At 70.7% G+C, this 55,133-nt stretch carries 61 protein-coding genes (1 of these 61 running past the window's edge); 30 read left to right on the forward strand and 31 right to left on the reverse strand.

Annotation, left to right across the window (positions count from 1 at the left end; translation table 11 throughout):
* Positions 1 to 28: 28 nt before the first annotated feature.
* Genes VFL28_14415 through VFL28_14445 form a run of 7 tightly spaced genes read left to right on the forward strand, consistent with a single transcriptional unit; the run spans position 29 to position 5,116 of the window.
* On the forward strand, positions 29 to 937 hold the full coding sequence (locus VFL28_14415) for an oxidoreductase (protein ID HET7265855.1): 909 nt from the start codon (positions 29 to 31) through the stop codon (positions 935 to 937).
* Positions 927 to 2,237 (forward strand): Ni/Fe hydrogenase subunit alpha, encoded by a 1,311-nt coding sequence (locus VFL28_14420; GenBank protein HET7265856.1) that lies wholly within the window; start codon positions 927 to 929, stop codon positions 2,235 to 2,237. The genes VFL28_14415 and VFL28_14420 overlap by 11 nt, the downstream gene beginning before the upstream one ends.
* A 10-nt stretch (positions 2,238 to 2,247) precedes the next feature.
* Entirely contained in the window at positions 2,248 to 2,808 is a 561-nt protein-coding gene (locus VFL28_14425) for a hydrogenase maturation protease (protein ID HET7265857.1), read from the forward strand.
* Positions 2,786 to 3,049 (forward strand): HypC/HybG/HupF family hydrogenase formation chaperone, encoded by a 264-nt coding sequence (locus VFL28_14430; protein HET7265858.1) that lies wholly within the window; start codon positions 2,786 to 2,788, stop codon positions 3,047 to 3,049. The genes VFL28_14425 and VFL28_14430 overlap by 23 nt, the downstream gene beginning before the upstream one ends.
* Positions 3,050 to 3,070: 21 nt before the next feature.
* Complete coding sequence (locus tag VFL28_14435) at positions 3,071 to 3,433, forward strand: hydrogenase maturation nickel metallochaperone HypA (protein HET7265859.1); 363 nt, start codon at positions 3,071 to 3,073, stop codon at positions 3,431 to 3,433.
* The gene (gene hypB, locus VFL28_14440; GenBank protein ID HET7265860.1) at positions 3,417 to 4,091 is read left to right on the forward strand and encodes a hydrogenase nickel incorporation protein HypB; all 675 of its coding nucleotides are present in this window, start codon (positions 3,417 to 3,419) and stop codon (positions 4,089 to 4,091) included. The genes VFL28_14435 and hypB overlap by 17 nt, the downstream gene beginning before the upstream one ends.
* A complete protein-coding gene (locus tag VFL28_14445; protein ID HET7265861.1) occupies positions 4,088 to 5,116 on the forward strand; it encodes an EamA family transporter in 1,029 nt (342 codons plus the stop codon). The genes hypB and VFL28_14445 overlap by 4 nt, the downstream gene beginning before the upstream one ends.
* Here the strand turns inward: VFL28_14445 and VFL28_14450 are convergent.
* The 6 genes from VFL28_14450 to VFL28_14475 all read right to left on the reverse strand — a co-directional run bounded on the left by VFL28_14450 (position 5,016) and on the right by VFL28_14475 (position 9,845).
* Positions 5,016 to 5,543: a metal-sensitive transcriptional regulator gene (locus VFL28_14450; protein HET7265862.1), complete on the reverse strand. Its 528-nt coding sequence runs from the start codon at positions 5,541 to 5,543 to the stop codon at positions 5,016 to 5,018. The two genes, VFL28_14445 and VFL28_14450, sit on opposite strands and share 101 nt — an antisense overlap.
* Positions 5,444 to 6,652 (reverse strand): FAD-dependent oxidoreductase, encoded by a 1,209-nt coding sequence (locus VFL28_14455; GenBank protein ID HET7265863.1) that lies wholly within the window; start codon positions 6,650 to 6,652, stop codon positions 5,444 to 5,446. Before VFL28_14455 ends, VFL28_14450 begins: the two co-directional genes overlap by 100 nt.
* Positions 6,653 to 6,662: 10 nt before the next feature.
* On the reverse strand, positions 6,663 to 6,908 hold the full coding sequence (locus tag VFL28_14460) for a sulfurtransferase TusA family protein (GenBank protein ID HET7265864.1): 246 nt from the start codon (positions 6,906 to 6,908) through the stop codon (positions 6,663 to 6,665).
* 8 nt (positions 6,909 to 6,916) lie between these two features.
* Complete coding sequence (locus tag VFL28_14465) at positions 6,917 to 7,369, reverse strand: DsrE/DsrF/DrsH-like family protein (GenBank protein ID HET7265865.1); 453 nt, start codon at positions 7,367 to 7,369, stop codon at positions 6,917 to 6,919.
* Positions 7,370 to 7,560: 191 nt separating this feature from the next.
* Positions 7,561 to 9,261: a formate--tetrahydrofolate ligase gene (locus VFL28_14470; protein HET7265866.1), complete on the reverse strand. Its 1,701-nt coding sequence runs from the start codon at positions 9,259 to 9,261 to the stop codon at positions 7,561 to 7,563.
* Between the two features lie 125 nt (positions 9,262 to 9,386).
* A complete protein-coding gene (locus VFL28_14475) occupies positions 9,387 to 9,845 on the reverse strand; it encodes a vitamin K epoxide reductase family protein (GenBank protein HET7265867.1) in 459 nt (152 codons plus the stop codon).
* Positions 9,846 to 9,926: 81 nt separating this feature from the next.
* Here VFL28_14475 and VFL28_14480 point away from each other — a divergent pair, with 81 nt between their 5' ends.
* Positions 9,927 to 10,607 (forward strand): thioredoxin domain-containing protein, encoded by a 681-nt coding sequence (locus VFL28_14480; GenBank protein HET7265868.1) that lies wholly within the window; start codon positions 9,927 to 9,929, stop codon positions 10,605 to 10,607.
* Positions 10,608 to 10,802: 195 nt separating this feature from the next.
* Here the strand turns inward: VFL28_14480 and VFL28_14485 are convergent, their stop codons facing one another.
* The 3 genes from VFL28_14485 to VFL28_14495 are packed head-to-tail and all read right to left on the reverse strand — an operon-like array spanning position 10,803 to position 12,019.
* Positions 10,803 to 11,090 (reverse strand): glycoside hydrolase family 13, encoded by a 288-nt coding sequence (locus VFL28_14485; GenBank protein HET7265869.1) that lies wholly within the window; start codon positions 11,088 to 11,090, stop codon positions 10,803 to 10,805.
* 6 nt (positions 11,091 to 11,096) lie between these two features.
* Positions 11,097 to 11,534: a universal stress protein gene (locus VFL28_14490; protein HET7265870.1), complete on the reverse strand. Its 438-nt coding sequence runs from the start codon at positions 11,532 to 11,534 to the stop codon at positions 11,097 to 11,099.
* On the reverse strand, positions 11,531 to 12,019 hold the full coding sequence (locus VFL28_14495; protein ID HET7265871.1) for a CBS domain-containing protein: 489 nt from the start codon (positions 12,017 to 12,019) through the stop codon (positions 11,531 to 11,533). Before VFL28_14495 ends, VFL28_14490 begins: the two co-directional genes overlap by 4 nt.
* Before the next feature lie 192 nt (positions 12,020 to 12,211).
* Here VFL28_14495 and VFL28_14500 point away from each other — a divergent pair, with 192 nt between their 5' ends.
* Genes VFL28_14500 through VFL28_14515 form a run of 4 tightly spaced genes read left to right on the forward strand, consistent with a single transcriptional unit; the run spans position 12,212 to position 17,403 of the window.
* Entirely contained in the window at positions 12,212 to 13,336 is a 1,125-nt protein-coding gene (locus VFL28_14500) for an efflux RND transporter periplasmic adaptor subunit (protein HET7265872.1), read from the forward strand.
* Entirely contained in the window at positions 13,333 to 15,147 is a 1,815-nt protein-coding gene (locus tag VFL28_14505) for an ATP-binding cassette domain-containing protein (GenBank protein ID HET7265873.1), read from the forward strand. Before VFL28_14500 ends, VFL28_14505 begins: the two co-directional genes overlap by 4 nt.
* A gap of 3 nt (positions 15,148 to 15,150) precedes the next feature.
* Positions 15,151 to 16,290 (forward strand): ABC transporter permease, encoded by a 1,140-nt coding sequence (locus VFL28_14510; GenBank protein HET7265874.1) that lies wholly within the window; start codon positions 15,151 to 15,153, stop codon positions 16,288 to 16,290.
* A gap of 6 nt (positions 16,291 to 16,296) precedes the next feature.
* Positions 16,297 to 17,403, forward strand: a complete 1,107-nt coding sequence (locus VFL28_14515; GenBank protein ID HET7265875.1) for an ABC transporter permease — start codon at positions 16,297 to 16,299, stop codon at positions 17,401 to 17,403.
* A gap of 23 nt (positions 17,404 to 17,426) precedes the next feature.
* Here VFL28_14515 and VFL28_14520 read toward each other — a convergent pair whose 3' ends face one another.
* Positions 17,427 to 18,212: a zinc permease gene (locus tag VFL28_14520; protein ID HET7265876.1), complete on the reverse strand. Its 786-nt coding sequence runs from the start codon at positions 18,210 to 18,212 to the stop codon at positions 17,427 to 17,429.
* A 242-nt stretch (positions 18,213 to 18,454) separates the two neighbouring features.
* Here VFL28_14520 and VFL28_14525 point away from each other — a divergent pair, with 242 nt between their 5' ends.
* Both VFL28_14525 and VFL28_14530 read left to right on the forward strand, forming a co-directional pair.
* Positions 18,455 to 18,883: a Fur family transcriptional regulator gene (locus VFL28_14525; protein HET7265877.1), complete on the forward strand. Its 429-nt coding sequence runs from the start codon at positions 18,455 to 18,457 to the stop codon at positions 18,881 to 18,883.
* Between the two features lie 130 nt (positions 18,884 to 19,013).
* Positions 19,014 to 20,093 (forward strand): YncE family protein, encoded by a 1,080-nt coding sequence (locus VFL28_14530; GenBank protein HET7265878.1) that lies wholly within the window; start codon positions 19,014 to 19,016, stop codon positions 20,091 to 20,093.
* 38 nt (positions 20,094 to 20,131) lie between these two features.
* Here VFL28_14530 and VFL28_14535 read toward each other — a convergent pair whose 3' ends face one another.
* Complete coding sequence (locus VFL28_14535) at positions 20,132 to 20,875, reverse strand: divergent polysaccharide deacetylase family protein (GenBank protein ID HET7265879.1); 744 nt, start codon at positions 20,873 to 20,875, stop codon at positions 20,132 to 20,134.
* A gap of 277 nt (positions 20,876 to 21,152) precedes the next feature.
* Between VFL28_14535 and VFL28_14540 the strand changes: the two genes are divergently transcribed.
* From VFL28_14540 to VFL28_14565, 6 genes are all read left to right on the forward strand, one after another.
* Positions 21,153 to 21,590: an OsmC family protein gene (locus VFL28_14540; GenBank protein ID HET7265880.1), complete on the forward strand. Its 438-nt coding sequence runs from the start codon at positions 21,153 to 21,155 to the stop codon at positions 21,588 to 21,590.
* Between the two features lie 121 nt (positions 21,591 to 21,711).
* Entirely contained in the window at positions 21,712 to 22,230 is a 519-nt protein-coding gene (locus VFL28_14545; GenBank protein HET7265881.1) for a universal stress protein, read from the forward strand.
* 19 nt (positions 22,231 to 22,249) lie between these two features.
* Positions 22,250 to 22,939 (forward strand): CBS domain-containing protein, encoded by a 690-nt coding sequence (locus tag VFL28_14550; GenBank protein ID HET7265882.1) that lies wholly within the window; start codon positions 22,250 to 22,252, stop codon positions 22,937 to 22,939.
* A gap of 144 nt (positions 22,940 to 23,083) precedes the next feature.
* Positions 23,084 to 23,752: a response regulator transcription factor gene (locus VFL28_14555; GenBank protein ID HET7265883.1), complete on the forward strand. Its 669-nt coding sequence runs from the start codon at positions 23,084 to 23,086 to the stop codon at positions 23,750 to 23,752.
* A 108-nt stretch (positions 23,753 to 23,860) separates the two neighbouring features.
* The gene (locus VFL28_14560; GenBank protein ID HET7265884.1) at positions 23,861 to 24,550 is read left to right on the forward strand and encodes a CBS domain-containing protein; all 690 of its coding nucleotides are present in this window, start codon (positions 23,861 to 23,863) and stop codon (positions 24,548 to 24,550) included.
* A 16-nt stretch (positions 24,551 to 24,566) separates the two neighbouring features.
* On the forward strand, positions 24,567 to 27,332 hold the full coding sequence (locus VFL28_14565; GenBank protein HET7265885.1) for a GNAT family N-acetyltransferase: 2,766 nt from the start codon (positions 24,567 to 24,569) through the stop codon (positions 27,330 to 27,332).
* Here the strand turns inward: VFL28_14565 and VFL28_14570 are convergent.
* Genes VFL28_14570 through VFL28_14580 form a run of 3 tightly spaced genes read right to left on the reverse strand, consistent with a single transcriptional unit; the run spans position 27,329 to position 29,167 of the window.
* The gene (locus VFL28_14570; protein ID HET7265886.1) at positions 27,329 to 27,583 is read right to left on the reverse strand and encodes a DUF2945 domain-containing protein; all 255 of its coding nucleotides are present in this window, start codon (positions 27,581 to 27,583) and stop codon (positions 27,329 to 27,331) included. The two genes, VFL28_14565 and VFL28_14570, sit on opposite strands and share 4 nt — an antisense overlap.
* Positions 27,580 to 28,956: an amidohydrolase family protein gene (locus tag VFL28_14575; GenBank protein ID HET7265887.1), complete on the reverse strand. Its 1,377-nt coding sequence runs from the start codon at positions 28,954 to 28,956 to the stop codon at positions 27,580 to 27,582. The genes VFL28_14570 and VFL28_14575 overlap by 4 nt, the downstream gene beginning before the upstream one ends.
* Positions 28,949 to 29,167 (reverse strand): hypothetical protein, encoded by a 219-nt coding sequence (locus VFL28_14580; GenBank protein ID HET7265888.1) that lies wholly within the window; start codon positions 29,165 to 29,167, stop codon positions 28,949 to 28,951. Before VFL28_14580 ends, VFL28_14575 begins: the two co-directional genes overlap by 8 nt.
* Before the next feature lie 256 nt (positions 29,168 to 29,423).
* Here VFL28_14580 and nifJ point away from each other — a divergent pair, with 256 nt between their 5' ends.
* The 3 genes from nifJ (at position 29,424) to nth (ending at position 34,883) form a co-directional block, all read left to right on the forward strand.
* Positions 29,424 to 33,062 carry a pyruvate:ferredoxin (flavodoxin) oxidoreductase gene (gene nifJ / locus VFL28_14585; GenBank protein ID HET7265889.1) on the forward strand — a complete coding sequence of 1,213 codons (3,639 nt, stop codon included), beginning with the start codon at positions 29,424 to 29,426 and terminating at the stop codon, positions 33,060 to 33,062.
* Between the two features lie 9 nt (positions 33,063 to 33,071).
* Complete coding sequence (locus tag VFL28_14590) at positions 33,072 to 34,094, forward strand: dihydroorotate dehydrogenase-like protein (protein HET7265890.1); 1,023 nt, start codon at positions 33,072 to 33,074, stop codon at positions 34,092 to 34,094.
* A gap of 99 nt (positions 34,095 to 34,193) precedes the next feature.
* Positions 34,194 to 34,883, forward strand: coding sequence for an endonuclease III (nth, locus tag VFL28_14595; protein ID HET7265891.1), 690 nt, complete (start codon positions 34,194 to 34,196; stop codon positions 34,881 to 34,883).
* Here the strand turns inward: nth and VFL28_14600 are convergent.
* From VFL28_14600 to proC, 13 genes are all read right to left on the reverse strand, one after another.
* Positions 34,867 to 35,976, reverse strand: coding sequence for a mandelate racemase/muconate lactonizing enzyme family protein (locus tag VFL28_14600; protein HET7265892.1), 1,110 nt, complete (start codon positions 35,974 to 35,976; stop codon positions 34,867 to 34,869). The genes nth and VFL28_14600 overlap by 17 nt on opposite strands.
* A complete protein-coding gene (locus tag VFL28_14605) occupies positions 35,973 to 36,851 on the reverse strand; it encodes an acetamidase/formamidase family protein (GenBank protein HET7265893.1) in 879 nt (292 codons plus the stop codon). The genes VFL28_14600 and VFL28_14605 overlap by 4 nt, the downstream gene beginning before the upstream one ends.
* Positions 36,852 to 36,907: 56 nt before the next feature.
* Complete coding sequence (locus tag VFL28_14610; protein ID HET7265894.1) at positions 36,908 to 37,534, reverse strand: thiamine pyrophosphate-dependent enzyme; 627 nt, start codon at positions 37,532 to 37,534, stop codon at positions 36,908 to 36,910.
* Positions 37,535 to 37,543: 9 nt separating this feature from the next.
* Complete coding sequence (locus VFL28_14615; GenBank protein ID HET7265895.1) at positions 37,544 to 38,056, reverse strand: thiamine pyrophosphate-binding protein; 513 nt, start codon at positions 38,054 to 38,056, stop codon at positions 37,544 to 37,546.
* 69 nt (positions 38,057 to 38,125) lie between these two features.
* A complete protein-coding gene (locus VFL28_14620; protein HET7265896.1) occupies positions 38,126 to 38,701 on the reverse strand; it encodes a TMEM175 family protein in 576 nt (191 codons plus the stop codon).
* On the reverse strand, positions 38,698 to 40,050 hold the full coding sequence (locus VFL28_14625) for a flagellar biosynthesis protein FlgA (GenBank protein HET7265897.1): 1,353 nt from the start codon (positions 40,048 to 40,050) through the stop codon (positions 38,698 to 38,700). The genes VFL28_14620 and VFL28_14625 overlap by 4 nt, the downstream gene beginning before the upstream one ends.
* Positions 40,051 to 40,158: 108 nt before the next feature.
* Positions 40,159 to 40,398, reverse strand: a complete 240-nt coding sequence (locus VFL28_14630) for an FmdB family zinc ribbon protein (GenBank protein HET7265898.1) — start codon at positions 40,396 to 40,398, stop codon at positions 40,159 to 40,161.
* Positions 40,399 to 40,511: 113 nt separating this feature from the next.
* Positions 40,512 to 40,781, reverse strand: coding sequence for an OsmC family protein (locus VFL28_14635; GenBank protein HET7265899.1), 270 nt, complete (start codon positions 40,779 to 40,781; stop codon positions 40,512 to 40,514).
* The gene (locus VFL28_14640; protein HET7265900.1) at positions 40,782 to 40,973 is read right to left on the reverse strand and encodes a hypothetical protein; all 192 of its coding nucleotides are present in this window, start codon (positions 40,971 to 40,973) and stop codon (positions 40,782 to 40,784) included.
* An 84-nt stretch (positions 40,974 to 41,057) separates the two neighbouring features.
* Positions 41,058 to 41,825, reverse strand: a complete 768-nt coding sequence (locus tag VFL28_14645) for an enoyl-CoA hydratase/isomerase family protein (GenBank protein HET7265901.1) — start codon at positions 41,823 to 41,825, stop codon at positions 41,058 to 41,060.
* A 129-nt stretch (positions 41,826 to 41,954) separates the two neighbouring features.
* Positions 41,955 to 43,199: a S1 RNA-binding domain-containing protein gene (locus tag VFL28_14650; GenBank protein ID HET7265902.1), complete on the reverse strand. Its 1,245-nt coding sequence runs from the start codon at positions 43,197 to 43,199 to the stop codon at positions 41,955 to 41,957.
* 43 nt (positions 43,200 to 43,242) lie between these two features.
* Entirely contained in the window at positions 43,243 to 43,719 is a 477-nt protein-coding gene (locus VFL28_14655; protein ID HET7265903.1) for a thioesterase family protein, read from the reverse strand.
* 233 nt (positions 43,720 to 43,952) lie between these two features.
* The gene (proC, locus tag VFL28_14660; protein HET7265904.1) at positions 43,953 to 44,786 is read right to left on the reverse strand and encodes a pyrroline-5-carboxylate reductase; all 834 of its coding nucleotides are present in this window, start codon (positions 44,784 to 44,786) and stop codon (positions 43,953 to 43,955) included.
* A gap of 483 nt (positions 44,787 to 45,269) precedes the next feature.
* Between proC and VFL28_14665 the strand changes: the two genes are divergently transcribed.
* Positions 45,270 to 46,157, forward strand: coding sequence for an NAD(P)-dependent oxidoreductase (locus VFL28_14665; GenBank protein ID HET7265905.1), 888 nt, complete (start codon positions 45,270 to 45,272; stop codon positions 46,155 to 46,157).
* A gap of 35 nt (positions 46,158 to 46,192) precedes the next feature.
* Here the strand turns inward: VFL28_14665 and VFL28_14670 are convergent, their stop codons facing one another.
* Together VFL28_14670 and VFL28_14675 are read right to left on the reverse strand one after the other, a co-directional pair.
* Positions 46,193 to 46,906 (reverse strand): AroM family protein, encoded by a 714-nt coding sequence (locus VFL28_14670; GenBank protein HET7265906.1) that lies wholly within the window; start codon positions 46,904 to 46,906, stop codon positions 46,193 to 46,195.
* A gap of 13 nt (positions 46,907 to 46,919) precedes the next feature.
* Complete coding sequence (locus VFL28_14675) at positions 46,920 to 47,432, reverse strand: intradiol ring-cleavage dioxygenase (protein ID HET7265907.1); 513 nt, start codon at positions 47,430 to 47,432, stop codon at positions 46,920 to 46,922.
* A 53-nt stretch (positions 47,433 to 47,485) separates the two neighbouring features.
* On the opposite strand from VFL28_14675, the gene VFL28_14680 reads away from it, so the two are divergent.
* From VFL28_14680 to VFL28_14705, 6 genes are read left to right on the forward strand one after another with little or no spacing between them, the layout of a single operon-like run.
* On the forward strand, positions 47,486 to 47,683 hold the full coding sequence (locus tag VFL28_14680; GenBank protein HET7265908.1) for a hypothetical protein: 198 nt from the start codon (positions 47,486 to 47,488) through the stop codon (positions 47,681 to 47,683).
* 36 nt (positions 47,684 to 47,719) lie between these two features.
* On the forward strand, positions 47,720 to 49,447 hold the full coding sequence (locus VFL28_14685; protein HET7265909.1) for a methylmalonyl-CoA mutase family protein: 1,728 nt from the start codon (positions 47,720 to 47,722) through the stop codon (positions 49,445 to 49,447).
* 3 nt (positions 49,448 to 49,450) lie between these two features.
* Positions 49,451 to 49,873 carry a cobalamin B12-binding domain-containing protein gene (locus VFL28_14690; protein HET7265910.1) on the forward strand — a complete coding sequence of 141 codons (423 nt, stop codon included), beginning with the start codon at positions 49,451 to 49,453 and terminating at the stop codon, positions 49,871 to 49,873.
* Positions 49,870 to 51,372 carry an AMP-binding protein gene (locus tag VFL28_14695; GenBank protein HET7265911.1) on the forward strand — a complete coding sequence of 501 codons (1,503 nt, stop codon included), beginning with the start codon at positions 49,870 to 49,872 and terminating at the stop codon, positions 51,370 to 51,372. The genes VFL28_14690 and VFL28_14695 overlap by 4 nt, the downstream gene beginning before the upstream one ends.
* On the forward strand, positions 51,369 to 52,391 hold the full coding sequence (gene meaB / locus VFL28_14700) for a methylmalonyl Co-A mutase-associated GTPase MeaB (GenBank protein HET7265912.1): 1,023 nt from the start codon (positions 51,369 to 51,371) through the stop codon (positions 52,389 to 52,391). Before VFL28_14695 ends, meaB begins: the two co-directional genes overlap by 4 nt.
* Complete coding sequence (locus tag VFL28_14705; GenBank protein ID HET7265913.1) at positions 52,388 to 53,323, forward strand: MBL fold metallo-hydrolase; 936 nt, start codon at positions 52,388 to 52,390, stop codon at positions 53,321 to 53,323. Before meaB ends, VFL28_14705 begins: the two co-directional genes overlap by 4 nt.
* Positions 53,324 to 53,387: 64 nt before the next feature.
* Here the strand turns inward: VFL28_14705 and VFL28_14710 are convergent, their stop codons facing one another.
* Positions 53,388 to 54,404, reverse strand: a complete 1,017-nt coding sequence (locus VFL28_14710) for a D-cysteine desulfhydrase family protein (GenBank protein HET7265914.1) — start codon at positions 54,402 to 54,404, stop codon at positions 53,388 to 53,390.
* A 53-nt stretch (positions 54,405 to 54,457) separates the two neighbouring features.
* A protein-coding gene (locus VFL28_14715; GenBank protein ID HET7265915.1) for a histone deacetylase crosses the window boundary here: on the reverse strand, positions 54,458 to 55,133 show its 3' portion. Its footprint extends 368 nt past the window's final position; the window shows 676 of its 1,044 coding nt (coding positions 369-1,044); the start codon falls outside the window, past its right edge; it ends in the stop codon at positions 54,458 to 54,460.

Raw genomic sequence — 55,133 nt, forward strand, 5'->3', positions numbered from 1 at the left:
CGCCGTTTCTCGGGGTACGGGAGTTCTGATGGCCGCGCGACGTCGTGCCCCGGCGAAACGCCGAGCCCGGGCCGCCCGGGCGCCGGCGGGCGCTCAGCGGCCGCGCCGGCCGACACTCGCGGTCTGGAAGTTCGCGTCCTGCGACGGGTGCCAGCTCACCTTGCTGTCGTGTGAAGACGAACTGCTGACCCTCGCCGGCCGGGTCGACATCGCGTACTTCTTGGAGGCGTCGCGGGGCACCGTCGGGGGGCCCTACGACGTCTCGCTCGTCGAGGGGTCGATCACCACGGCGCACGACGCCGAGCGGATTCGGCAGGTCCGGCGCGCGTCGCGCTTCCTCGTCACGATCGGCGCGTGCGCAACCGCGGGCGGGATCCAGACGCTCCGGAACTTTCAGGACGTCGACGAGTTCACCCGCGCCGTCTACGCGCGGCCCGACTACATCAAGACGCTCGCAACCTCGACCCCGATCTCGGCGCACGTCAAGGTCGACTTCGAGCTCCAGGGCTGCCCCATCAACAAGGCGCAGCTGCTGGAGGTGCTGGGCGCCCATCTCCAGGGGCGCGCGCCCCAGGTCCGCAACCACAGCGTCTGCGTCGAGTGCAAGCGGCGCGGGACCGTGTGCGTGATGGTCGCGCGCGGCACGCCCTGCCTCGGCCCGGTGACGCACGCCGGATGCGGCGCCATCTGTCCCGCCTACGACCGGGGCTGCTACGGGTGCTACGGGCCGATGGAGAGCCCCAACACGGCCTCGCTCACGGGCTGGTGGCGTCACCTCGGCGTGCCGGACGCCGCGATCGCGCGCGCCTATCGCGGCATCAACGGCCACCGGGAGCCGTTCCGGAAGGCGGCCGAGGCGCTTGGGACCCCGCCGGAAGTGCCCGCCGGCGGCGGCGTGTCCGACGACGCGACGGCCGGTGACACCGATGCCCGCTAAGCGCCGCACGATCAAGGTCGACGCCCTCGCCCGGGTCGAGGGCGAGGGCGCGCTGTACGTGCGCACCGAGGGCGCTCGGGTGGCCGAAGTGCGCCTCGATATCTACGAGCCGCCGCGGTTCTTCGAGGCCTTCCTGCGCGGCCGCGCCTTCACCGAAGCGCCCGACATCACGGCACGCATCTGCGGCATCTGCCCGGTCGCCTACCAGATGAGCGCGTGTCGCGCGCTGGAAGATGCCTGCGGCGTGCGCGTGGACGGCCAGATCCGGGCGCTGCGGCGCCTGCTCTACTGCGGCGAGTGGATCGAGAGCCACGCCCTGCACATCTACATGCTGCACGCGCCGGACTTCCTCGGCTACGCAAGCATCGTCGAGATGGCGCGCGATCATCCGAAGATCGCGGAGCGCGGGCTCGCGCTGAAGAAGGCCGGCAACGAGCTGATGCGCCTCGTGGGCGGCCGGGAAATCCATCCCATCAACGTGCGCGTCGGCGGATTCTACCGCGCCCCCTCGCGGGCGGAGCTGGACGGCATGGCCGACCGCCTCCGGCGGGCCCGCGACGACGCCGTGGCGACCGCGCGGTGGGTCGGCGGTTTCGAGTTTCCGGACTTCGAGCAGCCGTACGACTTCGTCGCGTTGCGGCCGTCCGGCGTGCCGGCCCCAGAGTACCCGATCGACGACGGCCGCATCGTAAGCAGCGGCGGGCTCGACCTCGCGGTCGCGGAGTACCTCGAGCACTTCGTGGAAGAGCACGTCGAACGCTCCAACGCGCTGCATTCGCGCCTTCGCACCGGAAGCTCGTATCTCGTCGGCCCGCTCGCGCGCTACAACCTGAACTTCGACGCGCTCTCCGGGCCCGCGAAGACCGCCGCGCGCGACGCGGGCCTCGGGCCGGCGTGCCGGAACCCGTTCCGGAGCATCATCGTCCGCGCGGTCGAGCTCGTCTACGCCTGCGACGAGGCGCTGCGCCTGATCGCCGGCTACGAACCCCCGCCGCGGCCGTTCGCCGACGCGCGGCCGGCGCCCGGGGCGACGGGGCACGGGTGCACCGAGGCGCCGCGGGGGATTCTGTACCACCGCTACGCGATCGACGAGCACGGCCTCATTCAGGACGCGCGCATCGTGCCGCCCACGTCACAGAACCAGGCGCAGATCGAGGCGGACCTCCGCGAGATCGTGCAGCGGTCGCTCGCGCTGCCGGACGACCGCCTCACGCTCCGCTGCGAGCAGGCCGTCCGCAACTACGATCCGTGCATCTCCTGCGCCACGCACTTCCTGCGTCTCCACGTCGACCGTGGGTGACGAACCGGCTGTGATTTCGTCGTGGTCGGCTTCGATTTCACGGCTGCCGGTCCCGGAGTCGGCCGGCGGTCCGCCGGCCGACCTCCGCGTGCGCGTCGTGGGCGTGGGGAACCGGTTCCGCGGGGACGACGGCGCCGGCCTCGCCGCCGCGCAGCGGCTCGGCGAGGCCGCGAACGTCCCGGTCACGCTGCTCGACGCGATCGGCGACGGGACGGCGCTCCTCGAAGTCTGGCGGGAGGTCGACACCGTCATCGTGCTCGACGCGATGCGGTCCGGCGCGGCGCCCGGCACGGTGCGCCGCCTCGGCGGCGCCGGGGGCACGCCGGCGGCGGTCGCGGCGGCCCTGGGCGCCGGCCGGCGCACCGGATCGACGCACGGCCTCGGTGTCGCGGAGGCGATTGCGCTCGGCGAGGCGCTGGGGCGGCTGCCGCGGCGCCTCGTCGTCATCGCGATCGAGGGCGCGCGTTTCGACACCGGCGGGATCCTGTCGCCCGAGGTCGAGCGCGCCCTCGACCGCGCGGTGGGCCTCGGCCTCGAGGAGGTCGCGCATGTGCATCGCGCTGCCCGGTAAGATCCTGGAGATCGTCGACGGCGCCGCGCGCACGGCCCGCGTCGACGTCCGCGGCATCCCGCGGACGGTCCGCCTCGGCCTCCTCGACGCGCGGCCGGGCGACTGGGTGCTGGTGAGCCTCGGGCTCGCGCTGGAGCGGATCAGCGAGGCCGACGCCGCCGAGACCCTGCGCCTGCTCGACGAGCTGGAGGACGGGGCGCTCGCGCAGGTCGACGCCGGAAGCCCGGAGGCCCGGCCGTAGGCCGCGCAGGAGGGAGCGGCCGTGCACGAACTGTCGATCGCCGTGGACCTGGTCGAGCTGGCCGCGGAGCGGGCCGGGGAGATCGGCGGCCGGCGCGTTGAAGCCGTCCACGTCCGCCTCGGGGCGCTCGCCGGCGTCGTCGAGGAATCCCTGCGGTTCTCGTTCGACCTCGCGGCCGGCGGGACGCCGGTCGACGGCGCGCGGCTCGTCGTCGAGCGCGTACCGGTCACCGTCTTCTGCGCCGCCTGCGGGGCCGAGCGGATCCTCGAAGAGCCGCTCCGGTTCCGCTGCCCGGTGTGTGGCGCGCCCGCGGGCGACGTCGTACGCGGACGGGAAATCGTGCTGACGGCCCTGGAGGTGGACGACGATGCCCCGGATCGTTGATGTCCGCCGGAACGTGCTGGCGAAAAACGACGCCCTCGCCGCCGGGCTGCGCGCGAGGTTCGCGGACGCCGGCGTCTGCGTGGTGACGCTCGTGTCGAGCCCCGGCGCGGGCAAGACCGCGCTGCTCGCCGAGACGCTCAGGCGGCTCGGGACCCGCGTCCGCGTCGCCGCCCTGGTCGGCGACCTCGCGACCGACCATGACGCCGTGCGCCTGCGGGCCGCCGGCGCACCGGTGCGGCAGATCACGACCGGGACCGTGTGCCATCTGGATGCCTCGATGGTGGAGCGCGCGCTCGAGGGCTGGGATCTCCGCTCGCTCGACCTGCTCTTCATCGAAAACGTCGGCAACCTGGTCTGTCCCGCGTCTTACGATCTCGGCGAAGACCTGCGCGCCGTCCTGCTCTCCGTGACCGAAGGAGAAGACAAGCCGGTGAAATATCCCGTGATCTTCCACGGCGCCGACCTGGCCGTGATCACGAAGGTCGATCTCGCGGAGGCGGCCGGTTACGACGAAGCGCTGGCGCGCGGCTACCTCGAGGCGGTGCGCCCGGGACTCGAGGGGCTGCGCGTCTCCGTGAAAACCGGCGAGGGCCTGACGGCCTGGCTGTCGCGTCTCGACGCCGGGCTCGCCGCAAAGCGCGCCGGCGCGCCCGCGTGACGGCCGGGGCGGCGCGGACCGCGGAGACCGGCCGCGACCCGCGGCTGGGGTATCAGTTCGCGGCGCTCAACGCGGTGATCAGCGGCTTCGCCGTCTACGTCAACAACGTCGGCGTGCGGATGTTTGCGGACTCCACGCTGTACACCGCGCTCAAGAACGGCGTGGTCGCCGTCGCGGTGGTGCTGCCGTTTCTCGTCAGCCGCTCCCGGCGCGCGGAGCTGGCGCGGCTCAACGGCGCGCAGTGGAGCCTGCTCGTGCTCATCGCCCTCGTCGCGGGCAGCCTCGCCTACGGCGTGGACTTCCGCGGGCGTCAGATCAGCACGGCGACGACGGCCGCGGTGATCGGCCACGCGCAGTTTCTGCTGGTCGCGGCGCTGGCGGCCGCCTTCCTCGGCGAGCGGTTCCCGCGGACGGTCCCCGTAGCGCTCGCCGTGCTGGCGGCGGGGTTGACGCTCGGCGTCCGGGTTCACGACGTGCGCCTCGACGCCGGGGTGCCGCTGCTCGCGGCGGGCACGGTGCTCTTCGCCGTGGGCGCCGTGTTGATCAAGGTGGCGCTCCGCACCGTCTCGGTCGCGACGGTGGTCGCGGTCAAAATGGCGCTCGGCGCCGCGCTGCTCTTCGCCTATCTTGCGGCCACCGGCGGCCTCGCCGCCGCGGCCCACCTCTCCCGGTTGCAATGGGGATTTGTCCTCGTCACCGGGCTCATCTTGCTCGCGTTTACGCTCACCGCGGTCGCCGGCCTGCGCCACGCCTCGGCCACGGGGGTGGCGGCGATCTCGGCCGGGGCGCCGATTGTGACCGCCGCGCTCGTCGCGACAACACGCCGCCTGCCGATTCACGCAGAGCAGCTGCTCGGGTTCGGCCTTGTGCTGGCCGCCCTCCTCACCGTGTACGGTGTCGGAGCCGCCGAGGAAGGCCGGACGCTCACGCCAGCCGGGCGAACGCCTCCGCGATTTGGTCCAGCGCCTTCCCGGCGGTCGCGTCCCCGGCCATCTCGCGGGTCAGACACTGCCGCATATTCGTGACGAGGAGGCGAACCGCGACCTTCTCCAGCGCCGATTTCGCGGCAAAGAGCTGCTGAGCCACGACTTCGCAAGACGCGCCTTCCTCGAGCAGCCGCTGGAGGCCGCGAATCTGCCCCTCGACGCGGCGCAACCGGGCCAGCAGGGCCGCGTGCTCCGGCGTCGCCGCCCGCTTCCTCCGTTCCAGGGGGGTTATGCCTGCCGCCATGCGTCCCTCGCCGGCGCGACGAGGACGAACCCTGAGCGGTGCTTCCGTCGCAAGAAGATCCCCCCTCGATCGTGCCCCGCGCGCTCGGATCTCTCCCGCGGCACTCGCGCGCGCGGAGCCGGTCACGCCGCCGGCCGCGCCTGCCGCGGCGGGGGCGCGGTCCGGCCGCGCCGGTCGGGATCCGTGCGAGCGAAGTACCAATCGAACATCGGCTCCAGCCATCCGCGCAGGCTGAGCCAGTAGATGTGGGCCATCATCATCTTCATCATGTGGCTGATGCGGCTCGGCTCGATGTGCTGGACCGGCGCCGTGTACGAGCCGACGACAAACGTGCCCTTCCCGTACGCGAGGTCGACGGCGCAGTGCGTGCGGCCGTTGAACCGCGCCCGCGCGCCGTCAAGGATCTCCGCGACCACTTTGGCCTCGAGATGCGCCCCGACGCCGGCTTTGGACGTGGGCAGATTCGTCGCGTCGCCGATCGCAAAGGCGTCGTCGAAGCCCTTGATGCGCAGCGTCTCCTTGTCGGCCACGACGAACCGGTTGGCGTCCAGCGCCTCCGCGGGCTCGTAGGCGATGTCCGCGCCCACGAACGGCGGAATGAGAATCGGCAGGTCGTACTGCACCTCTTCGCCTTCGATCGAGTAGATCGTGCGGGCCGCCGGGTCGATTCGGTCGACGTCGAAGAACGGCATGATCTCGATGCCCCGGTCGCGCATGATCGGCTCGACGATGGCGTTCATCGGTTCCGCCGGGTAGGCGCGCGGGTACGGCGAGATGAACACGAGCCGCGTGCGCCGGCGCAGCCCCCGGCGGCGCACCAACTCCTCGGCCAGGAGCATGCCCTCCACGGGCGACGGCGGGCACTTGATCACCGGCGAGGTCTGTCCCAGCACAATCGTGCCGCCGCGGAACGCGTCCAGGCCGGCCCAGACCTTCTGCGCCCACGCGACGCTGCTGTGATAGTTGCCGAACTGCTCGTTGACCTCCTCGAGACCCGGGATCTGCGACGGGTCGGTCCGTACGCCCGTGGCCACGACGAGGGCGTCGTAGTCGTACCGGGCGCCCCCCTCCGTGGCGACGGTGCGTCCCGCCAGGTCGATCCGGCTCACCGGTTCCTGAACAAACCGCACGCGGCGGTCCAGGAGGCGGCGTTCGTCGCGCAGGATGTTCGGGCCGGCATTCTTGAAGGCGACGTAGAGGAGCGCCGGCTGAAACATGTGCTGCGGCGACTTGCTGAGCACGGTGACCTCGAAGCGCCGCCGGCGCTGTGCGAGCATGTTGGCCAGCATCGTGGCGCCCGAGCCGCCTCCGACGATCACCACGCGCTTCATCGGAGTCACCTCACCGCCGCAGGATCTTGAGAATCGTGACGATCTTGTCCGGCTGGTCCTCGATCGAGACGATCTCGTTCTTCGTCTTGGCGGCCCACGCGCGCACGTCGGGTTTCACCCCGGGGTCGGTGGCCCACAGTTCGATCGTGTCGCCGACCTTGGAGCGCCGGTAGGCCATCGCCAGGTCGGTGATCGGTCCCGGGCAGGACGAACCCCGGGAATCTACCAGGGTGCGGGGCGCCGTTGTACCGTCCATGGTCCACCTCAGATGAAAAGCGTCTGGCCGTTTTCAGCCGCTTCGAGGAAGGTCGCGGCGCCGACGACGTCGTCGATGAGGTCGCCGAAGTCGTCCCGCTTGAGCCCCATCACCTCGGCCATCATGGAACACGCGTAGACCTTGGCGCCCAACTCCTTGGCCTGCCGGAGCATCGCGTCCCAGGGCTGGACGTTGGCGGCCTTCATGCCCTGGGCAAGCGCCGGGGCCATCGCGGCAAATTCCGCCGGAAACGGCAGGGCGTGGGGCTTCTTAGTGAACGCGAGCAGGCTGAACCCCGTCACGAAGATGTTGACCTGCATCTCCATCGCCGCGGCGCCCTGCGCGAGCACGCCGAGCGGAATGAACTTGTCCGCGGTCCCGCTGAACATGATGATCGAGAGCTTGCCGGTCGCGACGTTCCCGGCGTTCGCCTTCGCCGGCGCCTCCATCGTCTTACTCATCGCAGATGCCTCCTCTCACGGTCACAGCGATCTCACACTTCGAAAGGTACGATACTCCCGGGGGTATAACCATCGGGCGGCCGTCGTATCGAGGGTACGGCGTCGGGCCGAATCGCAAACACGACTATCTGGAGCGACAATGCGAGGGCCCGGCGGTCTGCGACCGCCGGGCCCGGGTGCCGTCCACCTCGCTACACGAGTCCGGTGACGCGCCCGTCTCCGTCCACGTCGATCTGCGCCGCGCGCGGGTGGCTCGGCATTCCCGGCATCGTCAGAATGTCCCCCGCGAGCGCGTACAGATACCCCGCGCCGGCCGCGAGACGCACACCCCGGATCGGGAAGGTGTAACCGTGCGGCGCGCCCTTGAGCGCCGGATCGTGCGAGAGCGACAGGTGCGTCTTCGCGACGCAGACCGGCAGCCCGCCGTACCCCGCCTTCACATACCGCTCCAGGTCCCGGCGGGCGTCGGGCGTGAACGAGACGTCCGCCGCGCCGTAGAGACGGACGGCGAGGGTCCTGATCTTGGCCTCGGGACTGTCCTCCAGGCGGTAGAGCGGCTCGACCTGCGCCCCCAGGGCGCAGGCCTCCTCCACCGCGTTGGCCAGCCCGACGCAGCCGGCGCCGCCCTGCGTAAACCCCCAGTGCTCGGCGACGGCCACGGCGCCCGCGCCGGCCGCGAGCGACCGGATCGCTCGGAGTTCCGCCGGCGCGTCCGTCTCGTAGCGGTTGATCGCGACCACGACCGGCACGCCGAAGGCGCGGAGGTTGCGGATCTGCGCGGTCAGGTTGGTGGCGCCGGCCTCGAGGTCCGGCACGTTCTCCCGCCACAGATCCGCCGGCACGGGCCGGCCTTCGACGAGCCGGTAGCGCCCGGAGTGACTCTTGATGCCCGGGACCGTGGCGACGAGCACGGCGGCGTCGGGAGCGAGGCCCGAGGCGCGGCACTTGATGTCGAAGAACTTCTCCGCCCCCATGTCCGCGCCGAACCCCGCCTCGGTGACGAGGTACTCCACCCGCGGCAGGGCGACCAGGTCGGCGATGATCGACGAGTTGCCGTGCGCGATGTTGCCGAACGGCCCGGCGTGGATGAACGCCGGCGTGCCTTCCACGGTCTGCATCAGATTCGGCTGGATCGCCTCGCGCAGCAGCGCCGCCATCGCGCCGGCGCCGCGCAGCTGCTCGGCCGTGACCGGGCGCTCCCCGTCAAAGCCCGCCACGATCCGGCCCAGACGCGCGCGCAGATCCCGTCCGTCGCGGCTGAGCGCGAGGATGGCCATGACTTCGCTTGCGGCCGTGATGTCGAACCCGGTCTCCCGCGGCACGCCGTTGGCGTGCCCGCCGAGACCGGTCACGATGCGGCGCAGGGCCCGGTCGGAGATGTCGACGACCCGACGCCACTGCACCGTCGACGGATCGATCGGGATCGCCCGACGCATCAGCGCGTCATCGATCAACGCCGCGAGCAGGTTGTTCGCATTCGCGACGGCGTGCGCGTCGCCCAGCCCCAGCAGGCATTCGTCGAGCGGCACGATGTGCGCCGCTCCTCCTCCCGCCCCGCCGCCCTTCACGCCGAGCGTCGGGCCGAGCGTAGACTCGCGGATCGCCACGGCCGCGGTGTGCCCTCTCCGCCAGAAGCCCATCGAGAGGCCGATCGCGGTCACGGTCTTCCCCTCGCCGAGCGGCGTCGGGGTGATCGCCGAGACCAGCACGTATTTGCCGCGCCGGCCGGAGGGGGCGGCGCACGCCGCGTCGACGGTGTCGCGCGCGATCTTCGCGCGGTACCGTCCGTGCAGATCGAGGTCGGCCTCGAGCAGGCCGATCGAGGCGGCGACTTCCCGAACGTCGCGAAGCCCCTGGGTGGGATTGGGCCGCAGAGCCACGTCGTGCAGCATACCACGCCTCCGGACGCCGAGCGGCGGGGCCGGGCGCGGCCGTCCGCTCCTATGAAACGCAGGTTCGGTCCGCGATTTCATCGGGCCGAAGTCGGATTTTGGGCTGCGGCGGGGACCCGTTCCGATCAGGCCTGACCGGGCGCCGCGAGATCGGCGGTCGCCGCGACGGCGAGTGCCGTGATGACGACCGCGGAGATCAGGCACCACGTACAGTACGCGTGGAGGACAAATGCTTCGATCGCGGTCAGGTAGAGCGCGAACGCCGTCCCTCCCGCGGCCAGCGCGTACGTGGCATACCGGGCGGGTCCGCGTGCGGACGGCGGTCCCCACCGCCGCGCGGCGAGCGCTGCCGCAATAAGCAAATAGCCGGCCACCCCGATCACTGAGACCGGAACGCCGCCGAGCGAGGCGAAGCGGCTGCCGTTGACGGCCTCGCAGCCGTGGACGGCGAAGCAGGCGCGGACCGCGGGATCGTAATGGTACCATGTCAGGTACAGCGAATCGGCGAGGCCGGCCAGCGCCAGCGCCGTCATCAGCACCCAACGGCCGGAGACGTCCGCGTTCACCGCGGGCCGGTTCCGCATCGAAGTGCTATACTCCCCCTCGGCATGAGTCCCGCACCGCACCCGAGCCGTCCATCTTCACCCCGCGCCGGCAGGCCGTCGGTGCCGCGGCGCCGCCCGCGAACGTGGCTCTGGATCGCGGGCACCGCCGCTGCGGTGGTCGTCGCGGCGGCCGTCATCTTCGTCACAGTCAACCGCCAAGGCGGTCAGACGGCTCCGGAGATCGTTCCCCCGGGCGTTCCCCAGGGCGCAAGCGCGAGCGGTGAGCCGATGCTCGGCTCGGCGAAGGCTCCGGTCACCATCGACGAGTTCGGCGATTTTCAGTGCCCCTACTGCGGCGAGTTCGTCCGGCAGACCGAACCCGCGATCGTCGCCAAGTACGCGGCGACGGGCAAAGCGAAGATCGTTTGGCACACCCTCGCGTTTGTCGGGCCGGAATCGCTGCTCGCGGGACGCGCCGCCTGGTGCGCCCAACAGCGGGGCAAGTTCTGGCAGTACTTCGCGGTGCTTTACGAGCACCAAGGCGGCGAGAACACGGGCACCTACAACACGGCGCGCCTCGAGCGATGGGCCGGCGACCTCGGGATGGACCGCTCGGCGTTCGGCGACTGCCTCGCCGCCACGCAGTCGCTCCAAGGCGTGGAAGCGGCCCGGAAGGCGGCGCAGCAGGCGGGCGTCACCGCGACGCCCACGTTCCTGGTGAACGGTCAGAAGGCGACCGGCGCCCTCAGCGTCGAGCAGCTGTCGATGATGGTCGAGAAAGGGCTCGCCGGGTCCCGGTAGCGGTCTCCTCCTCGGCCAGCGCGAGCTCCTCCGCTTCCTTCAAGAGCATGCCTTTGGGCCCGCGCAGGTCCTTGAAATCCTTGGGCCGCGATCCTTTCGCCCGGGCGCCGTAGAAAGGCTTCCGGCCGCGCCGCAGCGCCTGCACCACCCGCTCCGCGGCCGCCTTCCGCGCGGTTATCAGCGCGCGCTTCATCGTCAGACCACCACCCGCAACGAATAATGCCCGCCCCACGGGTTCGCCATGCGCCCGTCGTCGTTCGGGTCGTTCCACGGCGTTCCGTCGACCAGGAACAAGTACTCGTGCTCGCCGGGCCGCAGCGACAGTTCGAGCGTCCACCAGCCGTCTGTTCCGAGATCGAGCGGCTGCGCGGACCAATCGTTGAACGAGCCGACGAGCTCGACCGCGCGGGCCAGAGGCGCCAGCCTCCCCTCGAACCGGAAGAGCACCTCGCGCAGCGGCCGTTCGAGTACCGGCGTCGGCATCCGCGCCTACCGCACGATCATCACGGGGATCCGCGCCCCGTGCAGCACCCGCTCGCTCACGCTGCCGAGGATCAGGCCGCCGATCTGGCCGAGCCCGCGACTGCCCATCACGATCATGTCGGCCTTCGCTTCCGTCGCGGCCGACAGGATCTCGTGCGACGGTTCGCCCCGCCGGTACTGCTGCTTCACCGGCGCGTCGAGGCCGTGGAAGACCGTTTCCGTCTGCGCGAGAATCGCGTGGCCGGCCTTTTCGAAGCCCTCCTCCAGCACGCTGTAGTCGACCATCATGTCGGCGCCCGGCCCGCCGAGCGCGATGGCGGGAATGTGCCCCACGTTGACGAGCACGACTTCCGGCGCCCGGAGCTCGCGCGCCAGGCGTGCCGCCAGCTCCGCCGCGCGCTTCGCGTGCGGCGATCCGTCCGTTGCCACTAGGATGCGCATCATCGAACGGCCCTCCTCTGCGCCACGCGTCCCCGCTTCACCCGGGGTCGGGCGGTCTCCACGGCCCGCCGCGCCGCGAGGCCCGGCGGCTCCGCTCCCGCCGCGGGCCCGCGCGGCCCGCCTTCGTGCAGGTTCAGAAACACCTGAATGATGTCGCTCGCGCTGACGATCCCGGTGACCCGCCCGCCGCTTACGACGGGGACCCGGCGCACCATCTGGTCGAGCATCAGCGCCGCGATCTCGTCGACCGGCGTGTCCTCGGAGACGGAAACCGCATCCGCGGTCATCACGTCCCGGATCGTCCCCCCGCGGCGGGCGGAGAGATCGGTGAAGCTGATCATCCCGATCAACTGCTCGGACGCATCGACGACCGGCGCGCCGTGAATGCGGTAGTGCAGCAGCGCGTCAGCCGCGTCGGCGATCGACATCCCCGGCGACAGCGAAACCACATCCTTGCTCATGATGTCGCGGGCGACCAGCTGCGCCATCTCCACCACCTCGAAGGATTTCGGCCGGCCGTATTGTTTTTCGCGCCGGCCCTCGGCATCACGGTAGCACCAGCAACTCGAACGAACGATCCGACTTGGACCTGATTCTCCTTTCAGGCGGGCCGCCGATTGTCGCGGCCGGCGGCCGGGCAGACGATAAAGCCGGGCGTGTGCGCAAGGCGGAGGGATGCGATGAAGCGCTGGATGGTGATCGCCGGGGGCGCGGTTCTGACGATCGCGGTGTTCGGAACGTGGGCGGCGGACCGGTGGGGTCGCCCCGCCGCGCCGGCGGACACCATCGCGGCGAGCGGCCGCATCGAAGGCGACGACGTCGCGGTCGGCTCGAAGATCGGCGGGCGGCTCGAGCGGCTGCTCGTCGTCGAGGGCGACCGCGTCGCGCGGGGCCAGCTGATTGCGGTGCTGAGCGCCACCGACCTCGCCGCCGCGGTCCGCCAAGCGGAGGCGCAGGTCGAGGCGGCCGCCGCTCAGGTCCTTCAGGCCCGCAGCAATGTGAGCGTTCTTGAGGCGCAGATCAACCAGGCGGAGACCTCGATCGCGCTCGTCGACGCACAGACGCGGGCGCAGGAACAGCAGGCCCGGGCCGCGCTGGTTCAGGCGCTGGCTGCCGAGGCGCAGGCGCGCCGCGATCTCACCAGGGCGGAATCGCTCGAGCGGTCGGGTGCTATCGCCCGCGCGGACGTCGAGATCGCCGGGACGCGCCTGGAGTCGGCGTCCGCCCAGGTGGCGTCCGCGCGCGGCCAGGTGGCGATGGCGCGAACCGGCGCGCTCGACGTGGCGCGCCTCGGGCACCAGCGCGAGACCGTCGGGCGGCAGCTTGACGCCGCGCGGAAGGCGCTCGCCGCGGCGCAATCGCAGTATCAGGCCGCGGCCGCGGCGCGCGACGTCCAGCGCGCGCGGTTTGGCGAAACACGCGTCTACGCACCGCTTTCCGGGGTGGTGGTGACGAAAGTCGCCAATCCCGGCGAGGTGGTGCAGGCGGGCAGTCCGATCGCGGTGCTCGTTGACTTCCAAGCACTTTGGCTCAAAGTCTACATCCCGGAACCGCTGGTCGGGAAGATCCGGTTGGGCGACCGGGCCCGCGTGTATGTGGACGCGTTCCCGGGGCGGCCGTTTCCGGCCAAGGTCCGGGAGGTCCATAACCAGGCGGAGTTCACGCCCAAAGACGTCCAGACGCGGGAAGAGCGTGTCAAGCTGGTGTTCGCCGTAAAGCTGGCCGTCGAAAACCCCGGCGGCCTGCTCAAGCCGGGGATGCCGGCGGACGGCACGATCCTGCTCGGGAGCGAGCCGGGCCTGTGACCGATGCCCGACCGGTCGTCGAGATCCGCGGACTCTACAAGCGCTATCGCCGTGCGCCGGCCGTTGACGATGTCTCGCTGACGATCGCGCCGGGTGAGATTTTCGGGCTCCTGGGCCCCGACGGCGCCGGCAAAAGCACCACGTTGCAGATCGCCGCCGGCGTCCTGCTCGCGGACCGGGGACAGGTGTTCGTCGACGGCATTGACGTGCGACGCAATCCCGAGGGTGTGAAGCGCCGCATCGGCTACATGCCGCAGGGATTGGGACTCAATCTGTACGACGACCTGACTGTGGACGAACACCTCCGGTTCTTCGCGGACCTGCGGGGCGTCCCCGAGGAACAGTTCCGTGAGCATCGCGCGACCCTGCTCGAGATCATGCGCCTGGCACCCGCCGCCGGCCGTCTCGCGCGGCATCTCTCGGGAGGCATGCGGCAGAAACTTGGATTGGCGTCGGCCTTGATCCACCTTCCGGACGTGCTGCTGCTGGACGAGCCGACGACCGGCGTCGACCCGCTGTCGCGTCGGGATTTCTGGCAGATTATCGACCGACTCTCGCGGTCGCGGGGGATCACGGTACTCCTCACCACACCGTATCTCGACGAGGCTGAACGCTGCCACCGCATCGCGCTGATGCACCGAGGTCGGATCCTGGCCGCGGGGACCCCCGATGAGTTGAAGGCCGCCGCCGGCGCCGCGGCGCCCGACGGTGTCAAGATGGAAGATGTCTTCGTCGCCTTGATGTCGCCGGAGACACGCGTCGGCGCGTTCACGCGGCCGCCGGCCGCCCCGCCGGCTCCCCGGTCCGCGGCCGGAATACCTCCGGAGCCGGCGATCCGGGTCGAGGCCATCACCAGGCGGTTCGGCGGGCTGACCGCCGTCAACGAGGTCACCTTCGAGGTGCTGCCCGGCGAGATCTTCGGGTTCCTCGGGCCGAACGGCGCGGGCAAGACAACGACGATGAAGATGCTCGCCGGCCTGCTTCGGCCGACGGGCGGTCGGGGCTGGGTGGCCGGACACGACGTCAGCCGGCAGGTCGACGCGATCAAGCACGCGGTGGGGTACATGTCGCAACGGTTCTCGCTCTACGGCGATCTGACGGTGCAGGAGAATCTTCGGTTCTCGGCGCGGATCTACGGCCTCGGCCGCCGCCGAGCGATCGAGCGCGAGCGGGCGACCGTCGATGCGGTCGGGCTCGGCGACTGGCGCCACGTGCTCGCCCGCGATCTTCCGTTGGGCATCCGGCAGCGCCTCGCGCTCGCGGCGGCGGTCATGCACGAGCCCAGCGTCCTCTTCCTCGACGAACCCACCGCGGGCGTGGACCCGCGGGCGCGGCGTCAGTTCTGGGAATTGATCGGCGCCCTCTCGCGCGTCCAGCGCGTCACCGTCCTGGTCAGCACACATTACCTGGACGAAGCCGAACACTGCGACCGGCTCCTCTTCATGCATGACGGCCACATCGTCAGCGTCGGCCGGCCGGACGAGCTCCGTCGGCGCGCCGTGGCCGTCCGGGGGACGGTCCTCGAGGTGCTGTCTCCCCGTTTTCGCGAGGCCGCGGCCGCCCTCGAGCCGATCTATCCCGACTTGATGCTGCTCGGACGGCGGATCCACGTATTCAGCCGCAACCCCGACGAAGACCGGCGGCGGATCGCCGCGGCGATCGGCGGCGCCGAGGGCGGCGCGATTCGGGAGATCCGGATGTCCATGGACGACGTCTTCGCAACGCTCATCGAGCGGCACACCGATCCCGCGCCCGCCGGCGTTTCGGCCCGGGCGCGCGTCGCCCCGGCCGCCGCCGGCGCGGGAGGCTAGCGAATGGGCGCGCTGCGCCGTGTCCGCGCCGTGATGCAGAAGGAGCTCGCCGTCCTCCGGCGCGACCGATTCTACCTGTTGATGGCGGTCGGCTTCCCCTTGGTCACGATGCTGCTGATGGGCTACGGCATGAACTATGACGTCCGGAACGTGCCCCTCGGGATCGCAGACCTCGACGGAACGGCCGAGAGCCGCGCACTCACGGCGGCATTCACCGCCTCCGGCTATTTTCGTCTCGTCACGGCGACCCGCAATCCGCGGACGTTGGACGACGAAATGGCGGCCGGACGGATCCGCGCCGCGATGGAGATTCCCTCCGGTCTCGGCAGGGCACTCGCCGCCGGACGCGCCGCCGCGGTACTGCTGGCGGTCGACGGGTCGTTGCCGCTGCGCGCCGACATCTCACGAGGCTACGCGGCGGCCATCGTGGCCCGGTTTAATCAGGACCGGCTGGCCGCGGCGGCCCTCCGCCTTCCGGCGGCAGCCGCCGTTCCCTCGCTCACGGTGGAGAGCCGGATCTGGTTCAATCCGACGCTGGACAGCAACAACTTCATGGTGCCGGGGCTGCTCGTGATCAACCTGCTGATGTGGCCGCCGATCCTGACCAGCCTCACGGTCACGCGGGAGAAGGAGTCGGGCGCCATCCTCAACGTCCAGACCGCGCCGATCGCGGGATGGGAGTACGTACTCGGCAAGCTCGTGCCCTATGCCGGTATCTCGTACCTTACGTACTGGCTGCTGCTGGCCTGCGCGGTCTGGCTGTTCCACGTGCGCATGCTCGGCAGCCTCGTCGCGCTCAGCCTCGGGGCGCTCCTCTTCGTGATCGCGACGGCCGCGATCGGACTCGTAGTCTCCGTCCTGGTTCGCACGCAGGTAGCGGCGCTGGTGGCCACGGTGGTCGTCGTCATGGTGCCCGGTATGGAATACTCCGGCTTCTCGGAGCCGATCGGCACGCTGGATGCGAGCGGACGTGTGATGAGCCACCTCTTCCCGGTCGCGGATTTCATGTTCCTGGTCCGGGGGGTCTTTCTCAAGGGCTTCGGCCTCGCGGCCGGGGCGGACAGCCTCCTGCGGCTGGCCGGGTACGCCGGCGCGGCCGTCCTGGTCGCGACCCTGGCGTTTCCCAAACGGCGGAAGCGGTGAACGCGCGTGCGGCTCCTCGCGCTGATTGAAAAGGAACTGCGGACGTTCTTCCGCGAGCCGGTGCTCGTGTTTGTCGTCGCCTACGCCCTCCTCTGGGCCCCGTACCAGGCGGCGTCGCAGTTCACGTTCGAGCTCAACCGCTACCCGGTGGCCGTCTACGACCTCGACCGGAGTGCGCAGAGCCGCGCGCTCATCGACCGGCTGCGGCCGCCGTACCTCAACGTGGGGCGGATCATCACGCGGGAGCGGGAGATCGACACAGTGCTCGAGCGCGACGAGGCGTCGGCGGTGGTCGTGATCCCGGAAGACTTCAGCCGGCGGCTCGCGGCCGGCGGCCGGGCGTCGGTGCAGATCATCAGCGACGGCACCTATACGCCGACCGCCCAGCTCGCGGGCGCGTACGTAGCCGGCATCGCGCAGCGGTTCCTGCAGGCACAGCAGCCGACGAGCCCGGCGGGGGCCGGCGCCGGGCTCGTCGACGCGCGCGTTCGGGTCCGCTACAACGAGGCCCTTATTCCCGAATGGTATCGGGGGCTCGAAGAACTGTTCGGGACGATCATGATCATCGCGATGATGCTCCCCGCCGCGTTCATGGTCCGCGAGAAGGAACAGGGCACGGTCGAGCAACTGCTGGTGAGCCCTGTCCGACCGTGGGAGATCATGGCGGCCAAGGTCTTGCCGATGGCCCTCGTGACCGTGCTCGGGACGCTCGGGAGTCTCGGCGTTCTTTCGCACGCGTTCGACATGCCGATCCGCGGCAGTCTGGCGCTCTTTACCGTCGCGACGACGCTGGTGGTGATCGCGACCGGCGGCCTCGGGCTTGTCATCGCGACGACCGCCCGGACGATGCCGACCGCGCTCATCATGGCGTTCGTCCTGCATATTCCGATTTCGTTTCTCTCGGGCACGATCACGCCGATCGAAGCGATGCCGCCCGCGCAGTACTACCTGACGTTACTGTCGCCGTACCGGTATTACCTGGAAATCGGCTACGGCGTGGTGTTGAAGGGCGCCCCGCTCTCGGTGCTGTGGCCGGACGTTGCCGGGCTCACCGTCCTCAGCGCCGCGATGTTTGCCGTGGGCGCCCGGCGGTTTCTCCGACAGTTCGAGTAGCCGCGGGCGGGCCCGACGCGACGCTACGCGCCCCCGATGGTCAAAATCAAGTCCGTCGCGTACGCCGCGAGAAACCCGATGAGGATGCCCCACGCGGCGGCCGGGGGCTGATGGAAGCGGCGGCCGACGGCGAACATCTCGCCGATCACATAGAACAGCGCACCCGAGGCCAGCGCCAGGAAGAGCACAAACGCCTGCGGCGAGTTGACGCGGTAGCCGATCACCGTGCCGAGAAACGTCGGACCGCCGCCGATGAGCCCGGCGAGGCCGAGGAACGACCACGAAGGCACCTCGCCCGCCGCGGCCACGGGCGCGGCGACCGCGAACCCCTCCGTGACGTTGTGCAGCCCGAAGCCGATGATAAGGATGATGGCGAACCCGATCGCGCCGGTCGCGGCCGCCTGGCCGATCGCGAGGCCCTCCGAAAAATTATGGAGTCCGAGCCCGGCGGCGACCAACAGCGTCAACTGCTGCGCGGCCGGGATTCGAGCCGCCGACCGCCGGCGCGCGGTGTCGGCGAACATGACCAATCCGACGAGACCCAGGAGCAGGCCCAGCACCAGCATGATCACGAGAGAGACGAAGACGTTCCAGTGGCCCGATTTCATGGCGCCCTTGAGGGCTTCGTCGATCGGCTCCTGCGCCTTCGACAAGATGTCCCAGATGAGAAAGAGCAGCACGCCGATCGCGAGCGCGTTGAGAAAATTCTGAAGGCCTCGCGTCCTTGTCCCGAGCCGCGCGACCGGAAGCCCCAGGTAGATGGTGAACCCGGCCAGCGCTCCGAGCGCGGTCGTCTGCCAGATTGACATGCCTCCTACCCTCCGACGGAACCCGGATTACGCCGCGTCGACCGTACGCGGCGCGCCGGCCCGCGGCCCGGTGCGTCCACGCGCGGCAGACGCGAACAGACTTGCGCAGGCGGATTCTAGAGTGCTATGGTCAACAATGGCCGTCAAGGGTCGGATGGGCCGGCTGGCGCCAGCCCTTGCGGTACATGGTCCCGCGCCGATCGTTACAATCTGGCGCCGGTAAAAAGGTGGCAATTTCTCCGGTGGGACGGTTTTCCACAACCCAGGCGGTGGCCGCGTTCCGGGCACACGGCCGCAACATCACCGCGCAGCGTATGGCGGTCTTCCGGGCGCTGGAGCGCGCCGACGGTCATCCGACCGCCGAGGGCCTGCACGGACGAATCCGCCGCGCCGTCCCGAGCATTGCGCTCAAGACGGTGTATGCGATTCTGCACGAACTGGCTCGCCTTCGCTTGGCGGCCCCGCTGCCGCTCCCTGGAGGAGCGGTCCACTGGGAGCAGAACACCACTCCGCATGGCCACCTCGTGTGCGACACGTGCCGGCGCGTCGTGGATTTGCCGGTGGATCCGACCGTGCTGATGCCGCTGGTTCGAAACGCCGCCCGCGGCTTCGACGTGCACGGCGCATCCTTGATCGTGCACGGACGCTGCGGCGCCTGCGCAAAAGGATGACCACCGCTCTGCGTTGACACGGGCTCCCGTAGACCGTCTCATCGCGCTCGCAGCAGCGCTCGCCTGCACGGTAGGACTGGCCGCCGCGCTGGCGCGCGCGCAGAGTCCCGGCGTGACCACGGTCCCCGGCATGCCGCCCGTCGTCGATCCGCACAACATCTTCAGCGAGACGGCGAGCGGCAAAATCGCTCCGGCGGTCGCGAAGGACCCGCCGCGCGTCTACGTGCCCGACCTCCGGTCGGACGATGTGTATGTAATCGATCCGTCCACCCTCACGGTGGTGGACCGGTTCCCGGTCGGCCGCAGCCCCCAGCACGTCGTGCCCTCGTGGGATCTCCGGACCTTGTGGGTGACCAATAACGCCGAAGGGCGCACCGACGGCAGCCTGACGCCGATCGATCCGCGCACCGGGAAGCCCGGACGCGCCCTGCGGGTGGACGATCCGTACAATTTGTACTTCACTCCCGACGGCAAGTCCGCGATCGTCGTGGCGGAGGCGCACCGGCGGCTCGACTTCCGCGACCCACACACGATGGCGCTGCAGGGGTCGCTGAGCGTTCCACAATGCGCCGGCATCAACCACGCCGACTACTCGATCGACGGCCGCTACGCGATCTTCACCTGCGAGTTCAACGGCCGCATCGCCAAGGTCGACACGATGCACCGCCGGGTCCTCGGTTATCTGGCGCTGCCGCTCGAACGGCCGGCCAACGGCATTCCCGGAATGCCGCAGGACGTGCGCGCGGGGCCCGACGGACGCACTTTCTACGTCGCCGATATGCGCGCGGACGGCGTCTTTGTGATCAACGGCGACGCCTTCAAGCAGATCGGCTTCATCCACACCGGCGTCGGCACCCACGGCCTCTATCCCAGCCGGGACGGCACGAAGCTCTATGTCGCGAACCGGGGTTCGAATCAGATCCACGGGCCGCGCAACAGCAAGGACGGGAGCGTGTCGGTGATCGATTTCGCAACCCGGAAGGTCGTCGCGCGGTGGCCGATCCCCGGCGGGGGCAGCCCGGACATGGGCAACGTCAGCGCGGACGGACGGTATCTCTGGCTGTCCGGCCGCTTCGACGACGTGGTCTACGCGATCAACACGGCGAACGGTGACGTGCGCAAGATCGCCGTCGGAGCCGAACCGCATGGCCTGGCGGTCTGGCCGCAGCCCGGCCGGTTCTGTCTCGGCCACACCGGCATTCTCCGTTGATTTCCCGGATCTGACCCCCCGCGGCGGCGGCCCGGGCGCTACGGGGCGATGATAAACTGCGTGACCGGAACGATCTCGACCCCGGCCTGATCGAACTCCGGCAGGAGACGCCGGACGACCTGCGGCGTTCCGGTGACGATGTGCCCCACCCCCACCGCCCATCCCCGCCGCTTGGCCGTGGCGATCAACACCCTGAGCTTACCGGCGATGCCGGCCGGCGGGTCGTCGAGGGGCGTGGTCTCCGGGATCGTCCGGAGGCCCATCTGGCGCGCGACGATCGTCGCGATAGAGCGCGGGGTCTCCCGGTTCTCCTCGAACCAGAGGCCGCGAGCCTTGATGACCGCGAGCGTTGCGTGCATCACGCGCGGATCCGTGGTGGCCCGCGAACCGCCGTGGTTGTCGACGCCCACGACGCCGCGGACGCCGGCCAGGTCGCCTTCGACGACCCGGGTAATCTCCGCGTCGCTCATGCGTACCCAGACGATGCCGGTCACCGGGCCAAGATCCGCCGGATTGTTCGACTCCAGAGGCAGATGGAGCATCGGCACGAGGCCGTGCAACGCCGCTTCGCGCGCGATCTGTGCGGAGTACCGCATGTGCGGGTAGATGCCGAGCGAGAACGGCCGGTGCATCGCGTAGATCGGCTGCAGGTCCGCCAGGCTGGCGCCCGCGTGCTCGAAGACGATCGCGACCCGGGGATGAGGGGGCGCGGCGGCGGCGCCCCCGAGCGCCGTCCACACCGACAAAAGCAACACGACCGCGCAGAGCCGACGCCTTCTCACGTGCGTATTATGCCATACTCCGCCCGCCGCTCAAACCGCGCGACACGCTCCCGCCCGGGCGATCGGTCGGCCGCCCGATCTTCAATCGGCCCGCGGCCCGATAACCCGCTTCCCTCGAGCCGCCTAGAGTCATACCCAAGGGAGTAGCGCCGAAGGTCGTCAGCGACGAGACCCGGGATTCGAGGGTGTCCTCCCGGAGGCCGCCTTCCTGCAACACGTGCCGTCCGCCGCGGCGGACGCCTCCGGCCGGCCGTATCCGCAGAGACGAGGTGAGATCATGCGAATCGAAGCACGGTGGGCGTCCGGCATGCGGTTCGAAGCCGTCACTCCGGACGCCCTCGGAATCGTCATGGACGCGCCGCACGGTGGGACGGCGGGCGGCCCTACGCCGATGGAGGCGCTGCTGATGGCGCTCGCCGGCTGCACCGGGATGGACGTCATCCCGATCCTCCAAAAGATGCGCGCGCCCGTGGACCGGTTCACGATCGACGTCACGGCGGAGCGGGCCGATACACATCCCAAGGTGTTGACGGCGATCCACCTGCGCTATGCCGCCGCGGGGCCCGGTCTCCGCCGCGAGCAGGTCGAGAAAGCGGTCGCGCTCTCGCAGGAAAAATATTGTTCCGTTTCGGCGATGCTGCGCAAGGCGGTGCCCATCACGTATCAGACGGACGTCATCGACACCGGCGTCGCGCCGCTACCCGCGGTCAGTTGATGAGAACACTCATGATGCCATGGCAAAGTCCGATACGGAGCCTATGCCGAATCGAGCGTAGGGCGGATAGGCCCCGCCCCCTTCCCCCGGTACGCTGGTCTGGGATTGTTGGGAGGGATGCATGATGACGACGCCGCTGACCGGACCCGTAGTGCTCGTACCGACCGACTTCTCGCAGGCCTCCGTCGGGGCCGCGCGGTTCGCCGCGGACCTCGCGCGCCGGCTGGATGCCACCCTCGTCCTGCTCCGGGTGATCCTGCCGCGGGAAGTCGAGGAGGGCCTGGACCAGGGTAAGTTTGTGGACCAGCAGATGGACGAAGGGCGCGTGTACCTGCGCTGGTGGTTTACGACGTTCGTACCGGCGGAGGCGCGCCGGACCGTACGGCTGCACGAGTTCGTCGCCGTCGGGCACCCCGAGGAGGAGATCGCCGCCGTGGCCGAGTCGCTGCAGGCGACGATGATCGTCATGGCCACGCACGCCCGGACCGGCGTCAGGCGGGCCGTTCTCGGCAGCGTTGCCGAGGCGGTCGTGCGGCACGCGTCGTGCCCCGTGATGATGGTGCGCGGCCCGGCGAAGATGTGGACCGCCGCGACGCCGGAGACGGCCCGCGAGCTCACCGCCGCCGCCAAGGCATCGTAGATCGAGAGGAGGCCGTCCCATGCGCGCGCGCGAGCTGATGAGTACCCCGGTCGTCACCATCCACCCCGAAGCGCCGCTCAAGGACTTGGCGGAACTTATGGTCGCGCACCGCGTCAGCGGGGTGCCGGTCGTGGACCGCGGCGGCATGCTGATAGGCGTGGTGTCGGAATCCGACGTGATGGAAAAGATCGACGGCGCCGCCGGCGCGGACGCGGAGGGCGGGCTGCCCCGGCTGCTGACCGCGCTGTCAAAGGCGCTGGACGGGTCGTCCAAGCCGACGGCGCGTGCGGTGGCCGATCTCATGACCACCCGCGTCGTGACCGCGGGCCCGGACGCGACCGTGCAGGAGCTCGTGCACCTCATGATCGCCTACGACATCAACCGCGTCCCGGTCGTCGAGACCGGGCGGCTGGTCGGCATCGTGACCCGCGCGGACATTCTCCGCACCGTGGTCCGGCCGGACGCGGCGATTGAGACGGATCTGCGCTGGCGGATCGCGCACGAGCTGTGGATCGATCCGGAGGCGCTGCAAATCTCGTGCCGGAACGGCATCGTGACCCTCGCCGGCACGGTGGACACCCACGCCGACGCCGAGCTCGTGCGGCGGTGGGCCGCGAAGACCGAAGGCGTTGTCGACGTCGAAGACCGGGGTCTCCGGTACTCGATCGATGAGCGCCGCATTCCGGTGAGGACCGAGAGCCTGCGCTAGACCGGGTCGAGAATCGAGGCCCAATCAGGCGTTCGCCCGATGCGAACGCCTGATTGCGTTGGTAGCCTGGGCCAAATACGCTGGAGGGATCGCGCGGGCATGATACAATCGGACAGACACGCGAACGATGGGGAGGAGGCTCCGGTGCCGGCACCGGCCCGTGCGAAAATTCGGGTGCTCCTGGCCGACGATCATGCGATCGTCCGCCAGGGCGTCAAGATGATCCTCACCAACGAGCCCGACATCGAGGTCGTCGGCGAGGCCGAGGACGGCCTGCAGGCGGTCGAGATGGCCAAGAAGCTCAAGCCCGACGTCGCGGTGCTCGACATCAGCATGCCGGGCATCAACGGCATCGAGGCGACGCGCCAGATCAAGGCGGCCCTGCCGAACGTGCACACGCTCGCGCTCACGATGCACGCCGACGATACCTACGTCTTTCAGTTGCTGAAGGCCGGGGGTTCCGGGTACGTCCTTAAGCGCGCCGCGGCCACCGATCTCGTGCAGGCCATTCACGCCGCACGGCGCGGGGAGGCGTTCCTCTACCCGTCCATCGCGAAGGCGGTGGTGGCGGACTATCTGAAGCGCCTGGAGACCGGCGAAGGCCGCGAGAGTTACGACGGCCTCACCGAGCGAGAACGCGAAATCCTCACGCTGGTGGCGGAGGGCGCGACCAACCAGGAGATCTCCCAGAAGCTGTACATCAGCGTCAAGACCGTCCAGACGCACCGCACCCACATCATGGAGAAGCTCAACCTGCACGACCGCACGATGCTCGTCCGGTACGCGATCCGCAAGGGCCTCATCGAGCCCTAACCTCCTCCGTTCACGGCCCGACCGCGCTTTCATGCCCCGGCCCGATGGGCCGGACGCCCGGCGCATGCGATACTCCGTTCAGAAGGCCGGTTCCGAGGAGGGCTCGCTATGCGGCACGTGACGGCTCGTGAGATCATGTCGAGTCCCGTCGTTACGGTGGGCGCGGATACTCCCGTGCGCCGGATTGTGGAGACGATGCTGCGGTCCCGGATCAGCGGCCTGCCGGTCGTGGACGAGGACGAACGCGTCCTCGGCGTCGTGACCGAAGCCGACCTCCTCGAAAAGGAGGATCGCCCAATTCCGGAACCGCCGATCCTCACCTGGCACGGCCGGTCGCTCCGGCTCGAGCGCATGCTCGGGCGGTACCGCAAGGCGACCGGCACTGTCGCGCGCGACGTCATGACGGAGAACATCATCACGGCCGCCGAGGACACCAACGTCCAGGAGCTCGCGCACCTGATGCTCCGGCACGACATCAACCGCATCTTGATCCTGCGCGAGGGCCGCCTCGCCGGCATCGTGACGCGCGCGGACGTCTTGAAGGTCTTTCTGCGCAGCGACGAGAGCATTCTGCAGACGGTCCGGGAGACGCTCGCGCGGGAGCTCTACATCGATCCCGCGGCCCTCACGCTCTCGTGCGCGAACGGCGTCGTCACCGCGACCGGCACGGTGGACCGGCACAGCGATTGGGCGCTGCTCGTGAAGTGGATCCGCTCGGTCGACGGCGTGGTGGCCGTACACGCCGACCACCTCGCCTACCGCCGCGACGACCTCGCCCTCGGCCGGGTCGCGTTCTAAGATGGACACGGGTGCGGTGCCCGCGACCGTCGCGTACCCTGCCTCGCGCGAGACAGACGTCGTGCTGCGCGACGGCTCCACACTCCACGTGCGTCCCATCCGTCCCGACGACGAATCGAGGCTGCTGGCGTTCTACGCGGCCCTGTCCGAGGACGCGCGGCTCATGCGCTTCTTCTCTCCGCTGTCGGACGCGGCGCTCGTCCAGCAGGTGCGGCGCGACGTGGCCGCGGACCACGTGCGGCGGGTCAGTCTCGTCGGAACCCACGGCCCGCACGACGAAATCGTGGCGGAGGCATCCTACAGCACCGTCGACGGCGACCACGCCGAGGTGGCGTTCGCCGTCGCGGACGCCTACCAGGGCCGCGGCATCGCCACCATCCTGCTCGGCCAGCTCGCGCAGATCGCCGCGGGGCGCGAGATTCATACGTTCCAGGCGCTCGTGCTGCCGGACAATTTGAGGATGATCGAAGTGTTCCGGGAGGCGGGCTTCCCGGTCGACGTTCACTACAGCGGCTGGGAGCTGATGGTCACATTTCCAACGTCGCTGACCGAGGAGGCGCTCTCCCGGTTCGAGCGGCGGGACCAGATCGCGGCGCAGAACGCGCTGCGCGCCTTCTTCGCGCCGCGCGCGGTCGCGGTGATCGGCGCGTCGCGGCGGCGGGGGACCATCGGCGGAGAGGTCTTCCACAATCTCCTGCGCGATGGGTTCGAAGGCCCCGTCTACCCCGTCAATCCGTCGGCGCCCGTCGTGCAGAGCGTGCCGGCCTATCGCACCGTCGGCGACATCCCCGGTCCCGTAGACCTCGCGGTGGTCACGGTCCCGGCGGCCTACGTCTGCGACGTGGCCGCGCAGTGCGCGGAGAAAGGTGTCCGCGCGCTGGTCGTCATCTCCGCGGGGTTCGGCGAGGGCGGCGCCGAGGGCCGGGCGCGCCAGGCCGAGCTGCTCCGCATCTGCCGGACGAACGGCATGCGGTTGGTCGGCCCGAACTGCATGGGACTCCTCAACACCGACCCCGCGGTGCGGCTCAACGCGACCTTCGCGCCGCAGATGCCGCCGGCGGGGCGGGTGGCGTTCTCGACGCAGAGCGGCGCGCTCGGGCTCGCGATCATCGACTACGCCGCGTCGCTCGGCCTCGGGCTCTCGACGTTCGTGTCCGTCGGCAACAAGGCCGACATCTCCGGCAACGATCTGCTCAACTACTGGGAGACGGATCCGGGCACGGACGTCATCCTGCTGTACCTCGAGTCGTTCGGCAATCCGCGCCGGTTTGCCCGGATCGCGCGACGGGTGGGGCGGACGAAGCCGATCGTCGCCGTGAAGAGTGGGCGGTCGCCCGCGGGGACGCGCGCGACCTCGTCGCACACCGGCGCGCTCGTCGCCTCCGACGTAACGGTCGACGCGCTGTTCCGGCAGGCCGGCGTCATCCGCACCGATACGCTCGAGGAGTTGTTCGACGTCGCCTCGCTCCTCGCGAACCAGCCGGTGCCGGCGGGCAACCGGGTCGCCGTCATCACCAACGGCGGGGGCGCCGGCGTGCTCTGCGCCGACAACTGCGAGGCCGAGGGTCTGGTGCTGCCGGCCTTCGGCGAGGAGACTCAGGCGCGGCTGCGCGCGGTACTGCCGGCCGAGGCGAGCGTCGAAAACCCGGTCGACATGATCGCCGCCGCCACCGCGGACCAGTACCACAAGGCGATCGCGATCGTCGCCGCCGACCCCAACGTGGACGCCCTGATCGTCATCTTCGTGCCACCGCTTGTCACCGAGGCCGCCGACGTCGCCCGCGCCCTCGTCGAGGCGGCGCGCGAGATCGCCGGTGCGAAGCCGATCATCCCGGTCTTCATGTCGGCGCACGGCGTACCCGACGCGTTGAGGGCGCCCGACGTGCGCCTGCCGTCGTTCGTCTTCCCGGAAACGGCGGGGATCGCGCTCGCGCGGGTGGCGCGCTACGGCGTGTGGCGGTCGCGTCCGCCGGCGCCCCTGCCCGTGCTCGCGGACGTCCGGCGCCGGGACGCGGCGGCCGTCGTCGCCTCGGCTCTGAACCGCGGCGCCGGCTGGCTCACCGCCGGCGAGAGCGAGGCGCTGCTGGGCGCCTACGGAGTGTCGCTGGTCCCGCAGCGGGTCGCGGCGACGCCGGACGAAGCCGTCGCGGCCGCGGAGGCGTTGATGCGGGAGACGGGAGCGCGCGCCGTGGCGCTCAAAGCGACCGGCCCCGACCTCCTCCACAAGACCGACGCCGGCGCGGTACGGCTCGGTCTCGCGAACGCCGACGCGGTACGGGCGGCCGCCGCGGAGATGGGCCGCGCCGTGACCGCGGCGGGCCTCCACGCGACCGGGTGGGTCGCGCAGTCGATGGCCGCGCCGGGGATCGAGATGATCGTGGGCGTCGTGCACGACCCGCGCTTCGGGCCCGTCGTGGCCTGCGGCGCCGGCGGGACGCTGGTGGAGGTTCTGCGGGACGTCTCCGTGCGGCTCACGCCGCTCACCGAACGCGACGCGCACGAGATGATCGCCGATCTCAAGATTGCGCCGGCGCTGGCCGGGGTGCGGGGACGGCCGCCGGCCGACGTGGACGCCCTGGCGGACCTGCTGGTCCGGATCGGCGCGATGGTGGACGATCTCCCGCAGATCGCCGAACTGGACTGCAACCCGGTGATCGTCCACGACCGGGGCGCCACCATCGTGGACGTCCGGGTGCGCGTCGAGCGGGTGGAGGCGATACCGCTCCTCGGCCGGACGCCGCCGGCGAACGGCCGGGGCGGCGCTCCCGTGACCCGGTCCTAGCGCTCAAGAGGCTTCGACGCATGCGGGCGGCCTCTGCGGCCCCGGACCTTCTTCAGCGCCGTGCCCTTGTGGATCGCGACGTGGTCGGTCTTGTCACTCTTGATGAGGTACTGGGGCTCCTCGCGCGACGCGTGGCGCCGGTAGCCTTTGAACACAATCGGTGACGTGATCTTTTGGACGATCCGGCCCCGAACCCGGCCGGCCTCCGAGTTCCACTCCACGTGATCTCCGGCACGAAACGGTCGGATCACGCCGGCGCGCTCCCGGCCGGCCGACGGGCCACAAAACGCCCGCCGCCGCGGCGGCGCAGGACGCCGTCCTCCACCAGCACGTCGCCGCGCCGCAGCACCGCCGTGAGCCGGCCGCGCACACGGCGGCCTTCGTACAGCGTATAGCCGGCACGGCCGATCTGGTCGGCGCTGCGGAGTTCCGTCTCAGCGTCCGGATCGACGATCACGAGATCGGCGTCGAACCCGGGGGCGATCGCCCCCTTGCGGTCGAGCCCGAATATGCGCGCCGGCTCCTCACTCATCACCCGGGCCAGCAACGGCAGCGGAAGCCCCCGGCGCCGGAAGGCGTCCCACATCACGGGCAGCAGCGTCTGCACGCCCGGCGCGCCGTACCACGCGTCGAAGATGTCGCGATAGCCGGGAGCCTTGGTCTCACGCGAGTGAGGCGAGTGGTCCGAGCCCACCGCATCGATGCGTCCCGCGGCGAGATGGCGCCAGAGCCCCTCGTTCGCCGCCGCGTCGCGCAGCGGCGGGCTGATCTTGGCGAGCGGGCCCCACGACGCCAACAGCTCGTCGGTGAGCTCGAGGTACTGCACGCAGGTCTCGGACCACACCCGCTGCCCGGCCCGCCGCGCGTCTTCGATGAGGTCAACCCCGCGCGGCGTACTGACGTGCACGACATACAGCGGGCACCCCGTCGCGCGGGCGTAGCCGAGGGTCTTGGCGACCGCCACCCATTCCGCCTCGTCCGGATGGGTCCAGAGGTAGTCCGCGGCGCCCACCCGGCCGCGCGCACGCTGGGCGGCGATGCGGAAGTCGATGATGTCCCCGTCCTCCGCGTGCACCAGCAGCATCCCGCCCTGCCGGGCGATCGCGTCCATCGCCCGCACGAGAAACGGGTCCGAGGCCATTCGCCCGATCGACTTGTACGCGCAAAACAACTTGAACGACGGGAGGCCCGCGGCAAGAAGTTCGGGAATCTGCTCGAGCGTGCCCGGCCGCTCGGGCAGCCAGGCATGAAACGAGAAATCGATCGGCGCCTCGCGCCTTCCCAGGTCCCGAAACTCTTGGAGCAGATCGAGCGGCGTCGCCGCCACCGTGGCCGCCGGCAGCAGATGGACAAGCGCCGTGGTCACGCCTCCGGCCGCCGCGGCCTCCAGCACGGTGGGCAGGTCGTCGACGTGGTGGCTGTGGATCCGGCAATGCACGTGCGGGTCGATCACGCCGGGCAGCACCACCCCGCCCGCGGCGTCGATGACGCGGTCCGCGTCGCCGAAAGTCCCCGGGACGCCGAGCGCCGCGACACGGCCGCCGCGCACGGCGATGTCCAACCGCCGGACCGCCGCCGGCGTGACGACGTCGGCGCCGGTAACGAGGAGGTCGTACTCAGCCACGCGCCTCTCCGCCCCCGGCGCCGGGAGCGATTCTCGGGTCGATGAGCGCATGACTGAGGTCGGTCAGCAGGTTGATCCCGACGACGGCCGCGGCGACGACGATCGTGATCCCCATAATGCGCGGATAGTCGTGCGAGTCGGCCGCCGCTTGGGGCGGCCGCCCCAGCCGCACCGCCCCCGACTCGCCGTCTTCCGCGCGGTGATCCTTCATTTGCCGTCCGTGCCCGGGTGGATCGGCACACCGCGGAGGTCCGTCAGCGGGAGAGCCGACTCCTGCCGCCGGCCGGCGGCCTCATCGGGACGGGAGCGGATGGAGGATCAATTTGGGGTCCGATGGTGGACGCCGCCGCCCCACGCCTATCATGAGCCCGAGACAGCCTTTGCGCTCGTCTTGCTTCATGAACCTACGAGGAGTTCCACCGCGAGCGCGTACAGGCGCGCGACGCAACCGAGAAAGGAAAAGTCCGATGTTGGTGAGCCCCGCCACCGGGCGCGCCGTCCGCACGTCCGCTCGCCCGGTCTCCACGATCGACGGCAACGAGGCGATCGCATCCGTCGCCTACCGCCTGAACGAAGTCATCGCGATCTATCCGATCACCCCTGCCTCGCCGATGGGTGAGTTGGCCGACGAGTGGGCGGCTCAGGGCCGAACGAACCTCTGGACGGCCGTCCCCCAGGTGGTGGAAATGCAGGCGGAGGGCGGCGCCGCCGGCGCCGTCCACGGCGCGCTGCAGGCCGGCGCGCTCACGACCACCTTCACCGCCTCTCAGGGCCTGCTGCTCATGCTCCCCAACCTGTACAAGATCGCGGGCGAGCTCACGGCGTTCACGATGCACGTGGCCGCCCGGACCGTCGCCACCCACGCGCTGTCCATCTTCGCCGATCACTCCGACGTGATGGCCTGCCGGCAGACCGGGTTTGCCATGCTCGCCTCCGGGTCGGTGCAGGAGGCGCACGATCTCGCCTGCATCGCCCACAGCGCCGCGTTCCGGGCCCGGGTGCCGTTCCTCCACTTCTGTGACGGCTTCCGGACGTCGCACGAGATCGCGAAGGTCGAGCTCCTCACCGACGACGATCTGCGGACGATGATACCGGAAGACCTCATCGAGGCGCATCGGGCCCGCGCGCTGACCCCGGATCGCCCCGTGCTGCGCGGAACGACCCAGAATCCGGACGTGTTCTTCCAGGCACGCGAGGCGGCGAATCCCTTCTACCTCACCTGCCCCCAGCGTGTGCAGGAGACGATGGACGCGTTCGCGCGGCTCACCGGCCGCGCGTACCATCTGTTCGACTACGCCGGGGATCCCGCGGCCGAGCGGGTGCTGGTGATCATGGGCTCCGGGGCGGAGACCGCCGTCGGGACGGCGGAGCGGCTGCGCGAACGCGGCGAGAAGGTCGGCGTGGTTACGGTGCGCCTCTACCGGCCGTTCTCGGTGGCCGACTTTATCGCAACGCTGCCTCGCACCGTGCGCGCCGTCGCGGTCCTCGACCGGACCAAGGAACCCGGCGCCGTGGGCGAGCCGCTCTACCTCGACGTCGTCACCGCGCTGCACGAAGCGCCGGACGGCGCCGCGCCGGCGGGAGTCCGGGTCGTGATCGGCGGCCGGTACGGCCTCTCCTCCAAGGAGTTCACGCCGGCGATGGTCCGGGCAGTGTTCGAGGAACTGGCGAAGCCGCACCCCAAGCGCCACTTCACGGTCGGAATCACCGACGACGTCACCGGCTTCTCGCTGCCCTTCGATCCCGAGTGGGACATCGAGCCGGACGATGTGACCCGCGCGGTGTTCTTCGGGCTCGGCGCCGACGGGACGGTAGGTGCGAACAAGAACTCGATCAAGATCATCGGCGAGCACACGGCCAATTACGCGCAGGGCTACTTCGTCTACGACTCCAAGAAGTCGGGGGCGATGACCGTGTCGCACCTGCGGTTCGGTCCGCGCCCCATCCGGTCGCCGTATCTGATCCGCCGCGCCAACTTCGTCGCCTGCCACCAGTTCCATTTCACGGAGCGCCGGGACGTCCTGCGGTACGCCGCTCCCGGCGCGGTCTTCCTGTTGAACGCGCCGTACGGGCCGGACGCGGTCTGGGATCACCTCCCCCGCGAAGTGCAGAGCGAGATCGTCGGCAGGCGCCTGCGGTTCTTCGTGATCGACGCGCTCGACGTCGCGCGCCGGACGGGAATGGGCGGCCGGATCAACACAATCATGCAGACCTGCTTCTTCGCCATCTCCGGGGTGCTGCCGCGCGACGAGGCGATCGCAAAGATCAAAGACGCGATCCGGGAATCCTACGGCTCCGGCGGCGACGAGGTGGTGCGCCGGAACTGGCAGGCGGTCGACGAGACGCTCGCGCACTTGCATCAGGTCGCGGTCCCGTCACAGGTCACGGCCGCCCGGGGACGGCCGTCGCTGCTGCCGGATGCCGCGCCCGACTTCGTCCGGCGCGTGACCGGACTGATGCTGGCCGATCAGGGCGATCTCCTGCCCGTCAGCGCGTTTCCACCGGACGGCACGTGGCCGGTCGGAACGAGCCGGTGGGAAAAACGCAACATCGCGCAGGAAATCCCGGTGTGGGATCCGGCGATCTGCATCCAGTGCAACAAGTGCGCCTTCGTCTGCCCGCATGCGGTCATCCGGGCCCAACTGTACGAGCCGGCTCACCTCGACGGGGCCCCGGCGTCGTTCAAGTCGACCGACTACAGGGGACTCGACTTCACGGGCTACCGGTACACGCTGCAGGTGGCGCCGGAGGACTGCACGGGATGCGGCCTGTGCGTCGCGGTCTGCCCGGTGAAGGACAAGACCAACCCCCGGCACAAGGCGATCGACATGGCGCCGCAGCCGCCGCTGCGCGAGACCGAGCGGGAGAACTGGGAGTTCTTCCTGACGCTGCCGGCGCCCGACCCCGCGCGCCTCAAGCACGATGTCAAGGAGTCGCAGTTTCGGACGCCGCTCTTCGAGTTCTCCGGCGCCTGCGCGGGCTGCGGTGAGACGCCGTATCTCAAGCTGCTGACCCAGCTCGTCGGCGACCGCGTCCTCATCGCCAACGCGACCGGCTGCTCGTCCATCTACGGCGCGAACCTCCCGACGACTCCGTACACCGTCAACCGCGACGGCCGCGGCCCGGCCTGGGCCAACTCGCTCTTCGAGGACAACGCGGAGTTCGGGCTCGGCTTCCGGCTGGCCGTAGACCGGCTCACCGCGCGGGCGCGCCGGCTGCTGGGACGGCTTGCGCCGGCCCTCGGCACCGACCTGACCCGTGACTTGCTCGCCGCCGATCAGACAACCGACGCCGGCATCGCGGCGCAACGGACGCGGGTAGCGCTGCTGCGGCGGCGCTGCGCGGACCTGGCCGCGCCGGACGCGCGCCGGCTCGAGCGCGTCGCGGACTACCTGGTGTACAAGAGCGTGTGGATCGTCGGCGGCGACGGGTGGGCCTACGACATCGGCTACGGCGGCCTGGACCACGTGCTGGCCTCGGGACGCGACGTCAACATCCTGGTCCTCGACACGGAAGTGTACTCCAACACCGGCGGCCAGCAGTCCAAAGCGACGCCCCGCGGCGCCGCCGCCAAGTTCGCCGCCGCCGGCAAGGCGACGCCCAAGAAGGATCTGGCGCTCCTGGCGATGACTTACCGGAACGTCTACGTGGCGCAGGTGGCGTTTGGGGCCAAGGACACGCAGACCGTGCACGCGCTGCTCGAGGCGGACGCCTACCCCGGCCCGTCGCTGATCGTCGCCTACAGCCCGTGCATTGCGCACGGGTACGATCTGGTGCACGGCGCCGAGCAGCAGAAACTCGCCGTGGAGACCGGCTACTGGCCCCTCTTCCGGTACGATCCCCGCCGCGGGGCGGAGGGCAAGAACCCGCTCATCCTCGACTCCGCTCCGCCGAAAGGAGACCTGGAACGGTTCCTCTACAACGAGACCCGGTTCCGCATGGTCGAGAGCGCGGACCCGGAGCGGGCGCGCCGGCTGCTGGAAGAGATCCGGCACGACGTACAGGTGAAGTACCGGCTCTACGAGCAACTGGCTCATCTCAACGCCGTCCCGGCCGCGGGGACCGGCGGCGACGCCGCCGCGCCCTCGGCGACGGCGGCCGACTAGGAGGCGCTCATGGCGGACCTTTCCACGACGTATCTCGGCCTCCGCCTGCGCAGTCCGCTGATGCCGGGCGCCTCGCCGATGGTGGACAATCTCGACACCGTCAGGCGCCTGGCCGACGCCGGCGCGGCGGCGATCGTCATGCACTCGCTGTTCGAGGAGCAGTTCGTCCGCGAGCAGCTTGCCACGGTCCACCATCTCGAGGCGCACGCCGACTCGTTTGCGGAGGCCCTCTCCTATCTGCCGCGGCCGAGCGACTTTGCGCTCGGCCCCGAGCAGTACCTCGCGCAGATCGCGCGCATCAAAGCCGCCGTCGGCCTGCCGGTGATCGCGTCGCTGAACGGCACCTCCGCCGGCGGGTGGCTCGGCTACGCGCGCCGCATCGAGGAGGCCGGGGCCGACGCGCTCGAGCTCAACGTCTACCACATCTCCACCGACCCGCGGGAGACGGCGGGCGCCGTCGAGCGCCGCCTGCTCACGCTGCTGCGCGCAGTCAAAGCCGAAGTGAAGATCCCCGTGGCCGTGAAGCTGTCGCCGTTTTTCTCCGCGATGGCGCACTTCGCGTCGGAAATCGACGCCGCGGGGGCCGACGGGCTCGTCCTGTTCAACCGCTTTTACGAGCCGGACATCGACCCGGAATCGCTCAACGTGGCGCCGCGGCTTGCGCTCTCCACCGGCACGGAACTGCCGCTGCGGCTCCACTGGCTGGCGATTCTGTCGGGCCGCCTGCGCGCCTCGCTGGCCGTCACGGGGGGCGTGCACACCGCGCTGGACGCGATCAGGGCGGTGATGGCCGGCGCCGACGCCGTCCAGCTCGTCTCGGCGCTGCTGCTGCGCGGCCCGCAGTACCTCGGCGTCGTCCGCCGGGAGATGGAAGCCTGGATGGACGCGCACGAATACGTCTCGCTGCGGCAGATGCGGGGGAGCCTGAACCTCGAGCGCTGTCCCGATCCGGCCGCCTTCGAGCGCGCCAACTACGTCCGCGTGCTGCAGGCCTGGAACGCGACGCCGTCGCTCCGGCTCGTCGGGCGCTAGTTCAAACGAAGTCCGATACGCGGCTCGCACCCTAACCCGACGGCCCGGCTTCCGAAGCCGGAAGGTGCGGGCCACGTCGCATCTTGAAGAGCGGGCGGCATGAAAAACGAGATGACGCGGCCGCCGACCCGGCTTCGTCGCAGGGCCGCGGCGGTCGACCGGGTCCTCCGGCGGGGCTACCGGCTGCGGCCGTGGCGGAAGCGCGATCCGCTCGGGGCGCTCATCGGCACGATCCTCTCGCAGCACACCAGCGACGTGAACAGCGGCCGGGCCTACGCACAGCTGCGCCGGCGATATCCGACCTGGGAGGCGGTCCGCGCGGCGTCCACGGCGGGCATCGCGGCGGCGATCCGGCCCGCGGGGCTGGCGTCCCTCAAGGCGCCGCGGATCCACGCGGTGCTGCGCCGCCTGGCGGCGGAGCGCGGCCGGCTCTCGCTGGCGTTCCTCCGCCGGTGGCCGCGCGAGCAGGCGCGCGCGTGGCTGCGCAGCGTGCCGGGCGTGGGGCCGAAGACCGCAGCGATCGTCATGCAGTTCGCGCTCGCCAAGCCCGCCTTCGCCGTCGACACCCACGTCGACCGCGTCGGCCGGCGGCTCGGGCTGATTCCGCCGCGCATGTCGACTGAAGACGCGCACGCCTGGATGGAAGCGCTGATCCCGCCGGCGCGCTACGGGCCGCTGCACCGCTTCCTGGTGCGGCACGGCCGCGAGGTCTGCACGGCGCGGCGGCCGCGTTGCGAAGTGTGTCCGATCCGGCGGTGGTGCGACTACACCGCTACGCGGCGGCGGTGAAGAGCGGCGCGCCGAGCAGCGAGCGGTCCACGCGCACCCCGAGGCCCGGACCCGACGGCGCGGCGCCGACGCCCTGCCGCGAGCGCGGCTCGTAGCCGCAGAGGTGCTCGTTCACCCAGTCGTTCATGAAGGACACGGTGAAGAGCGTGCGGGCCCGCGTGCTCGCCGCGAGGTGGCTGACGGCGGCGGTCACGAGATCGCCGCCCCACGTGTCCTCGATCGTGACGCGCAGCCCCAGTGAGTCGGCGAGGTCACGCAGGAGCCGCGCCGTCGTGAGGCCGCCGACTTTGCTGATCTTGAGGTTGAACGCTTCGAGGCCGCCGGCCGCGTGGGCGCGCAGCAGCGACGGCACGTCGGTGATGACCTCGTCGAGCACCATCGGCAGCGTGGTGTGCCGGCGCACGGCGAGGCACTCCTCGAGCGTCCGGCACGGCTGCTCGAGGTAGACGCGGGGCAGCGCGTCGAGCAGGCGCGCCGCCACGATCGCGTCTTGAAGCTGCCAGCCGCCGTTCGCGTCGGCGACGACGACGTCGTCGTCGCCCGTGGCCTCGAGCACGCGCTGCACGCGGGCGACGTCGTCGTGCGGCCGGCCGCCGACCTTGAGCTGAAACCGATGGATGCCTTCCGCGCGCCGCGCGGCGGCGTAGGCGGCCATCTCGGCCGGTGCGCCGAGGGGCACCGCGAAGTACAGCGGATACCGGTCCTGCCGCCGGCCGCCGAGCAGCGACGCGAGGGGCACGCCCGCCGCCTGACCGAGGAGGTCCCAGCACGCCACGTCGATCGGGCTCTTCGCGTAGGCGTGCCCGGCGAGCGCCCGGTCGAGCAGGTCCCGCACGGGGCCCAGCTGCCGCGGATCCGCGCCGAGAATCGCGGGGGCCATCTCGCGGATCGCGGCGCGCGCGCCCTCCGCGAAGCCCGGCAAATACGTGGTCCCGAGGGGGCAGACCTCCCCCCACCCCTCCGCGCCCTCGTCGGCGATCACCCGAACGACGGTGCTCGGCAGCGCGGTGATTTCGCGCCCGCCCGACATCACGTACGTCCCGTGGATGTAGTGGAGGTCGTGGCCGTAGACCTCGACGCGGACGATCTTCATGCCGTCCGCGCGGCCGGCAGCAGCCGCTTCGAGAGGCGGCAGACCATCGTGTAAGCCGGATCGTAGACGTTGGCGAGGTCGTAGCGCGCCGCCTGGCCGAGGAGCAGATGCGCGCCGCGGGCGTCGAACCCGTATGCGTCGACGAGCCAGCGCACCATCTCGGTCGTCGCATGCTGCACGCACTGGTCGAGTGGTCTCGCGTTGCCGAGCGTGAAGATCTCGCCCGCGGTCTCGCCGCGCGGCCACGCGATCGACGCGCGCTTCACGAGCGTAAGCGTGAAGCGCACGTCGCACGAGATCTCGACGCCGGTCCCGACGATCTCCCCGTCGCCCTGGACCGCGTGGCCGTCGCCGATGTAGAAGAGCGCGCCGGGCGCGAACACCGGAAAGTGCGCGGTCACGCCTTCCACGAAGCCGCGGTAGTCCATGTTGCCGCCGTGGGTCGAGGAGGTCGCCGTCGAGATCGCCTGGCCGCCCGCCGGGGCGACGCCGAAGCACCCCACCATCGGCGCGATCGGCAGCGTGAGCCGGCCGAGGCGCGTCTCCGGCTCGAGCAGCGTCGCGGTACCCGCCTCCACGTCGACGTCCCAGCGTCCCAGGACCGGCTGCGGCGCTTCCGCGACGGCCTCGGGATCGAGGACGTTCGGGGCGATCGCCGTGGCGCTCCATCCCCAGCGCCGGTTGGGCCGCAGCACCTCGAGCCGCACGCTGAGGCGGTCTCCGGGTTCGGCCCCCTCGACGAAGAACGGACCGGTCTGCGGGTTCCCCCGCGCGGTCACCTGTTTCCCGGACGCATCCTGGCCGCGCGCGTCGACGGTGGTCGTGACGACGGTGTCGCCGGAAACGACCACCAGCGCCGCGTCGCGCGTCGCCATCGTGGTGTGGTACGTCTGCGGCGCAAACCGGTGAACGGCGGCCACGTAAACGCGCTCTAGGCGGGATTCGGCGGTTTCGCGCCGAGGCCGCGCATGAAGCGGTCCTTCACCAAGACCGGATCCCGTTCGGGCCGGCCGGCGCCGGGCTCTTGGTTCACAAGGGCGGCGATGAAGCGCGGCCCGCGCCCCGAAAGCGCCTCGCCGACGAGGCGCTCGAACTCCGCCTCGTCGCGCGCCCAGGCGCTCTGCACGATGCCCGCCCCGCGCGCGACAACGGCGAGATCGGTCGCTTCCGCGGTCGCGGCCGCCTGCCCCCCGGTGATCTGGTAGGTCCCGTTGTCCCAGACGATCACCGTAAGGTTCTGGGGCGCGACCATCGCCACGGTGGCGAGCGCGCCGAGGTTCATCAGCATGGACCCATCGCCCTCGATCGCGAAGACGCGCCGCGAGGGCTGCGCGAGCGCGACGCCGAGAGCGATGGGCACGGCGAGACTCATACTCCCGAGCATGTAGAAGTTCTCCGGCCGGTGGCCGGCGGCGAACAGATCGAAGTTGGCGTTGCCGATGCCGGCGACGACGGCCTCACCGCGGGTGAGGCGCCCGACGAGCCGTTTCGTGAGGTCGAACCGGCTCATCACCTTGCCGCCGGCTTTCGTGCGTGTGTCGGTGCCCGTGGCGTCCATCCCGCGCCCCTACCCTTCCATCTTGCCGCCGGTCAGCCTCGGCGACAGGATCAGCGCCGCGGGCTGCTGCGTCCGGTGCGCCTGATGAACGCTGCGGGTCACGAGGAACGCCACCTCGTCGTCACGCTCGAGCGTGACGTGCGGAATCCCGAGCGCGTCCAGCGACGGGCGGATCACGCGGGAGATCGGCACCTGCACCGCGTTGAACTCGCCGAGCACGCCGCGCTCGGAAATGACGAGCACGACCGGAAGCTGGTACGGGACGAGGAGCGAGGCGAGGGCGTTCGGGACGTTGCCGAACCCGCTGCTCTGCATCATCACCGCCGACGGCGTCCCCCCGAGCGACGCGCCGGCGGCGATGCCGACGGCCTCCTCCTCCCGCGTCGCGGAGAACGCGGTGACGCCGGGATGCGACCGGAAGCCGTCGATCAGCGGGATCAGCACCTTGTCCGGCACGTACGTGACGAGCCCGATCCCCCGCTCCGTCAGGCATTTGATCATCGTGCCGGACCACTCGCTCATGCGCTCCCTCCGATCAAAGACGCCGGCAGATGTCCGGCGTCGGTGTTTCGCTTCGTGCCGCGGGGCCGGCTACCTTCCCAGCGCCTTCTCGATGCGGCGATCCGGGAGAAACCAGAGCACCGCGACCACCATGTACAGCGCGAACGCCAGCGTGGCGTTCACGAACACCACGAGCAGAGCGGCCGCGTAGATGGCCAGAGACATCCGGCCCTTGACGTCCCTCCCCACGGCCCGCGCCAGCGTCGAGGCACCGCCGTGCAGCGCAATGAGCGCCCGGGTCAGAAGGTAGTACGCGCCCCCGGCCAGGAACTGCACGAGCCCGTAGATCGCCACCGGCCACGGGGCGAAGTTTGTGCGTCCCATCCAGGCCGTGGCAAACGGGATGAGCGACAGCCAGAACAACAGGTGCAGGTTGGCCCAGAGCACTCGGCCGTCCACGTGCTGCGCCGCCTGCAACAGGTGATGATGGTTGTTCCAGTAGATCGCGGCCAGGGTGAAGCTGAGCACGTAGCTCACCAGCGTCGGCAGCACGACCACGAGCGCGGTCAGGTCCGGCCCGCGCGGCGGCGTCAACTCGAGCACCATGATCGTGATGATGATGGCGAAGACGCCGTCGCTGAACGCTTCCAACCGGCCCTTGCTCATGTTCCGGGCGCCGGCACCAGCCGCTGCTGCTCTTCCCACAGACGGTAGAGCGCCGAGGAGGTGTCCAGGACCACGTCGTCGAGATGGACGAGGCCGTCCTCCGCGACGTCCCGCACCACCCGCGCCCCGTGCGAAAGGCCGATCGGCAGCAGGCGCTCCCGCGCGGCCGCGACGGCGTCGTCGGCCAGCCCGTAGACGGTGGATCCGCCCTCGCCGTCGAGCACATCGCCCGCTCGCAGGGCGTGTTTGGCCGCCGAGACCACCGCGGCGACCGGCACAAGCCGCGGCGCGCCTGTCGGCACGCCGTCCAGCACCGCGCGGGCCGCGCTGATCGGCAGTTCGAGGCCGACCAAGTGGTAGGGGCGGTAGAACGACGCGTACTTCCCCGTAGCGTCGACCGCCAGGCCGTAGTCCCGGAACGTCCCCCGGACGTAGGGGCGCGGCGACGTGAAGACGACGTACACCCCCCAGCGGAGGTCGTTCGGCACGGGCCGGCCCTCGCGGTCGATCGAGCTGACCACCTCCACGACGCCGGCGTGATGCAGGATGCCGCCGTCTTCGCGCGGTTTCAGCACCTCCGGTAGCCGGTCGGTGCCCGCGGCGGGAAAGTGCATCCCCCGGACGTCGGGCCGCAGGCCCGTCATGTTGGCCACCGCCGCCATCTCGATCGCCGACTTCGTGCCGTCCGTGAACGAGTTGTACATCTTGGGATTCAGGCCGGCGCCCGCGTGGCCGGGCATCCCGTAGCGCTCCCAAATGTCGTCGGGCGTAGCTTTCCGGTAGGCGGGCAGGTACTTCGTGCCTTTCCCGGCCGCCACGACGTCCAGCCCGAGCGCGGCCGCCCAGTCGTACAGCTCGTAGATCAGCGCCGGCTGATCGCCGTACGCCGCGGAGTACACCACCCCCGCTTCGTCGGCGGCACGGCGGAGCACCGAGCCCACGAGCACGTCGGCCTCGACCGTGACCATCACGACGTGGCGGCCGCGGCGGATCGCCGCCTGGGCGGTGGCGGACGCGGCCTCGGGGCTGCCGGTGGCGTCCACAACGACGTCGAGGTCGCTTTCGACAAGCACCTTGGCGTCGGAGGTGACGACCGAGTCCCCGCGGGCGATCGCCGGGTTGGCGCGGTCGGCCCGCCCCGCGTCGACGATGCGATCGTCCGCGACGCCGGCGTGCCCGAGCGCCGTGCGTGCCCTCGCCGGATCGAGGTCGGCCACGACCGATGCGCGCATTCCCCGCATCGCCGCGAGCTGGCAGATGATCATCGTTCCGAACCGGCCGGCGCCGACGACGCCGACCCGGATCGGGCGGCCGTCGCGCTCGCGGGCGGCCAGGCGTTCATTCAGCATGGGGGCCTCATGAGCGTCTCCGGGGTGTGGACGACAGTAGACATCGCGGCCGGGCCGGCTAACGCCGGCCCGGCCGCGCACGTTCTTACGACGTCGCGATCGGCTCCGCTAGTGCACGTGGCCGCAGCCGCACGCTCCGCCGCCGCAGCAGCCGCCGCCGCCGGAGGGCAGGTCGCCCGCGTCGGACCCGCGCGCGCCCGTCATCACCATTACCGGCGTGAACACACGCTTCGCGGCGGCCTTCCCGCACTTGGGGCAGGCGGGCAAGCCCTGATTCTCGTACTCGGCGACCGTCGCGATGATCTCGAACTCGTGGCGGCAGGAAGCGCAGCGAAACACGTACGTCATGGGCGATCACTCCGTCTCCCGAATGTGCTATCCGATCGACCTGCGGTTCGTCCGCCGGCCGTCGTTCTCCTCCGCGGCCGCCGGCGTTGAGGCACACGACGCCCGCACCGTCTTCATTCCTCGGTGATCTCCCAGGCGTGGGAGATTTCGACGCAGCCCTTCAGCGTCTGCGCGACCGGGCAGCCGCGCTCGAAGACCGCGAGCGCGCGCTCAGCGTCGGCCCGCTTGCCCTTCGGGATCTTGAGATGGTATGTCACACGCATCGTCGTGAGCTTCATGACACGGTCCGGCGCCTCGATCGTGCCCTCCGCTTCGGTCCAGAGCTTGTTCGGGTAGCTTGGAATCCCGCGCGCCTCCAGCGCGCCCGCGAGGGTGCCGGTCAGTCAGCCGGCCGCGGCGCCCACCAGGTGATCGAGCGTCGCCGGCAGCTCTTCCTCGGGCTCCATCTTGTAGAAGTCCTTGATGCCGCTGTTCACGCCGTACCGGACCGGCTCCGGAAAGTTGCCGAGGTACGCGCGCCGGTTGGGCCGTTTCTCCTGGTAGACGCGCGCCCGCGCGAGATGGACGACACTCATGGCGTGCCTCCCTTCGTGGACGAGATACGGGCCGAGGGTGGCCGAGTCGTGTACCCCTATGATAAAGCGACGGACGGCGGACGGTTAGCGGCCGGTCCAGCGCGGCGCGCGCTTGTCCAGGAACGCCGCGACGCCCTCCTGGAAATCGGCGCTGTTGTAGCACATGCCGATCAGATCGTGGCCGCGATTCTGCGGGAGCAGCTGATTGATGACGCGGCGCACCGCCTCCTTGCTGGCCCGTAGCGTGATCGGCGGGGCCGCAGCGATCGCCTCGGCGAGCTCACGGGTGCGCGCCTCGAGGACCTCCGGCGGCACGACCTCGTTCACGAGGCCCCAGGCAAGCGACTCGCGCGCCTCGACAAAGCGCGCCGTGAAGATCATCTCCTTGGCGCGCGCCGGGCCGATGAGGGCGACCAGCCGGGCGTAGTTGTTCATCGACAGGCAGTTGCCGAGCCGGATGACCGGGACGGCGAACCGCGAATCCTCGGACGCGATACGAAGGTCGCACGTCATCGCGATCCCGAGCCCGCCGCCCACGCAGAACCCCCGGATCGACGCGATCGTCGGCTTCGCGACCGCCTCGAGCCGCCCCGTCACCTCGTCAATCCGCTCCTCGTAGTCGATGCCGGCCTGCGGGTTGCCGCGGAACGCGGGAAACTGCGAGATGTCTGTGCCGGAGACGAACGCGCGGCCGCCGGCGCCGGTCACCACGAGCACGCGGATGCGGTCGTCGCGATCCACCTCTTCGCTGATCTCGACGAGCTGCTGGTACATCGCCCACGTCATGGCGTTCCGCGCCTCGGGGCGGTTGACGGTCAGGCGCGCGATGCCGCCGTCCACCTCGAACAACATGTGGGACACGGATGGTGCCCCCGCGACGGGGGCGGGAGGAGCCGGGTGTGATTTCATCGTGGCCGGCGAGTCCGCCGACAGGCGGTCCGCCGGCACGGCGTGCTTGTCTGGCGCCGGCGGCGTCGGCACCTACCCTGCCTTGGTATCGGGCGGCACGGGGGTCGTGGCCGCCGGCTGGTCCGGCTCCGCACCGCGCTCCGGTGTGGTCACCGCCCGGCGCAGCAGGTCCCCGGCGATGTCGCCGATCGTCACGCGCCCGGACGGCTCCTGATTCGAGATGTAATCCTTGACCTGCTGGCGCTCCCGCACCCGCGCGAGCCGCTTCAGGCTGGCGATCATACGACGCTCCTCGGGACGCACTTCGGTGATGAGCGCGTCGACGCTCTGGCCCACGGTGAGCACGTCCTCGACCTTGCCGACGCGCTTGTCCGCAAGCTCCGAGATCGGAATGAACGCGTCCACCTCGCCGAGGCGCAAGAACGCGCCGGACGCGACGATCCGTACAACCTTGCCGGACACGGTCTGGCCGGACTTGTACGCGTCGCCGAGGTGCTGCCAGGGATCGGGCAAGATGTGCTTGAGCCCGAGCGAGATGCGCCCGGCCTCGCGGTCGACGCGGAGCACCGCCACCTTGAGCCGCTGGCCCCGCCGGACGACCTCCGACGGATGCTTGATGTACGTCCAGGACATCTCGCTGATCGGCAGCAGCGCGTCGACGCCGCCGATATCGACGAACGCGCCGAAGTCGGTCAGCCGCCTGACCGTGCCCTCGCGAATCTCGCCCTCTTCCAGCGACGTGAGGAGCTCGCCGCGACGCTTCGTCCGCTCTTCCGCCACGGCGGTCTTGTGCGACAGAATCACGCGGCCCTTGCCGCGGTCGACCTCGATGATCTTGAGCGGAATACTCTGCCCGACCAGCGCCTCGAACTGCCGCCCCTTCGCCTCCGAGAGGTCGACATGGCTGCCGGGCACGAATCCGCGCAGCCCCAGGTCGACCACCAGGCCGCCCTTGACCTTGTCCACGACCATCGCGTGCAGCACGGTGCCGGCGCGGTGGGCCTCCTGTACTCGGTCCCACGCCCGGGCCATGTCCGCCCGCTTCTTGCTGAGCACGATGTTGCCTTCCTCGCCCTCGACCTTGAGCACGTAGACGTCGATCTTGTCGCCGACGGCGACGCCCTCGACCGTGTCTCCGCGCGTGGAGAGCTCTTTCGGCGGAATGAAGCCTTCCGACTTCGCGCCCACGTCCACGAGGACGCCTTCGCTGTCCACGCGGACCACGGTGCCCTGTACGATCTGCCGCTCGCTGAGCGACGGCATGCTGGCGAGGTCGACTTCGTCGCCAGTGGTTTGCTGCGTTCTGTCGTCGATCATTGGAACGGCCACCTTTCCGTCTTCCCCGGCCACGGCCGGGATGTCATTGCTTCTCTGGGCCACTCATCGCTCCTGCCCTGTCTCGGCCGCCCTCCCGCGGGGCCTCCGGCGCATGCGCGTCTTCTGCCCGCTCCCCGAGCAGCCGCCGCAGCGATTCCGGCAGGCGCCGCGCGCGCCCGGTGCGATCGACCGCCGCGTGCTCCGTCCACCCGTCCGCGAGCACTACCCGGTCCGCTGCCCGCACCAGCTCATAGCCGAACGACAGACGCGCGGGGCCGAGCTCACGCAGCCGCGTGCGCACGGTGAGGACATCGTCGTACCGGGCCGGCTGCCGGTACCGGCAGTGCGCCTCGATCACGACGAGGAGCCATCCGTCCTCCTCGAGTTGCGCGTACGACCGTCCGCACGCCCGGATGTACTCCGTGCGGCCGGCCTCGAACCAGACCAGGTAGCCGGCGTGATGAGCCACCCGCATCTGGTCGGTCTCCGCGTAGCGCACTCGAATTTCGAGTTCCGACACGAACACAGGGAACCTCCGGAAGAATGCGGCACCGCCACTGTTCGACGGCGGCGGCGGCGCGTCCCGCCGGCGGACCGACCCTGCCCGAAGCCCCGCCCAGTGTCATACGGACGGCCGGGCGCTCGGGTTCTAGATCGCGTTACCCGCGGGACAAAGAACGCGGCCCCATCCGGGTGCGGCGCGGGCGTCGGCATCGCGCCGCCGGATGGGGCCGGTGGAGGCTCGAGACTTTGTTAGCGAACGCGGACGGGCGGCAGAGCGCGCAGTTCGGCGGCCCGGCGGGTCGCCCGGGCGATCGCCCGGGCGACGGTTGCGAGGAATCCGTCCTCGGTGAACACCTCCATCGCGGCCATCGTGGTGCCGCCCGGAGACGTCACGCGCGCGCGGAGCACCGCGGGGTCGTCTCTGGTCTCGACCAGCATCCGGCCTGCGCCGAGCACGGTCTGCGACACCAACTCGATGGCTACTCCCCGCTCCAGGCCCTCACGCTGGGCGGCCTCGATCATCGCCTCGGCCAGGAGGTAGACGTAGGCGGGGCCGCTGCCCGAGACGCCGGTCACGGCGTCGAAAAATCGCTCCGGCACCTCGACGACGCGCCCGACCGCCTCGAAAATCGCGCGCGCCACGCGCATGTGCGCCTCGCCGGCGTAGCCGCCGGCGCAGATCGCGGTCGCGGACTCGCCGACGGCGGTCGACGTATTGGGCATCGCGCGAACGACCGCGGCGCCGCCGAGCGCCGCCTCGATCGTCTCGATCTGAATTCCGGCCGCGATCGAGATCACGAGGTGCCGCGGCTGCACGTGTCCCGCGATCTCGCTCAGCACCTCCGGCACCGCGGACGGCTTGACCGCGACGAGGACGACGTCGGCCTGATCAACGAGCCGCACCTTGTCCCGGGTCGTCACGACCGACCACTCGCGGGCCAGCCGCGCGAGGCGGGCGTCGTTGCTGCGGTTCGTCACGACGCAGCGCTGCGGGGGCACGACGCCGCCGCGAACCAGGCCGCGCACGATCGCGTCCACCGCGTTGCCGGCGCCGATGAATCCGATCGTTCCCGTCCAACTCATGGCCGTGTTCCCCCCGGAAAAACAAATCGCCCCTGTCGCCAAAGGGCGAAAGGGACGCTTCCGCGGTACCACCTTTGTTCTTCCACCGGACCGCCGGCAGCGGCCGGACGGCGCCGTTGGAAGCACTCATCGCTGTCACGGGCGGACCCGGCGTCCGTTTCGGCGAATCCCGCGCCAAGCGGAACCCGCACCTCGGACGCGGCGTCGGGGGGTGGGTTCGGACGAGCCCGCGGCGGCCCTTGCACCCGAGGAGCCGCTCTCTCGCACGCGGGCAGGACGTCCTACGTCCCCGTCACTGCCTTCGTATGTGCAGGCGATTATAGCACCGCCGGGCCGAAAAAGGCAAGGCACGCGTGCGGCCCCGCCGAGCGGCAGCGGAGGAAACGCGGTGGCCCCGGCCTGAAGTAGATCGCCGGACAAAATCGAGGCGCGCGGCAGCCGCCGCGACCATCTTCGCCGCACGGCGGACCGAGGTGACGCAGGGTGAGCGAACGGATTGGGTTCATCGGATTGGGCATCATGGGCAAGCCGATGGCCGGACATCTCGTCAAGGCCGGTCACACGGTGACGGTCTGGAACCGAACGGCGTCCAAGGCCGCCGATCTTGTCAAGGCCGGCGCCAAGCAGGGCGCATCGCCGAAGGACGTCGCGGCACAGAGCGACATCACGATCATCATGGTCGCCGACACGCCCGACGTGCGGCAGGTCGTGATGGGTCCGAACGGCGTGCTGGAAGGCGTCCGTCGCGGCAGCGTGGTCATCGACATGAGCACCGTCTCGCCGGTCGCGACGCGCGAGATCGCCGACGCGCTGGCCGCGCGGGGCGTCGAGATGCTCGACGCGCCGGTCTCAGGCGGCGAAAAGGGCGCCGTCGAGGCGACCCTCTCCATCATGGTCGGCGGCAACCCGGAGACGTTCGAGCGGGCCCTACCCGTCTTTCAGGTGATGGGCAAGAACATCGTCCACATCGGGGCGAACGGCGCGGGGCAGGTCACAAAGGCGTGCAACCAGCTCGTGCTTTCGCTCACGATCCTCGGCGTCGCCGAGGCGATCCACCTCGCCCGCAAGGCCGGGGTCGATCCCGCGAAGGTGCGGTCCGCGCTCCTCGGCGGCTTCGCGCAGAGCCGGGTGCTCGAACTGCACGGCCAGCGAATGTTGGACGAGAATTACACGCCGGGGTTCCGCACGCGCCTCTATCACAAGGACATGGGCATCGTCACCGAGACCGGGCGCGCCCTCGGGATGCCGCTACTGGGCGGAGCGCTCGCCGCGCAACTCTACCAGATCGCGATGAACGAAGGGCTCGGCGAGATGGACTACTCGGTGCTGGCCAAGGTCATCGGCGAGTTCGGGGGCAGGACCGACCGATAGTGCCACCGCGTCTGCGCCGGCCGGCCGCCGTCTAATTAAAGCCGCGCCGCGGGCGCCGCCGCGCCGGCGCCGGCCAACTCCCGCACGATCATCGCGACCGCTCCCGTTGCGAAGACAACCGGGACGCCCGCCGCGCGCGCGACGGTCTGCTGCATCCGGCGTGTGTAGCCGATGCAGTCCATTACCACGAGCGATGCGCCCGCCTGCTTCAGGGTGTCGGCGGCGCCCGCGAGGGCCCGGGGATCACCATAGGGCGACGCGGCCACCGCCGTCACCGCCGCGCGCGCACCCCACCGCGTCTGCGCGTGCGCCGTCTGCGCTTCGTCCGGAAGCATCACGCCGAGCCGGACCGGGGCGTCCGCCGGGAGGCCTTCCGCGACGGCCGCGACGACGTGCGGCAGCACGCGGTGCGGACGCAGGAGCACGCCCCCGAACACGAGCCGCGGGAACTCCCCGGTGCACAAGAGAACCGCCAGACGCACGCCTTCCTCCGCAAGCCGGTCGAGACAGACCTGGACGCGGCCGTCGACGTGCCGGTGCGCGAGCCGGACCTGGCGCCCTGTCCGCAGCCGGCTCACCAGCACCTCATCGCCGTCCGACGGGGCCAGCGCCGCGACCTCGATATCGGTCAGATCGTCGAGCGCACCCCGCTGCACCAGCGTCGCCCCGGGCAAGGCCCGCTCGAACTCTTCCATAATATCCACGCGAGGCGACTGCCCGATTGTGACAAAGCCCACGGCGCGCGTCACGGCATCCTCCGGCCTAGACTTCCGGCTCCAGCACGATTTCGATTTCACCCGACTTCGAGCCGGGCTTCGGCAGAAACGCGGTCGCGGTCGTCTTGAACCCGCCGACGGCCACCCGGATGTGGATGTGCGGCTGGCCGAAGCCGGAGCCCGGAAAGTCCGTCTCGAACCGGAACCGTCCGTTCGCGTCGGTGACCACCGTGCCGCGGTGCACGGAGTCGTAGGAGCCGTTCGGTCCGGCGTGCCAGATCTCCACGCGCACGCGCGTGAGCGGCGCGCAGTCGATGCCGGAGCGCACGATGCCGGTGAGCACGAAGCCCCCGCCGCCGACGCGGGAGCGCACGGGCGGGTTCGGTGTGTAGTTGGGGTCCATGTAGCCGTTCGGCGTGATCGGACATTTCGGCGCGGCCGCCCCCGCGGGCGGGCTCGACGCGCCCAGCATCACGATGGCGACCACGGCTGCGAATGCGGCGGCGGCAATTCGTCCGGCCGCGTTTCTACGGCCGGGCCGGCCGGCTTTGAAAGTCATGCGGCTCACCTCACGATCCGCGATCCCCGGCGTCTCCGCGGCGGCGTCACGGTATGATCTCGACTGTGCGAAGCATCTACACCACGACGGCCTGCTGGTCCTGGGTCGTCCTGTTCTTCGTCTGGCTCCCCGGCTACTTCCTGAGCAAGCCCGGCGTTCACACGGCGGATCGCACTCGACAGCGCATCGCGGCCGTGTTGCCGGTCGGCGGGTACGCCCGCACGAAGGCGCTGATCCCGTTCGTGTGGTAACAGGACACCGTAACGGCACCCCGGAGGCACGCCGCCATGGCGACGACCCGGAAACCGACGACCCCGATCGACACGCCGGACCAGGCGCCCGACTCGGCCCCGGCCGTCACGGATGCCCACGCCGAGTGGGAGGCGCGTGACGTACGGGACGCGACTGAGCGCGCGCCCGAGCGCCGCGCCCAGTTCGAGACGCTGTCCGGCCTGCCGGTCAAGCGGTTGTACGGCCCTGCGGACACCGCGCACCTCGACTACCTCGAGGAGTTGGGCTTTCCCGGGCGCTATCCGTACACCAGGGGCCCCTACCCCACCATGTACCGGTCGCGGCCGTGGACGATGCGGCAGATCGCCGGCTACGGGACCGGCCGCGACACCAACGCCCGCCTCAAGTACCTGATCGCCCAGGGCCAGACCGGCATCTCGGTCGACTTCGACATGCCGACCCTCATGGGCTACGACTCGGACGATCCGCGCGCCCGCGGCGAGGTCGGGCGCGAAGGCGTCGCCGTGGACACGATCGACGACCTGGCCGACATCCTCGACGGGATCGACATCGGCGCGATCAGCGTCTCGATGACGATCAACCCGACCGCGTGGATCCTCTTCTCAATGTACATGGCGCTCGCGGAGCGGCTCGGGGTGCCGCCCGGATCGCTCTCCGGCACCGTGCAGGCCGACATCCTGAAGGAGTACATCGCGCAGAAGGAATGGATCTACCCGATTCCCGCGGGGATGCGGATCGTGCGCGACCTCATCGTCCACAGCGTCGCGCACCTGCCCCGCTACAACCCGATCAACATCAGCGGCTACCACATCCGGGAGGCCGGCGCGACCGCGGTTCAGGAGGCGGCGTTCACGCTCGCCAACGGCATCGCGTACGTGGAAGCGGTCCGGCGGACCGGCCTCGCGGTCGACGCCTTCGCGCCGCGGCTCGCCTTCTACTTCATCGCCGAGCGCGATTTCTTCGAGGAGATCGCGAAGTTCCGCGCGGCGCGCCGCGTGTGGGCGAAGATCATGCGCGACCGGTTCGGCGCGCGCCGGCCGGAGTCGATGCGCCTGCGGTTCCACTGCCAGACCGCGGGGTCCAGCCTGACGGCCCGCGAACCGATCAACAACATCGCGCGGACGTCGCTGCAGGCGCTCTCCGCGGTGCTCGGCGGCGCGCAGAGCCTGCACGCGAACGGCATGGACGAGGCGCTGGCGATTCCGTCCGAGCTCGCGATGAAAGTCGCGCTGCGGACACAGCAAATCATCCTCGACGAGACGCGCGTGGCGAACACGATCGATCCGCTCGGCGGCGGATACTTCGTCGAGGCGCTGACGGACCAGGTCGAAGCGGAGATCTGGACCTACCTGCGCCGGATCGACGAGCTGGGCGGGGCGGTCGCCGCGGCCGAGCAGAACTTCTTTCAGACGGAGATCGCCGAGGCCGCCTACCGCTATCACCGGCAGAAGGAACGCGGCGAGCTGACGGTGGTCGGCGTCAACAAGTACGTCGACCCGTCCGGCGGCGACGTGCCGATCGCGCTGCACGAGGTCGACCCGGACGTCGAAGCGCGGCAGCGTGGGCGCCTGGCCGAGGTGAAGCGGCGGCGCGACGAGCGGGAGGTCGCGCGATGCCTCACCGCGCTCGCCGGAACCGCGCGCGGCGACGGCAACCTCATCCCACCGACGATCGAGGCCGTGCGGGCCCGCGCGACGCTCGGGGAGATCGTGCGGGCGCTGCGCGACGTCTTCGGCGCCTACGTCGAGCAACCGGTGTTCTGAGCGGTGCCGGCGGCCGGGCGCGTCCCGCAGAGAATCCGGGTCCTGATGGCGAAGGTCGGCCTCGACGGCCACGACCGCGGCGTGAAGGTCGTGGCGCGCGCGCTGCGCGACGCGGGGTTCGAGGTCGTCTACACCGGGCTGCACCGCACGCCGGAGGAGGTCGCCGTCGCGGCGGTACAGGAGGACGTCGACGTGATCGGCGTGAGCATTCTGTCCGGCGCGCACATGGCGCTCGTGCCTCCGCTCCTCGACGGCCTGCGCGCCAAGGACGCGGCGGACATCAAGGTCCTCGTCGGCGGCGTGATCCCGGAGGCGGACCGCGCCGCACTGTGCGAGCTCGGCGCCGCGGCCGTGTTCGATCAGGACGCGACGACCGACGCGATCGTGGAGTGGATCCGCGGGCACGCCGGGAGAGACGGCCGGTGACGGTCCGCGCGGGCGCCGCGGCCGCCCGGGATTCGTGGGCCGCGGGATGGCCGCCGGTCTACGACGACGGCTACCTTCCGCCGCCCGACCAGCCGTACTGGTTTCCGGAGCGCGAGACCATGCCGCCCCAGGCGCGCGAAGGGCTGATCCTCGAGCGCCTTCGCGCGACCGTCCGCTGGGCCTGGGACCGCTCGCCGTTCTACCGGGAGAAGTGGGACGCGGCCGGGGTGCACCCGGAGCACCTCCGGCGGCTGGAGGACCTGCACCGCTTCCCGGTCGTCACCAAGGCGGAGCTGCGCGCCGAGCAGGCGGCGCACCGGCCGGCCGGCCGGTATCTCTGCGTCGACCGCGCGGACGTCGCGCGGGTGCACGGCACGTCGGGGACGACCGGCAAGCCGACGATGTTTCTGATCGGGCGCGACGACTGGCGGCGGATCGCCAACGCCCACGCGCGCATCATGTGGGGCATGGGGCTCCGGCCGTCGGACACGATCTTCATCGCCTCGTTCTTCAGCCTGTACATCGGCAGCTGGGGCGCGCTCGCCGGCGGCGAACGGCTCCGCGCGACGTGCTTCCCCTTCGGCGCGGGGCAGCCCGGCCAGACCCTGATGGCGGTGCGCTGGCTGCGCGAGACCCGGCCGTCGGCGTTTTACGGGACGCCGTCCTACGCCCTGCACCTCGCGGAGGTCGCGGGGTCCGAAGGGGTCGACCCGCGCGAGTTCGGCCTGCGGGTGATGTTCTTCTCGGGCGAGCCGGGGGCCGGCATTCCCGCGACGCGGCGGCGGATCGAGGACCTCTTCGGGGCCGCGTGCGTCGACAGCGGGAGCATGGCCGAGATGACGCCGTGGATGAGCAACGGCGAATGCGCCCACCGCGCGGGCATGCACCTCTGGCAGGACATCGTGTACTGCGAAGTGTGCGATCCGCGGACGCTGGCACCGGTGCCGTACGGCGCGGAGGGCACGCCGGTCTACACGCATCTCGAGCGCACGTCGCAGCCGATGATCCGCCTGCTCTCCGGCGACCTGACGCGGTGGACCGACGAGCCGTGCCCGTGCGGCCGCACGTATCCGCGCCTGCCGCGGGGCATCTACGGCCGCATCGACGACATGGTCATCATCCGCGGCGCGAACGTCTATCCGAGCGCGATCGAGGACACGCTGCGGGCCATCGAGGGCTTCGGCGGCGAGTTCCAGATGGTGGTCAGCCGCGAGCGCGCGATGGACGAGCTGGTCGTCCGCGCGGAGTGCAGCGCGGAGGTCGCGGCGCGCGCGGGCTCGTCGCCCGGCGTGCTCAACTCGCTGCGCGACCGGATGGCGGCGCGCCTCGCGGCGGTGCTCGGCATCCGGCCGGTCGTACGCTGCGAGCCGCCGGGGACCCTGCCGCGCACGGAGTTCAAGGCGCGGCGCGTGATCGACAACCGCAAGCTGTACGAAGAGACGCTGGCCGGCGGCGCATCACCGGCCGGCGAGACGCCGCTGAGCCCGGACCGCCGGTGACGGGCGATTCGTCCGACGCTCCGGCGCCCGCTCCCGGAGCGATCGACCCCGGCAATCCGCGCACGCTCGGGCGGCTGATCACCCGGATCGAGAACGACCCGGGGGCCGCGGCGTCGATCGTGGCGAGCCTGTGGGGCCGGACGGGCCGCGCCCGCCGCATCGGGCTCACCGGCCCGCCGGGCGTCGGCAAGAGCACGCTCGCCGACCATCTCATCGCGTCCGCGCGGCACGACGGCCTCCGGGTCGCGGTGATCGGCGTCGACCCGTCGAGCCCGTTTTCGGGCGGCGCGATCCTCGGCGACCGGGTGCGCATGCTGCGGCACAGCGGCGACGGCGGCGTCTACATCCGCAGCATGGCGGCGCGCGCGCATCTCGGCGGCCTCGCCGCGGCGACGCGCGACGTCGCCTACGTGTTGGAGGCGTTCGCCTTCGATCTGGTACTCGTGGAAACCGTGGGCGTCGGGCAGAGCGAGGTCGACATCATGGGCCTCGCCGACACGGTCGTCGTCGTGACGGCCCCCGGGCTCGGCGACGCCGTCCAAACGCTCAAGGCCGGCATCTTGGAAATCGCGGACGTCCTCGTCGTGAACAAGGCGGACCGTCCCGGCGCGCGGGACACCGCGATGCAGCTGCGGGAGATGCAGCGCCTCGTCCCCCGCCACGAGGCCTGGGACGTGCCGATCGTGGAAACCGCCGCGTCCACCGGCGCGGGCACGGCCGAGTTGTGGGATGCGATCCGCCGCCACGGCGAACACTTGAATCGATCCGGCGAGCTCGACGCCCGACGCGGCCGGCGCGCCGAGCGCGAGGTGCTCGATCTCGTTGAGACCGGGCTCGCGGCGCACGTACGCGCGACCCTCCAGAATCAGGGCGAGCCGGCCGAGATCCTGGCCGAGGCCAAGCGGCGCCACACCGATCCGCACACGGCGGCGAAGGCGATCCTGGACCGGCTCGTGCCGACGGTTCCGGCGGCCGACCGGCGGCCGGCAACCACGAAATCGAAGCCGGAGCCTCCATGACCGGCCCGTACCCTGCGGTGGCGCCCGACATCACCGAGGTGGACCTGCTGGAGCGGGGTACCCCGGGAATCACCGCGGGCTACTTCATCGCCGCGCCGCACCCCGCGATCATGGATACGGGCGGCGCGCGGAGCGTTCCGGTGTGGCTCGACGCGCTCGCCGCGCTCGGCGTGCGGGCGGCCGACGTCGCCTACCTCATCGCCACCCACATTCATCTCGACCATTCCGGCGGCTTCGGCCAGATGCTGCGGCACACGCCCGACGCGCGCGTCGTCGTCCACCCGCGGGGCGCGCGCCACCTGGCGGACCCAAGCCGGCTCCTCGCCGGCGCGCGGGCGGTGTTCGGGGACAATCTGGAGGCCTACTTCGGACTGCCCGAGTCCGTCCCGGAATCGCGCCTCCTCGTGGTCGAAGACGCGGCGACGCTAGATCTCGGCGCCGGCCATGTCTTGCGCTTCATCGACGCGCCGGGACACGCACGACACCAGCACATGATCTTCGACGCCGGGGCGCGGGCGCTGTTTACCGCGGACGAGCTGGGCGAACATCTCCCCGAAATCGCGGATGACTACGTCATGCTCGATACCGCCCCGAACCAGTTCGATCCGGAGGCCATGCTGCGCTCGGCCCGGCGACTCCTCGACCTGCGGCCCGCGGCGATCCTTTTCTCGCATTTCGGCCACTATCCGGGGGCCTACGAAACATTGTATGCGCGGGTGTCGCACGAGGTGCCGGTCGTCGCGGCGCTCGGGAGGATCGACGGGCGGCTCGCGACGCCGGATGAGGTCACGGCCGCGCTGGTCGCGCACGTCCGCGAGGACCTCGCGGAGCGCGGCATCACCTGGACGCCGCGCATCGCGGCGATTCTGCACGACCGCCTCGCCGTCTCCGCGCAGGGCATCGCCGACTACGCCCGTCGCAGCGTCGGCTAACGTCGATCGGAACACCGTACCCGTCGACGCGTTTACCGGGCCCCCGGGGGGCGGCGACGCGGATCTAACCGGCTGAATCGCCGGCCATCAGCGCCTCGGCGCTCGAAAAGAGCGCCGGCTGACCCCCGGTGTGCCAGAAGACGACGGTCTGATCGCGGCTCCAGCGTCGGCGCCGGATCAGGTCGGCCAGGCCGGCCATCGCCTTCCCGGTGTAGACCGGATCGAGCAGGATCCCCTCGCTGCGCGCCGCGGTCTTGATTGCCTTGGTGCCCTCGGCCGTCGGCTCGCCGTAGGTGCCGCCGTATTCGTCGAGGACGATGACGTCGTTGGGCGCGACGTGCACATCGACGTCGAATCGCTCCGCGAACTCCGCCACGAGGCCGCTCACCTTCGGCGCGAGGTCTTCCCGCCGGGCCCCGTCGCCGATCCCCACGATCTCCACGCCGCTCTGCGAGAGCGCCGCGCCGATCGCGAGCCCCGCGTGCGTGCCGCCCGACCCGCTGCAGAACACGACCGAATCGACCGCGATGCCCTGCGCCGTCGTCTGGCCCAGCATCTCGACGAACGCCTGCGCGTAGGCCGCCGCGCCGAGCGGCGTGGAGGCCCCGCTCGGAATGAAATACGGACGGCGCCCTTTGGTCCGCAGCGCCGCCATCTCTTCCTCGATCACGGCCTCCGCCGACGCGCGGTCGGTGCCGGGCGTGATCCGGATCCGCGCGCCGAAGAGGTGATCGAGCAGAAAATTGCCCTGCATCATCTCCGGCTCGACGGGCCGCAGGGCGAGCACGCAGTCCATGCCGCCGACCCGCGCGGCCGCCGCCGTGACGCGGCAGTGGTTCGACTGAATCGCACCCGTGGTCACGAGCGTGTCGAAGCCGCCCGCGAGCGCCTCGCCGAGATGGTACTCGATCTTGCGCACCTTGTTGCCGCCGAGCGCGAACCCGGTGAGGTCGTCGCGTTTGATGAGCAGGCGAGGCCCTTCGCCTTCGCCCGCGAGCGCGCGCTCGAGGCGCGGCGCCTCGTGGAGGGGCGTCGGCAGCGCGGCGAGCCGGACTCTGGGAAGACGCGCCACCTGCAGCATCTCAGCCTCCTGTGCGGTGCGGCTGCGGCCGCCTGCGGCGGCCTCGAAATGCTTCAGATCGGCCAGTACATGCCGGCGATTCGCCGGACCTCGCGCGCCCGCTCCCGCGCGACCGAGAAGGGCGCCTCGCGCAGCGTCTCCACCGGCTCGCGAAGGCCGGAGGCCACGCCGGTCAATCCCTCGAGCGCGGCGGCCACCGAGTAGGAGAGGCCGTCGAGATCGTAGCCGCCTTCGAGGACGGCGGCGACCGGCACCGGGCCGGCCGCCTCGCGCACCATCGCGGCCAGACGCCGGAATCCGTCCGCGGTCAGAAGCATGCCGCCGAGCGGATCCGCGTGATGCGCGTCGAAGCCGGCCGAGATCAGCACGAGCCCGGGCGCCACCGCGCGCAGGAGCGGCAGCACGACTTCCTCCCACAGGTACTCGTAGCCGCCGTCACCGATCCCCGCCGGCAGCGGGATGTTGACCGTGGCGCCCTCCCCCGGGCCTTCGCCCGTCTCGGTCATCGCGCCCGTCCCGGGGTACCAGTTCTCCTGATGCACCGAGCAGAACACCACGCGCGGGTCGTGGTGGAACGCCTCCTCCGTCCCGTTACCGTGGTGGACGTCCCAATCGAGAATGAAGACGCGCTCGATGCCCCGCTCTTCGATCGCATACCGGGCGGCGAGCGCGACGTTGTTGAAGAGACAGAAGCCCATCCCCGCGCCCGGCCGCGCGTGATGTCCGGGC

Source organism: bacterium, assembly GCA_035691305.1.
Taxonomy (GTDB): Bacteria; Sysuimicrobiota; Sysuimicrobiia; order Sysuimicrobiales; family Segetimicrobiaceae; genus DASSJF01.

What these genes read in the sequence shown, in the direction of transcription:
- VFL28_14645 (HET7265901.1), bottom strand. Translation starts at nt 41,825, where the DNA reads ATGTTGTTCGAGGTGGACGGCGGCATCGCGCGCCTGACCGTCAACCGC.
- VFL28_14650 (HET7265902.1), bottom strand. Translation starts at nt 43,199, where the DNA reads ATGATCGACGACAGAACGCAGCAAACCACTGGCGACGAAGTCGACCTC.
- VFL28_14620 (HET7265896.1), bottom strand. Translation starts at nt 38,701, where the DNA reads ATGAGCAAGGGCCGGTTGGAAGCGTTCAGCGACGGCGTCTTCGCCATC.
- VFL28_14590 (HET7265890.1), top strand. Translation starts at nt 33,072, where the DNA reads ATGGCGGACCTTTCCACGACGTATCTCGGCCTCCGCCTGCGCAGTCCG.
- VFL28_14420 (HET7265856.1), top strand. Translation starts at nt 927, where the DNA reads ATGCCCGCTAAGCGCCGCACGATCAAGGTCGACGCCCTCGCCCGGGTC.
- VFL28_14675 (HET7265907.1), bottom strand. Translation starts at nt 47,432, where the DNA reads ATGACTTTCAAAGCCGGCCGGCCCGGCCGTAGAAACGCGGCCGGACGA.
- VFL28_14640 (HET7265900.1), bottom strand. Translation starts at nt 40,973, where the DNA reads ATGAGTGTCGTCCATCTCGCGCGGGCGCGCGTCTACCAGGAGAAACGG.
- VFL28_14500 (HET7265872.1), top strand. Translation starts at nt 12,212, where the DNA reads ATGAAGCGCTGGATGGTGATCGCCGGGGGCGCGGTTCTGACGATCGCG.
- nth (HET7265891.1), top strand. Translation starts at nt 34,194, where the DNA reads ATGAAAAACGAGATGACGCGGCCGCCGACCCGGCTTCGTCGCAGGGCC.
- VFL28_14465 (HET7265865.1), bottom strand. Translation starts at nt 7,369, where the DNA reads ATGAGTAAGACGATGGAGGCGCCGGCGAAGGCGAACGCCGGGAACGTC.
- VFL28_14475 (HET7265867.1), bottom strand. Translation starts at nt 9,845, where the DNA reads ATGCGGAACCGGCCCGCGGTGAACGCGGACGTCTCCGGCCGTTGGGTG.
- VFL28_14455 (HET7265863.1), bottom strand. Translation starts at nt 6,652, where the DNA reads ATGAAGCGCGTGGTGATCGTCGGAGGCGGCTCGGGCGCCACGATGCTG.
- VFL28_14430 (HET7265858.1), top strand. Translation starts at nt 2,786, where the DNA reads ATGTGCATCGCGCTGCCCGGTAAGATCCTGGAGATCGTCGACGGCGCC.
- VFL28_14560 (HET7265884.1), top strand. Translation starts at nt 23,861, where the DNA reads ATGCGGCACGTGACGGCTCGTGAGATCATGTCGAGTCCCGTCGTTACG.
- VFL28_14605 (HET7265893.1), bottom strand. Translation starts at nt 36,851, where the DNA reads ATGGCGACGCGCGACGCGGCGCTGGTGGTCGTTTCCGGCGACACCGTC.
- VFL28_14610 (HET7265894.1), bottom strand. Translation starts at nt 37,534, where the DNA reads ATGGACGCCACGGGCACCGACACACGCACGAAAGCCGGCGGCAAGGTG.
- VFL28_14600 (HET7265892.1), bottom strand. Translation starts at nt 35,976, where the DNA reads ATGAAGATCGTCCGCGTCGAGGTCTACGGCCACGACCTCCACTACATC.
- VFL28_14540 (HET7265880.1), top strand. Translation starts at nt 21,153, where the DNA reads ATGCGAATCGAAGCACGGTGGGCGTCCGGCATGCGGTTCGAAGCCGTC.
- VFL28_14630 (HET7265898.1), bottom strand. Translation starts at nt 40,398, where the DNA reads ATGACGTACGTGTTTCGCTGCGCTTCCTGCCGCCACGAGTTCGAGATC.
- VFL28_14490 (HET7265870.1), bottom strand. Translation starts at nt 11,534, where the DNA reads ATGATGCGCATCCTAGTGGCAACGGACGGATCGCCGCACGCGAAGCGC.
- VFL28_14450 (HET7265862.1), bottom strand. Translation starts at nt 5,543, where the DNA reads ATGGCTGGAGCCGATGTTCGATTGGTACTTCGCTCGCACGGATCCCGA.
- VFL28_14545 (HET7265881.1), top strand. Translation starts at nt 21,712, where the DNA reads ATGATGACGACGCCGCTGACCGGACCCGTAGTGCTCGTACCGACCGAC.
- VFL28_14685 (HET7265909.1), top strand. Translation starts at nt 47,720, where the DNA reads ATGGCGACGACCCGGAAACCGACGACCCCGATCGACACGCCGGACCAG.
- VFL28_14470 (HET7265866.1), bottom strand. Translation starts at nt 9,261, where the DNA reads ATGCTGCACGACGTGGCTCTGCGGCCCAATCCCACCCAGGGGCTTCGC.
- VFL28_14415 (HET7265855.1), top strand. Translation starts at nt 29, where the DNA reads ATGGCCGCGCGACGTCGTGCCCCGGCGAAACGCCGAGCCCGGGCCGCC.
- VFL28_14680 (HET7265908.1), top strand. Translation starts at nt 47,486, where the DNA reads ATGATCTCGACTGTGCGAAGCATCTACACCACGACGGCCTGCTGGTCC.
- VFL28_14550 (HET7265882.1), top strand. Translation starts at nt 22,250, where the DNA reads ATGCGCGCGCGCGAGCTGATGAGTACCCCGGTCGTCACCATCCACCCC.
- VFL28_14485 (HET7265869.1), bottom strand. Translation starts at nt 11,090, where the DNA reads ATGCCGACGCCGGTACTCGAACGGCCGCTGCGCGAGGTGCTCTTCCGG.
- VFL28_14705 (HET7265913.1), top strand. Translation starts at nt 52,388, where the DNA reads ATGACCGGCCCGTACCCTGCGGTGGCGCCCGACATCACCGAGGTGGAC.
- VFL28_14520 (HET7265876.1), bottom strand. Translation starts at nt 18,212, where the DNA reads ATGTCAATCTGGCAGACGACCGCGCTCGGAGCGCTGGCCGGGTTCACC.
- VFL28_14615 (HET7265895.1), bottom strand. Translation starts at nt 38,056, where the DNA reads ATGAGCGAGTGGTCCGGCACGATGATCAAATGCCTGACGGAGCGGGGG.
- proC (HET7265904.1), bottom strand. Translation starts at nt 44,786, where the DNA reads ATGAGTTGGACGGGAACGATCGGATTCATCGGCGCCGGCAACGCGGTG.
- VFL28_14710 (HET7265914.1), bottom strand. Translation starts at nt 54,404, where the DNA reads ATGCTGCAGGTGGCGCGTCTTCCCAGAGTCCGGCTCGCCGCGCTGCCG.
- VFL28_14625 (HET7265897.1), bottom strand. Translation starts at nt 40,050, where the DNA reads ATGCTGAATGAACGCCTGGCCGCCCGCGAGCGCGACGGCCGCCCGATC.
- nifJ (HET7265889.1), top strand. Translation starts at nt 29,424, where the DNA reads ATGTTGGTGAGCCCCGCCACCGGGCGCGCCGTCCGCACGTCCGCTCGC.
- VFL28_14495 (HET7265871.1), bottom strand. Translation starts at nt 12,019, where the DNA reads ATGGCGCAGCTGGTCGCCCGCGACATCATGAGCAAGGATGTGGTTTCG.
- VFL28_14530 (HET7265878.1), top strand. Translation starts at nt 19,014, where the DNA reads ATGCCGCCCGTCGTCGATCCGCACAACATCTTCAGCGAGACGGCGAGC.
- VFL28_14510 (HET7265874.1), top strand. Translation starts at nt 15,151, where the DNA reads ATGGGCGCGCTGCGCCGTGTCCGCGCCGTGATGCAGAAGGAGCTCGCC.
- VFL28_14460 (HET7265864.1), bottom strand. Translation starts at nt 6,908, where the DNA reads ATGGACGGTACAACGGCGCCCCGCACCCTGGTAGATTCCCGGGGTTCG.
- hypB (HET7265860.1), top strand. Translation starts at nt 3,417, where the DNA reads ATGCCCCGGATCGTTGATGTCCGCCGGAACGTGCTGGCGAAAAACGAC.
- VFL28_14580 (HET7265888.1), bottom strand. Translation starts at nt 29,167, where the DNA reads ATGAAGGATCACCGCGCGGAAGACGGCGAGTCGGGGGCGGTGCGGCTG.